Consider the following 56,763-nt stretch of genomic DNA (forward strand, 5'->3'; position numbering starts at 1 on the left):
GCTAGGTCGCCATCCAGGCGAGCTCGCCGGGTAGTCGGGCACGCCAGAAGTCGACGTCGTGTCCGCCGGGGGAGAAGCTGCCCGCCGGCTTCTTCTTGAGTTGGCCGGCGAACTGGCTGCTGGCGAAGAAGAAGCGGTCGCCGATGCCACAGTCGACCCGGATCGGTATCGAGTTCAGCACGGGGAGGCCGAATACCGTGTTGCGGTTCCAGTCGTCGACGCTGTCGAACGCCCCGGGTGCGGCGCCGAGGTAGGACAGGTACAGCGCCGGGCTGATCGCGCAGATCCCGGCGGTGCGGGCCGGTCCGAGACGGGCGCCCAGCAGCAGTGCGCCGTAACCGCCCATCGACCAGCCGAGGAATCCGACGCGGGAGGTGTCCATCCCCATCGAGGTGAGCATCGGCAACAGTTCTTCGAGCACCATGGTCCCGGCGTCCTCGCCGTTGCTGCGGCGGTGCCAGTAGGAGCTGGCGCCGCCGTCCACACCCACCACCGCGAACGGCGGTTTGCCCTCGGCAACCAACTGCGCCAGCGCATCCTCGACGCCGCAGTCCAGCATCATGTTCGCGTCGCTGTCTTTGCCGTGCAAGGCGATCACCGGGCGCAGCATCTTGGTCTGACCCGGCGGCATGGCGATCACCCAGTTGGTCTTGACCCCGCCACGCGCGGCTGAGACGAACGAGCCGGTGAGCTTGGTCGGCAGCGTCTTGCCCGCGGTGGGAGGGTCGAACGGCGCCGGAGCCTCGGGCGCGGCAAGGGGTTTGGCTGGATCCAACAGCGCACCGAGCGCGAACAGGCCCGCAGCGCCCGCGCCGGCACCCATGCGCAGCACCGTACGGCGGGACAGGTCGGCCACGAGCGTCAATGATGCCGTGCCGACGGCCTTCTCGGGGATGAGCCACGCCGTATTGCAAGGCAGTCGTAACGGCGGTGTGACCCCCATGGTGCCCCGAGGCGTGGATGTGCTGTGGTTAGCCATGGCTAGCACTTCGCAGCTGCGCCAAGACTTGTCGCAACGGCAGCTCAGCATGATCGCCCTCGGCGGGGTGATCGGCGCCGGGTTGTTCGTCGGCTCGGGTGTGGTGATCGCGACGACCGGGCCTGCCGCGTTCCTGACGTACGCGATCTGCGGGCTGTTGGTCGTCCTGGTGATGCGGATGCTGGGCGAGATGGCGGCGGCGGATCCGTCGACCGGCTCCTTCGCCGACTACGCCGCCACGGCCCTGGGTGGCTGGGCAGGGTTTTCGGTCGGCTGGCTGTACTGGTACTTCTGGGTGATCGTCGTCGGATTCGAGGCCGTCGCCGGCGGCAAGGTGCTCAATTACTGGTTGCCTGCGCCGCTGTGGCTCCTGTCGTTGTGCCTGATGGTGTTGATGACGGTCACCAATCTGTTCTCGGTGTCCTCGTTCGGCGAGTTCGAATTCTGGTTCGCCGGAATCAAAGTCGCGGCCATCGTGGTGTTCCTGGGTCTGGGTACCGCCTTCGCGGTGGGGCTGTGGCCAGGCCGGCGGTTGGACTTCTCCAACCTGACCGCCCACAGCGGATTTCTCCCCCACGGGGTGGGTGCCGTGCTCGGCGCCGTCGTCGTGGTGATCTTTTCCATGGTCGGCGCCGAAGTCGTCACGATCGCCGCCGCCGAGAGCCGGGACCCGGAACTGGCCATCGCGCGGGCGACCAGGTCGGTGGTCGCCCGCATCGTGGTCTTCTTCGTCGGCTCGGTGCTTCTGCTGGTGGTGGTCACGCCGTGGAATTCGTTGGAACCCGGGGCATCACCGTACGTCGGCGCGCTGACGCACATGGGCCTGCCCGGCGCGGATCAGGTGATGAACGCCGTGGTGCTCACCGCGGTCCTGTCGTGTCTGAACTCCGGCCTCTACACCTCGTCGCGGATGTTGTTCGTCCTCGCACGCCGACGAGAGGCCCCCGCCGCGCTGGTCAAGCTGAGTCGGCGCGGGGTGCCCGCCATCGCCATCCTGTGTTCGTCGGTGATCGGGTTCGGCTGCGTGCTGATGTCCTGGCTGTCACCCGACACGGTATTCCTGTTCCTGCTCAACTCTTCTGGCGCGGTCATCTTGTTCGTCTACCTGCTGATCGCGCTGTCGCAGATCGTGTTGCGGCGCCGCACATCACCGGACAAGCTGCGAATGAAGATGTGGTTGTTTCCGGTGCTGTCGATCCTGACCACCGTCGGGATCACCGCGGTGCTGGTGCAGATGGCCTTCGATGCCCAGGCGCGCAGTCAGCTGTGGCTCAGTCTGTTGTCCTGGGCGGTGGTGGTCGGGGTGTATTTCGTTGTGCCGAGCAGACGCAAAAGCCCCTGAAACGGGACGTTTCAGGGGGCTTTCGCGTCTGCTCGCGCGGGATACCGAGAGGTGAACGACCGCAGCGTTTTTCGAGACGCCTCCGCCGGCGGTGATCGCCGGCGGAGGCACGTCTCGGTTAGGCGGCCGGCCGACGAGTGGCGGTCGGTGCGACGGTGGCGTCGTTGCGCCGCCCCCTCAACCCCGCCAAACCGGCCAGGCCGAGGAGACCGGTGAGGCCCCACAGGCCGGTTTTGTCGCTGTTCTGGTTGTCGTCCTTGTCGGCCAGCGTGGTGGTCGACGACGGGGCAGGAGCCGGGTCGACGGAGGCACTCGCGATGCCTGCTCCGCCGAAACTGAGAGCCGCTGCCGTCCCGAAGATGGCGATTGCCTTGCGCATTTCAAATTTTCCCTTCGACCGTGATCGAGCGGAATGGATTTGGAACCAGTGTGTTCTAGTTCCTCGGATGACGGCAGAACGGATCTCCGCAGTGCCGCGTGCTCGACATACCCGGGCGTTTAGCGCTCAAACCTGCTTTCGCACACGGTTTCCTCATCCAGATACACGATGCGAAACGGACCCACCGGAATGCGAAGCCATTCCTGTCGTCAGCTGCGCCATTGCCGTTCAACCGATTTGACCAACGCGGTCAGCGTCGCGTTCACCGGCGCTTCGATCCCGACCCGAGCGCCCTGCCGTGGCACCGCGCCGTTGATGACGTCGATCTCGCTGACCCGGCGCGCCTCGTGGTCGAGCAGTGCCGAGGGTTTCGCGTCGGGCATGCCCGCACCGAAGTTGCGCACGTGCGCCACGGGATCGGCGACGTCGATGGCGATGCCGGATGCGCGCGCCACCGTCCACGCCTCCGTCGCCGCGGCCCGACTGACCGGGCCGATATCCGGATCATCCATCACCTGACCGACGGTCAGGCCCGTCAGCGCACACGGCGCGCTGTAGGCGACATTGCAGATCAGCTTCTCCCACTGCATGGCGGCGATGTCGGTGACCGCGGCGGCGTCGAAGCCCGCAACGGTCCACACCTGCGCCACTTCGGCAACCGCCTCGTAGGACAGCGACGAGTAGGCACCAAAACGCATGGCGCGCATGGCGTTATGGTGCACATGTCCAGGTGCGACCCGCGCCGCGCCGAAGCCGCTGGCGATCCCGACCGCCACCCGTTGCTCGCCGACGATGCCGGCGACCGTATCCGCTGAGCCCAGACCATTCTGGATGGTCAGCACCGGCGTGGCAGCACCGAGCATCGAAAGTGCCTGTCGGGCACCGGTGCTCACGTCGGCGGCCTTGACGGCTAGCACGATCAAATCCATCGGCTCGGCCGGGGCGACGGTGTCGGCGCGCACCCGCACGGTCTGGTCGTAGTCGGGTCCGCTGACCCGCAGACCGTGCTGGGTGATCGCGTCGATGCCGGGTTGGTAACTGTCCACCACCAGCACGTCGTTGCCCGCCGCGGCCAGTTTGGCCGCATAGATCGAACCCATTGCACCGCAACCGATTACCGCGATCTTCATGCGTCCGCTCCCAGCTCGGTGATCAGTTCGGCCAAGCCGGGCTTTTGTTCCAGCCCGAAACCCGGCGCGTCGGTCGGCGAGATGCGGCCGGCCTCCAGCACGCAATCCGGCGAGTAGCCGCCGAACGGCTGGAACACCCCCGGATAGGACTCACATCCGCCGAGGCCCAACCCAATCGCGATGTGCAGGTTGATCAGGTGGCCGCCGTGCGGAAAGGCGAACCGGCGGTCGAAGCCGTGCGCCTCGAGCACCGAGAGCATGCGGGCGTATTCACCCAACCCGTAGCTCAGCCCGGCGTCCATCTGGAAGATGTCGCGGCCGGCCCGCATGCCGCCGTACCGCACCAGGTTGACGACGTCGGGCACCGAGAACAGGTTCTCCCCGGTGGCTACGGCACCGTCATAACAGTCCGTCACCGCATGATTCAGGTCGAAATCCAGCGGATCTCCGGGTTCTTCGAACCAGCGCAGCCGGTAGGGCGACAACACGGCCGCCCAGTCGGTCGCCGCGGAGAGGGCGAATCGTCCGTTGGCGTCCACCGCGACCCGCCCGCCGTCCCCGACCAGGTCCACCGCGGCCTCGATGCGGGCCAGGTCCTCAGGCATCGACGCCCCGCCGATCTTCATCTTCACCGCGTCATACCCCAGGTCCAGGTAGGAGCGCAGCTCGGCGCGCAGTCGCTGCACGCCGGCGCCGGGGTAGTAGTAGCCGCCGGCGGCGTAGACGGCGACCGACGTGGCCGACTGCCGTCCGAAGTGCCGGGCGATCGTGGCGTGGGCGGGCTCGTCGTTGAGTTTGGCGTTGAGGTCCCAGCAGGCCAGTTCCAGGGCCGCCGCGGCGGCGGCACGGTCGCCGTGCCCGCCGGGCTTCTCGTCGCGCAGCGCACACGCCAGGACCGCGGCCGGGTCGAGCAGGCCCGCGTCGTTAAGCAGCGCATCCGGGGACGCGGCGAGCACCCGCGGGATCATCCGGTCGCGCAGGATCCCGCCCTGGGCGAATCGACCGATCGAGTCGAATGCCACCCCGACCGCGCGCCGGCCGTTCCGGACGGCGGCGATCGCCAGCAGCGAGACGGTGTGGCCGGCGAAGCTGACCAGCGCATTCGCCGGCGCACCGTTGCCCTCGCTGCGAAGGGCGACAGAGCGCTCCCGGATCGCGGTGAGTTTCATCACCCGAACCGGTGCCCATGCGGTAGTTGCATAGCCAAACTTCTACACCCTGTAGTTGAAGCGGCCGCAGCGGCTGGGACACTGGTCGGCATGGGTGATGGCGGTCCGGCGAGCGCGCGGGTAGCGGCGTCCGCGCGGCTGTTCGGCGAGGCCGGCTCGGTCATTCCCGGGGGAGTCAACTCGCCGGTGCGGGCGTTCACCGCGGTAGGCGGGACTCCGCGCTTCATCACGCAGGCCAATGGCTGCCGACTCACCGACGCCGACGGCAACGCCTACGTCGACCTGGTCTGTTCCTGGGGTCCGATGATCCTGGGCCACGCGCACCCCGCCGTCGTCGACGCCGTGGTCAAGGCCGCCGCCGACGGCCTGTCGTTCGGCGCCCCGACCCCGGCCGAGACCGAACTGGCCGCCGAGATCATCGGGCGGGTGGACCCCGTGCAGCGCATCCGGTTGGTGAACTCCGGTACCGAGGCCACCATGAGCGCGATCCGCCTGGCGCGCGGCTACACCGGACGTCCGAAGATCGTCAAGTTCTCCGGCTGCTACCACGGGCACGCCGACGCGTTGCTCGTCGACGCCGGCTCGGGAGTGGCAACGCTGGGTTTGCCGTCCTCACCCGGGGTCACCGGTGCGGCCGCGGCCGACACAATCGTGTTGCCGTACAACAACATTGAGGTAGTGCGGGAACTCTTCGCGCAACACGGCGAGCAGATCGCCGCCGTGATCACCGAGGCCAGTCCCGGAAACATGGGTGTGGTGCCACCCGCGCCCGGTTACAACGCCGCACTGCGCAGCATCACCGCCGAACACGGCGCGCTGCTGATCGTGGATGAGGTGATGACCGGCTTCAGAGTCAGCCGAAGTGGTTGGTACGGAATCGATCCCGTCGATGCCGACCTGTTCACCTTCGGCAAGGTGATGAGCGGCGGACTGCCGGCCGCGGCGTTCGGTGGCCGGGTCGAGGTGATGGAGCGACTGGCCCCCCTGGGTCCGGTGTATCAGGCCGGCACCCTGTCGGGTAACCCGGTGGCGGTGGCCGCGGGGCTGGCGACGCTGCGGACCGCCGACGACGCGGTGTACGCCGCGCTGGACGCCAACGCCGACCGGCTGGCCGCGCTGCTCACCGAGTCGCTCACCGCGGCCGGTGTCCCACACCAGATTCCGCGGGCCGGGAACATGCTCAGCGTGTTCTTCGCCGAGGCGCCGGTCACCGATTTCGCCGCCGCTCGCGCCAGCCAGACCTGGCGTTACGCGCCGTTCTTCCATGCCCTGCTCGACGCGGGCATCTATCCACCGTGCAGCGCTTTCGAGGCGTGGTTCGTCTCGGCCGCGCTTGACGACGGTGCTTTCGGACAAATCGCCGACGCGTTGCCCGCCGCCGCTGCCGCAGCGGCCGCGGCACAGGAGGACCAAACCTGATGGCCGAGACGACCAGGGTGCACGTGGTGCGCCACGGCGAAGTGCACAACCCCACCGGTGTCCTGTACGGCCGGCTGCCCGGCTTCCGGCTGTCGGACAACGGCGTCGCGCAGGCGGCCGCGGTCGCCGACTTCCTGGCCGACCGCGACATCGTCGCGGTGATCGCCTCGCCGCTGCAGCGCGCACAGGAGACCGCCGCACCCATCGCCGCGCGGCACAACCTGACCGTGGACACCGACCCCGACCTGATCGAATCGGCCAACTTTTTCGAGGGCAAGCCGATGGGTCCGGGCGATGGGGCCTGGCGTAGCCCGCGGTACTGGTGGCAGCTGCGCAACCCGTTCCGGCCGTCCTGGGGCGAGCCCTACATCGAGGTCGCGACCCGGATGGCCGGCGCGGCGGAAAAGGCACGCGCGCGCGGCGCCGGCCACGAGGCGGTGTGCGTGAGTCACCAACTGCCGGTGTGGACGCTGCGCCTGCACCTGACCGGCAAGAAGCTCTGGCACGACCCGCGGCGCCGGCAATGCGCGCTGGCCTCGGTGACCACGCTGGTCTACGACGACGACCGCCTGGTCGACGTGGAGTACTCCGAGCCGGCGGCCCCGTGAGGCCCTTGGCTGTTGTCGTACTGGTGCTGGCCGGGCTGCTGACCGGCTGCTCCGGGCGCGACGCCGTCGCCCAGGGCGGCACGTTCGAGTTCGTGTCCCCGGGCGGCAAGACCGACATCCGCTACGACCCGCCGGAAAGTCGCAGCCGGCCGGGACCGTTGTCCGGGCCCAGCCTCACCGACCCCGCGCGCACCCTGTCGCTGGACGATTTCCGGGGAAACATCGTCGTCGTCAACGTGTGGGGCCAATGGTGCGGCCCGTGCCGGGCCGAGATCACCCAACTGCAGCGGGTGTACGACGCCACCCGCGACTCGGGGGTGTCCTTCCTGGGGATCGACGTGCGTGACAACAGTCGTCAAGCGGCGCTGGACTTCGTCAACGATCGGCACGTGACGTTCCCGTCGATCTACGACCCGCCGATGCGCACTTTGATCGCGTTCGGCGGTAAATACCCGACCACGGTGATTCCGTCCACGCTGGTGCTGGACCGCCAGCACCGCGTGGCCGCGGTCTTCCTGCGTGAACTGCTGGCCGAGGATCTGCAGCCGGTCGTGCAGCAGGTGGCCGCCGAAGCGCCTGCCGATGCGAGGTCGGGACCACAGTGAGTGGTTTCGCCCACCTCGCCGCCGCCGGCCCGCTGGTGGTCGCGCTCGGCGTGTGCATGTTGGCCGGGCTGGTGTCGTTCGCGTCGCCGTGTGTGGTGCCGCTGGTGCCGGGTTACCTGTCGTATCTGGCGGCGGTGGTCGGCGTCGAGGAAGAACAAGAGCGCCCCGGCACGCTCAAGGCTCCGCCCGCGGCGCGTTGGCGAGTGGCCGGGTCTGCGCTGTTGTTCGTCGCCGGATTCACCACGGTGTTCGTGCTCGGCACTGTCGTCGTGCTCGGCATGACCACCGCGCTGATCGACAACCAGCTGGTGCTGCAGCGGGTCGGCGGCGTGCTCACCATCGTCATGGGATTGGTGTTCGTGGGACTCATTCCGGCGCTGCAACGTCAGGTCCGGTTCAGCCCCCGTCAGGTGACGACGACGGTCGGCGCGCCGCTGCTGGGCGCGGTGTTCGCCCTCGGCTGGACGCCCTGCCTGGGGCCGACGCTGACCGGGGTGATCACGGTGGCCTCGGCGACCGACGGCGCCAACGTGGCGCGCGGCATCGCGCTGGTGATCGCCTACTGCTTGGGGCTGGGGATCCCGTTCGTGCTGTTGGCGTTGGGCTCGGCCCAGGCGGTGACCGCGCTGGGCTGGTTGCGCCGGCACACCAGGGCAATCCAGGTCTTCGGTGGCGTGCTGCTGATCTCGGTGGGCGTGGCGCTGGTCACCGGGGTGTGGAACGACTTCGTGTCCTGGCTGCGCGACGCGTTCGTCTCCGACGTGAGGCTGCCGATCTGATGACCCCCAGAGAGGCGCGAGTGGCGCCCGAGGTGGCGCGAGCAGACGCAGAATCGCACAAAACCAGGGATTCCGGTGCGATTCTGCGTCTGCTCGCCCCGAGAAAGCTCGCGGGCAAGGCGCGCAACACCTGGCGGTCGCTGACTTCGATGGGCACCGCGCTGGTGCTGCTGTTCCTGCTCGCGCTGGGCGCGATTCCCGGAGCTCTACTGCCGCAGCGCAGCCTCAACGCAGCCAAGGTCGAGGAGTACCTGCACACCCACCCGATGATCGGCCCGTGGCTCGACGAGTTGCAGGCCTTCGACGTGTTCTCCAGCTTCTGGTTCACCGCCATCTACGTGCTGTTGTTCGTGTCCCTGGTGGGGTGTCTGACGCCGCGGATCCTCGAACACGCCCGCAGCCTGCGCGCCACCCCGGTGGCCGCGCCCCGCAACCTGGCGCGGCTGCCCAAGCACGCCGAGGCACGACTCGCGGCCGACCCCGCCGAGGTGAACGCGCTGGCCAACACCATCAAGGACCGGCTGCGCGGATGGCGCACCGCGATCAGACACCACGACCAATCCGTCGAGGTCTCCGCGGAGAAGGGCTACCTTCGCGAGTTCGGCAACCTGGTGTTCCACTTCTCGCTGCTGGGTTTGTTGGTCGCGGTGGCCGTCGGCAAGCTGTTCGGCTACGAGGGCAACGTGATCGTCATCGCCGACGGCGGCCCCGGCTTCTGTTCGGCGTCCCCGGCAGCGTTCGACTCGTTCCGGGCGGGCAACACCGTCGACGGCACCTCACTGCACCCGATCTGCCTGCGGGTCAACAACTTTCAGGCACACTATCTACCGTCGGGACAGGCGACGTCGTTCGCCGCAGACATCGCCTACCAGGCGGGTGGCGATCTGGACGCCAACATCTGGCGGCCCTACCGGCTGGAGGTCAACCACCCGCTGCGGGTAGGCGGCGACCGGGTCTATCTGCAGGGCCACGGGTACGCGCCCACCTTCACCGTGACGTTCCCGGACGGGCAGACCCGCACCTCGACCGTGCAGTGGCGACCCGACAACCCGCAGACCATGTTGTCCTCCGGCGTCGCGCGCATCGACCCGCCGGCCGGCAGCTATCCCACCGCCGAGGAGCGGCGCCAACACCAGATCGCGATCCAGGGTCTGCTGGCCCCGACCGAGCAACTCGACGGCGCCCTGCTGTCGTCGCGGTTTCCGGCGCTCAACGCCCCGGCGGTGGCTATCGACGTCTACCGCGGCGACACCGGCCTGGACACCGGCCGGCCCCAGTCGTTGTTCGACCTGGACCCCCGGCTGATCGAACAGGGCAGGCTGACCAAGGAGAAGCGGGTCAACCTGCGCGTCGGCGAGCAGGTCCGCATCGACCGGGGCCCGGCCGCGGGCACCGTCGTCCGTTTCGACGGCGCCGTGCCGTTCGTCAACGTGCAGGTCTCGCACGACCCCGGCCAGTACTGGGTACTGGTCTTCGCGATCACGATGATGGCCGGACTGCTGGTGTCGCTGCTGGTGCGGCGCCGCCGGGTGTGGGTCCGGCTCCTGCCGGACCCCGACCGTCCCGGTACGGTGAACGTCGAATTGGGCGGCCTGGCGCGCACCGACAACTCGGGGTGGGGTGACGAGTTCGAGCGGCTGACCCAGCGGCTACTGGACGGGCTGGGTGACGGGGACGCACCTGCCGGCATCCCCGCTGGCATTTCCCCGAAGGCCGGAAGGGACGTCACGTGAACACCTCGAATATCGACATCGATCTGGCCCGCTACTCGGACTGGGCGTTCACCTCGGCCGTGGTGGCCTTGGTCGTCGCGTTGTTGCTGCTGGCCTACGAGCTGGCCTACACCCGCGCCCGCAAGCTCGAGCCGGTCGCCGCGGGCGGCGTCAGCACCGACAGCGCCATCCCCGGGATCGTGTCGGACACCCCGCAGCGACCATTCGACGAACGCGTCGGGCGCGCCGGCCTGGCCGTGCTGTACCTGGGTATCGGGTTGCTTTTCGCCTGCATCGTGCTGCGCGGCCTGGCCACCATGCGGGTGCCGTGGGGCAACATGTACGAGTTCATCAACCTGACCTGCATGTCGGGCCTGTTCGCCGGCGCGATCGTGTTGCGCCGCCCGCAGTACCGGCCGCTATGGGTGTTCCTGCTGCTGCCGGTGCTGATTCTGCTGACGGTGTCCGGTCGTTGGCTCTACGCCAACGCCGCGCCGGTGATGCCGGCCTTGCAGTCCTACTGGCTGCCCATTCACGTCTCGGTGGTCAGCCTGGGGTCCGGGGTGTTCCTGGTCGCCGGGATCTGCAGCATCCTGTTCCTGCTGCGCACGTCGCGTTTCGGCGACCCGGGCACCGAGGGCAGGCTGGCGCAGCTGGTGCAGCGCTTCCCCGACGCCCAGACGCTGGACCGGATCGCCTACCGAACCACGATCTTCGCCTTTCCGGTGTTCGGGTTCGGCGTCATCTTCGGCGCGATCTGGGCCGAGGAGGCCTGGGGCCGCTACTGGGGTTGGGACCCCAAGGAGACGGTGTCGTTCATCGCGTGGGTGGTCTACGCGGCCTACTTGCATGCCAGGTCGACGGCCGGGTGGCGGGACCGGAAGGCCGCCTGGATCAACGTCGCAGGATTCGTCGCGATGGTCTTCAATCTCTTCTTCGTTAACCTGGTGACCGTCGGACTGCACTCCTACGCGGGTGTGGGCTGAGGCGACAAAGGGGGAGCAGCGAGTGTCAGAACATCCGACGCCGGGCGTGGGGACGCCACGCGTCCACCCGGGCACCGGATCCGACGTCAATGCCGACCAGCAGACCGTCCAGGCGCAGCAGCCAGAGGCGACGACCCGGGCTTTCGCCGGGTTCCGCACCGAGCGGCGGACTCCCGCCGCCGCGGACAGCGCCGTCGGCTCGGCCAGCATGGCGCCGCCGCCGCAACCGGTCGAATTGCCGCACGCCCGGCCGCAGTGGGAGCCCGCACCGTCGACGGGACCGGTGACCGCGGTGACCCGGGTGGACCCGACGGCCTACGGCGCCTACTACCCCGGGCCGCCCGACCAAGCGGGAACCGCGGAGCGGCCCCAGTTCCGTCCGGAGCCGCTGCCGCAGACGCCGTATCCGGAGCTGTCGAGCACCGTGCTGCTGCGACCGGTGAAGCCGCCGCCGTCGGAGGGTTGGCGACGGGCGCTGTACGTGTTGTCGGGCCAGCTGATCAACCTGGGCGAGAGCCCGCGGGCGATGCGGCACAACAACCTGGTCGCCCAGATCAACCGACCGCTGCGCGGCAGCTACCGGATCGCGGTGCTCTCCCTGAAGGGCGGCGTGGGGAAGACCACCATCACCGCGACCCTGGGATCGACGTTTGCGTCCGTGCGCGGCGACCGGGTGGTGGCCGTGGACGCCAACCCGGACCGCGGCACGCTGAGCCAGAAGCTGCCGCTCGAGACACCGGCCACCGTGCGGCATCTGCTGCGCGACGCGAAGAGCATCGATCGTTACAGCGACGTCCGCAGTTACACGTCGCAGAACGAGAGCGGGCTGGAAGTGCTGGCCTCGGAGAACGATCCGACGGTGTCGGAGGCGTTCAGCGGTGACGACTACACCCGGATCGTGGACATCCTGGACCGCTTCTACGGCCTGGTGCTCACCGACTGCGGCACCGGTCTGCTGCATTCGACGATGTCGGCGATCCTGGCCAAGTCCGACGTGCTGGTCGTGGTCGCTTCGGGGTCCATCGACGGCGCCCGCAGTGCCTCGGCGACGCTGGACTGGCTGGAAGCACACGGGCACGAAGACCTGGTCCGCAACTCGATTGCGGTGATCAACGCGGTCCGCTCCCGCTCCGGCAAAGTCGACATGCAGAAGGTGGTCGACCACTTCGCGCGGCGTTGCCGTGCGGTGCGGGTGGTGCCGTTCGACGCCCACCTCGAGGAAGGCGCCGAGATCAGCCTGGATCGGTTGAAGCGCGAAACCCGCGATGCTCTCGCCGAATTGGCGGCGGTGGTCGCCGAGGGTTTCCCGGGCGACGCGCGGCGCGCCAACCCGAACTTCGTCTAACGGGGTTTGTTGTCGCCAAGCCGGCGCAGGAACTCCGGATCGTCGTCGGGTCCGATGACGCGGGTCCGCGGCGGGCTCGTCTGCGACCGCGCCGCACGCCAGCCGAGATAGATCAGCGTCCCTGAGATCAGGACGACGAGCAGGTAAAGCACGCGACACCTCCTCCAAGCGAATATACCCGCGACGTAGTCTCAAGATGTGTCAGAAGCGCGTCGCGACAAGAGCACTGGCGTGATCGCCGTCGTCGTCTACGCGGTGGCCCGGCTGGTGCTGGTGGTGGTGATCGGCGGTGCGATCTACGGAATCGCGCGCCTGCTCGGGGTGGACGATTTCCCGGTCGCCGTCGCCGGACTGTTCGGACTGGTCGTGGCGATGCCGCTGGGCATGTGGGTGTTCAGCCCGCTGCGACGACGGGCGACGACCGCGCTCGAGGCGGCCGGGTCGCGGCGGCGGGCGGAACGCGATCAGTTGCATGCCCGGCTGCGGGGCGAGCAGGCGGCTGAAAGGGACCAGACCTAGGCGTCACTGTGCTGCGGCAACCGCACCACTTGCGCGGCGTAGGTCAGCCCGGCGCCATAGCCGATCAGTAGCGCCAGGTCGCCCGGCTTGCCCAGCCCGGTTTCCATCAAATCGGCGATGGCCAGCGGAATGGACGCCGCCGACGTGTTCCCGGCGTGCTCGATGTCGTTGGCGACGACGGTGTCCGGGCGCAGCTGCAGGTTCTTGACCAGCAGGTCGTTGATCCGGGTATTGGCTTGATGGGGCACGAACACGTCGATCTGGTCGGGTCCGATCCCGGCCGCCTCGAGCGCCCGCCGGCCGACGTCGCCCATCTTGAAAGCCGCCCAACGGAACACCGCCGGGCCTTCGAGCCGCACGAACGGACGCGGCCCGCTGGGATTCTGGGCGAAGGTGATCCAGTCGATGTCCTGCCGGATGGCATTGGACTGTTCGCCGTCGCTGCCGGCAACGGTCGGGCCGATGCCCTGCTCGGACGTCTCGCCCACCACCACGGCGGCGGCGCCGTCGGCGAAGATGAAGCAGTTGCCGCGGTCGTACATGTCGATCGTGGGCGACAGCTTTTCGGTGCCGACCACCAGCATCTTCGCGGTCACCCCGCCGCGGATCATGTCGGCCGCGGTGCCCAGCGCGTAGCCGAAGCCGGCGCATCCCGCGGACAGATCGAAGCCGAGCACATCCTTGGCGCCCAGTGCCGCCGCGACCATCGGGGCCGCCGGTGGGGTCTGCAGGAAATGCGTGTTGGTGGTGACGATGACACCGTCGATGTCGGCCGCGGTCAGCGACGCGTTGGACAGCGCCCGTCGGCAGGCTTCGGCTGCCATCGACGCGGCGGATTCGTCATCCGCGGCGAACCGGCGCGTCTTGATGCCGGTACGGGAGTAGATCCACTCGTCGGAGGAGTCGATGTTCTGGCAGATCTCGTCGTTGGTGACGACGCGTTCCGGGCGGTAGGCCCCGACGCTGAGCAATCCGACCTTCTTGGGGCCGCTGGCCGAGGCGATCTCAGACATGGCCGTCCTTCCCGCGTCAACTCGAGCTCCCTCAAGGGACTCTAGGCGTGCCGGTGCCGGTCGTTCATCCGGGTCTAAGGCTTCAGCGCAGTTTGGACAGGCAAAGCACGATCGGTGGTGAATACGCGGTGGTCTGGACCCATTCGCCGCTCGAGCAGTTGGACGTGCTGGTGGTGCGTTTGACCACCCGGTCGGTGGCGCTGCTCGAGCCGCAGCTCGCGGCCGAGACCGTCACCTCGCGGCTTCCGTCACGCTTGACTGCACCCGGCACCCGCCGGATGCAGTCACCGACCTTGGCGGCTTTGATCGTCCGCGCGGAGGCGTCGGGACTGTTGCGCGACGGGGTGGTGGTGCGCGGCGCCGCCGAGTGCCGGGTGTCCGTCCGGTGCAGCACCGAACCGAGGCTGGCCATGAAGACCAGCGCGACGACGACGGCGATCGCGGACAGCGCCGTGCCGACATATCCGATGGCCAGACCGGCGATGGCCAGTCCGCGCCCCTCCTGGCCGGTCCGCTTGATCTGGGACAGCGAGATGTGGCCCAAGATGATCCCCAGCGGAGCCAGGACCAGCGAACACACCAGGGCCGCGATCGCCAGCGGGTTCGTCGGCCGACTCGGCGGATTAGGCGGATAAGGCGGATTAGGCGGATAAGGCGGATACGGTGACTGACCGTCGTACGGCGTGTTCATGAAACCCCCTGCAGCACAGTGGTTTGCGCTGTATGTCCTGGACCGGACAGTAAGGTATCACCCCGCCAGCGTCAGTGCGCCGGCCACCGCTGTCGCCCAGATCACCATGACCAGGCCGGTGTCGCGCAGCACCGGGATCAGTTCCTGCCCGCCGCGACCGGAGCGCACCGGGCGGTCGGCGCGCAGCGCCAGCGGCGTGGCCACCAGACCCGCCGCGCACCACGGCGTCGCCAACATCAGCACCAGCGTCAACAGGCCGGTGAGCGCCAGCAGCGCGTGGTAGAGCGCCCGGGTGCGACCGTCGCCCAACCGGACCGCCAGCGTGATCTTGCCGGACACGGTGTCGGTGGGGATGTCGCGCAGGTTGTTGGCGACCAGCACCGACGACGAGAGCGCCCCGATCGCCACCGCCAGCACCACGCCCACCCAGTCGATCCGCAAAGCCTGCGTGTACTGGGTGCCGAGAACGGCGGTCAGCCCGAAGAACACGAACACCGCGGCCTCACCCAGCCCGGAGTAGCCGTACGGCTTGGATCCGCCGGTGTACAACCAGGCCGCGGCGACACACGCGATGCCGACGCCGATCAGCCACGGCCCGCTGACCAACGCCAGCGCCAACCCCGAACAGCAGCCGAGGAACAGGCTGACCAGCGCCGCCGTGGCCACCGCTCGCGGGGTGGCCAGGCGCGAACCCACCAGGCGCATCGGGCCGGCCCGCACGTCGTCGGTGCCGCGGATGCCGTCGGAGTAGTCGTTGGCGTAGTTGACGCCGACGATGAACGGGACCGCGACCCCCAGCGCCAGCAGCGCCTTCCACCACACCGCCGCGTGCAACCAGGCGGCCGCGCCGGTGCCCGCGATGACGGGTGCCACCGCGTTCGGCAGCGTCCGCGGACGAGCGCCGGACACCCACTGGGCAATAGTGGCCACCAACGCATCCTGCCCTATGCCCGACAATGGGCGGATGCTCGGAGTGATCGGTGGCACCGGCTTCTACACGTTTTTCGAGTCCGACGTCCGCACCGTGTCGGTGGACACCCCGTGGGGCCGGCCCAGCGCACCCCTCACGATCGGCGCCGTCGGCGGGCACGAGGTAGCGTTTCTGCCGCGGCACGGCGCCAAGCACGAATTCTCGGCGCATACCGTGCCCTACCGGGCCAACATGTGGGCGCTGCGCTCGGTGGGGGTGCGGCGGGTGTTCGCCCCGTGCGCGGTCGGCAGCCTGGATCCCGAGGTCGGGCCGGGCACGGTGGTGGTTCCCGACCAGCTGATCGATCGCACCAGCGGCCGGGCGGACACTTACTTCGATTCCGGCGGGGTGCACACCAGTTTCGCCGACCCGTACTGTCCGGCGCTGCGGACGGCCGTCACCGGACTGCCCGACGCCCCTGATCTCGTCGACGGCGCCACCATGGTGGTGATCCAGGGTCCAAGGTTTTCCACCCGCGCGGAGAGCCGCTGGTTCGCCGCGGCAGGGTTCCAGCTGATCAACATGACCGGCTACCCAGAGGCGATACTCGCCCGGGAACTCGAATTGTGTTATGCGGCAATCGCGTTGATCACCGATGTCGATGCCGGTGTGGAGGTGGGAGAAGGCGTGACCGGCGTGGACGTGTTCGCCGAGTTCGAGAAGAACATCCCGATGTTCAAGGGGCTGGTGCGTGCGGCCATCGGCCGGGTCGCCGCCGAGCGCACCTGCACGCACTGCCGTCGGCACGCCGGGGTCCCGTTGCCGTTCGAGTTGCCATGAGGGTGTTGCTGACGGGAGCGGCAGGGTTCATCGGCTCCCGGGTCGGAGCCGCGCTGCGGGCGGCCGGTCATGAGGTGGTCGGGGTGGACGTGCTGCTGCCCGCCGCGCACGGGCCGAACCCGGTGCTGCCGGAGGGTTGCCATCGGGTCGACGTCCGCGACGCCGGCTCCCTGGCCCCGCTGCTGGGCGGCATCGACCTGGTGTGTCATCAGGCCGCGATGGTGGGGGCTGGGGTGAACGCCGCGGACGCACCCGAATACGGCGGCCACAACGACTTCGGCACGACGGTGTTGCTGGCGCAGATGTTCGCCGCCGGGGTGTCGCGTCTGGTGCTGGCCTCGTCGATGGTCGTCTACGGCCAGGGCCGGTACCGGTGCCCGCAACACGGATCGGTCGACCCGTTGCCGCGCCGGCGCGCCGACCTGGACGCCGGCAGCTTCGAGCACCGCTGCCCGCAGTGTGGGCAACCGGTCACCTGGCAGCTGGTGGACGAGGACGCCGCGCTGCGACCGCGCAGCCTGTATGCGGCCAGTAAGACCGCGCAGGAGCACTACGCACTGGCCTGGTCGGAGGCGACCGGCGGTTCGGTGGTCGCGTTGCGCTACCACAACGTCTACGGTCCCGGCATGCCGCGCGACACCCCCTATTCGGGGGTGGCGGCCATCTTCCGTTCGTCGCTCGAGAAGGGTGAGGCCCCACAGGTTTTCGAGGACGGCGGCCAGATGCGTGACTTCGTCCACGTCGACGACGTCGCCGCCGCGAACCTGGCCGCGGCCGGCGTCGACCACGGCGGTTTCGTCGCCGCCAATGTCTGCTCCGGGCAACCCATTTCGATCCTGGAGGTGGCGACCGCGTTGTGCGCGGCCCGCGGTTCGTCGCTGGTGCCCGCCGTCACCGGCCAGTACCGCAGCGGGGACGTGCGCCACATCGTCGCCGACCCGGCCCGGGCCGCGGATGTCCTCGGGTTCCGGGCGGCCGTGCCGCCCGCCGAGGGGTTGCGCGAGTTCGCGTTCGCGCCGCTGCGTTAGGACGGGTTGTTGGGCGGCCGATAGATCTTCGGGCGCGGCCCGGTCTGACCCGGACGGAAGATCCGCGGTGACGGCCCCGGCCCGGACAGCACCGTCGTCGGCGCGTCGTGCCCGCCACCGGGGACGCTGAACTGGGTCGTCCGGGCTTCCGACGGCGGCGGCGGCGGACCGCCGGGACGGGTCGGGATGGGCACGGGCGGCCGTGTCGGCCCGGTCGATCCGGTGGCGGGGCGCTGCTGCCGGCGCGGCCGGCGCCGCGGTTTGCGGATGCGTCCGGCCACGATCACCGCGAGGAAGGTGCACAGCGCGAGCCCGCACAGCGTCACGTCGAAGGTGCTGGCGATCTGCTGCGCGAGGTCGTTGCCGTAGACGGGGTTGACCGAGACCTGCTCGAACCGGGGAGCCAGCACGACGCCGAGAATCACCCGGGAGATCATCAGGGTGAACACCAACCCGCTCAACCAGACCAGCAGCCGCGATCGCAGTGCCCCCTGGGCCAGCTTGGTGCGCAGCCACCACGCCAGCGCCCCGGTGGCCAGGTCGAACGTGGCCAGCGTCACGGTGTCATAGCGCGAATACGGATAGTCCAGCATCACCGCGACCACCAGGTCGGTGATTCTCATCAGCATCGACCCCAGGCACCAGACGACGATCAGCGTCAGGCTCTTGCGGATCGCGGTGCGCCAGATCTCCCGGTCGGCGCGCGTCTGGGCGGAGCTGAACAGGGCCAGCGGCGCGAACAACGCCGCGGCGCCGGCCCACGCCAGGAAGCCTTCGTAGCCGACGCCGGCCGTCGAGGTGTTCTGCGCGATGCCGTGGAATGCGTCGATCTCACGACCGACCGGCAAACTCCACACCAGGATCCCGGCGAGCAGCGTGGAAGTGCCCAGTGCCAGCGTCGCGAGCCGGGAGCCGTGGGTGTTGCGCAGGACCCACCGCGAGGCGACCAGGACGGCGGTCAGTGCCACCGCCCCGTACACCAACGCCGTCAGGATCACCGTGGTGTTGCGGGTACCGAAGGCTTCCGACCCGTTGATGCCCTGCAGGGCGTACCGCAACCGCCAGCACAGGTTGAAACCGGCGCTGAGCGAGGCTCCGAACATCGAGGCATATCCGAGCAGTCGCGCCGCGCGCAGCCACCGGTGGTAGCGCTGCTCGTCGGTGACCGGGCTGGTGAGCACCGGTTGTGCGCTCAACAGCGCGCCGGCGAACCCGAGCCAGCCGCCCGGGCCGACGCCGCCGGGCACGTGGACCTGACCGCCGAATTTGATGGATTGGATTACGTCGAACCCGATGAATCCCGCGAGCAGTAGGAGGTAGGGGATGTTCAGGCTCAGCCGCAGCCGCGCGGCGGTGACGGGGTCGAGTCGCAGGAACGACGTCAGGGCCGCCGCCAGCGACAGCAGCGTCACCAGCCCCAGTAACCCCCACAGCAGCGTGCTGCTGCCCGGGATGCCCAGCCCGAAGTACAGGTTCCACGGGAACAGCGGCGCGAGGACGAGCAGCACGGCGGCGATCAGGTCGCGGATGGTGTTGCGTCGCTTCGTCAGAACTCCGGGCGCCTCGGGCGCCGTTCGCGCGGCCGGCGCAGACCCCGGGCCGGCAGCCGCCCGTTGCGTGCCCACGATGGGGCCGGTCGGCGTTTCGTCGCTACTGACGCTCACGAGGCCCCCAGGGGTCGAGGTCGGGTGCTGCTGGCGCGGGTCGGTCGTGCGGCAAGGGAACCCCCTGCCGGGGCCACTGCGTTGTTCGGTTTGCGAACATATTCTCCATTCGGACGAGGCGGCAGTGGCTGTGAGCAGGTTATGAAGACCGTTGGGATCCGCACTGAGCGTCCCCGCCGGTTCGGAATCCGGTTACGCTGCGCTCATAGGGAAGGAACCTTGTCGCCCGAAATGACGAATATTGCCTGACGGTATCGCAGTTTAATTATGCCGGGACATTGCTGGTTGTGGGGTAGCCAGCTCGAAGGAGAGAGCCGCAGATGGACGTCGTGTTGGGGGTGGCGGTCACGGGCCGGGTCGCACGCCTGGCCCTAGTCGACGCGGCCGCCCGCGGTAACGAGGTGATCGATCAGTATTCGGTCGATCTCGCCGGAGACCCGATCAGAGCACTGACTGACACCGTGGTCGGCACCCATCGGTTGCTGGCCGGCGAGGGACACCGGCTGCTCGCGACCGAGTTGAATTGGCTCGACCGGTACCAGGTCGACCAGCTGGCGCAGGCGCTGGGCTACGCCGGCGTGACGAATATCCAGGTGATCTCCGAGCCGCAGGGGTTCAGGGGACGCCCGGGAGTGGGGAGTGCGGTCGCCGCGGCGCTGCTGTTCGGCAGTCAGATGAGGAGTCCGTCGGCATCTGCCGATCCGGACGCGCCGCCAACGATGATGGGTTCCTCGCCAATGGACGGCGGTTACGGTCCGGGAGCCGACGCGACCATGGCGGCTCCGGCCGTGTCGCCGGATGCGACCATGGCGGCTCCGGCGCTGGGGGACGGCGGCGGCTACGGGCCGACGGGTTCGGGTGTCGATCAGTCGGTGCCCGGGGACGGCGGCTTCGGGCCCGCCGGCTCGACCATGGCGCAACCGGCGCTTCCCGGCGACGGCGGCGGGTCGGCCGGCTCGGGCGTGGACCAGTCGGGGCTGCCCGGAGACGGCGGATTCGGCTCTTCCGGCGGCAGCGGCGGGTATGGCTCGCCGATCGAGAACCCGCATCTGCCTGCGGATCACGGCGGTTTCGGACCACCCGGCTCGGGCGCCGATCAATCGGCTTTTCCCGCCGACGCGACGATGGCGGCGCCGATCTCGGGCGACGGCGGTGGCAACTCCGGCCAGGGTGTGACGTCGGGTGATCCGACTCTGGTCTCGTATTCGCAGTCGTATCCCGATGGGGGTGTGTCGTCGGGCGACCCCGGTCTTGCCGGCGACCCGCACGGCCATGCGTACTTCCACTCGGGTGCCCCGGCGGGTGACCCCGGTGTTCCGGGGGACGCGACCGCCGTCATGCAGCCCGCCGACGGCGGGGCGCCGGCATCGGGGGACGAGCAGTTGGCGTACTCGCAGGCCAGCGAATACGACATCCTGCCGGTGGACACCGACGGCATGGACGACTACGGCGACGAGTACGGCGATGAATTCGACGACGGGTTCGACGAGGACGATCCCGACGCCGCCGGCAGCCAACCCCAGAGTCTGCGGCGGTTGCTGATCAGCAACGCCGTCGTGGGCTTCGCGGTCCTGGGTTTTTCGTCGTTGGCGGTGGCGGTCGCGGTCACCGTCCGTCCGACCGCGGCGTCCCTTCCGGTCGAAGGCCATCAGAACGCGCAGCCGGGCAAGTTCATGCCGCTGTTGCCGACCGAGCAGCAGGCGCCCGTGCCGCCCCCGCCGCCCGAGGCCCCGACGGTCGGGTTCCAGGGCGGCACCGTTCCCGCTGTCCAGGTGCCGCGACAGCAGACCTCGCCCGGGGCCCCGGCCGCCCCGATCCCGAATCAGGTGCCGGCCGCTCCGGTTCCCGTCCCGGTGCCGGTCATCATTCCGTACCCGGGCTGGCGGCCGGGCATGCCGACGTGGCCGGTGGCGACGCCGACGACCCCGCCGACCACGTCGTACACCACCCCGTCCACCACGCCGCCGACGACGCCGCCCACCACCACCACGGCGGTCACCACCCCGCCGACCACCACGGCGGTCACCACCACGCCGGCCACCACGCCGCCGACCACGCCTCCCACTACGACGGTGGTCACCACCCCGCCGACCACTCAGGCACCGCGGACCACGACGATTCCGCCCACGACGGTCGCCCCGACCACCGTGGCTCCGACCACAGTCGCTCCGCGACCGTCCACCGCCGCTCCGCAACCCACCCAGGCCCCGACGCAGCAGACGGTGGCACCGCCGACCCAGGCGCCGCAGACTCAGGCGCCGGCGCCGCGCACCCAGGCGCCGCAGACCCAGGCACCGGCACCGCGCACCCAGGCGCCGCAGACCCAGGCGCCGCGCACCCAGGCCCCGCAGACCCAGGCGCCGCGGGTGCCGAGCGGTCCTCGGTGAGCTGATCCGGGGGGATCAGGGGTCTGCCGTGTCCGACGTGACGGTGGTGCTGCCGTGTCTGAACGAGGAAGAATCCCTGCCGGCAGTACTGGCCGCGATTCCCGCCGGCTACCAGGCGCTGGTGGTTGACAACAACAGCACCGACGGCACCGCGCAGGTCGCCGCCCGGCACGGCGCGCGAGTGGTCGCCGAGCAGCGACCGGGTTACGGCGCGGCGGTGCATGCCGGCGTGGAAGCCGCGACGACGCCGATCGTCGCGGTGATCGACGCCGACGGCTCGATGGACGCCGGTGACCTGCCCCGACTGGTCGCCGAACTGCAGCGCGGCGCCGACATGGTGACCGGCCGGCGCCGCCCGGTGCCCGGCCTGCACTGGCCGTGGGTGGCGCGCGTCGGCACGGTGGTGATGAGCTGGCGGTTGCGCACCCGACACCGCCTACCGGTACACGACATCGCGCCGATGCGGGTGGCGCGGCGCGATGCGTTGCTGAATCTGGGCGTCGTCGACCGACGGTCGGGGTACCCGCTCGAACTGCTGGTCCGCGCCGCCGCCGCGGGCTGGCGGGTGGTCGAACTCGACATCAGCTACGGCCCGCGCACGGGCGGCAAGTCGAAGGTGAGCGGGTCGCTGCGGGGCAGCATCACCGCGATCGTCGACTTCTGGAAGGTGATTTCGTGACCTTGCCGGTCACCGTGCTGGTGGTGGCGAAAGCGCCGGAACCGGGCCGCGCCAAGACCCGGTTGGCGGCGACGGTCGGCGACGAGGTCGCCGCGCACATCGCTGCCGCCGCCCTGCTGGACACCCTGGACGCGGTGGCCGCGACGCCGGCGGCCGCCCGGGTCGTCGCGTTGACCGGTGATCTGGACAACGCCGCCGGCGCCACCGACATCCGGCAACGGCTGGGGTCCTTCACGGTCATCGAGCAACGCGGTGCGGACTTCGCCGAGCGGCTCGCCAACGCCCACGCCGACGCCGGCGGAGACGCCCCGGTGCTGCAGATCGGGATGGACACCCCGCAAGTGAGCGCCGGGTTGTTGGCCGACTGCGCCCGGCGGCTGCTCGAGCCGACCGGGGTGCTCGGGCTGGCCCGCGACGGCGGCTGGTGGGTGCTGGGACTACCCGACGGCACCTCCGCGCACTGCCTGCGCGGGGTGCCGATGTCACAATCGGACACCGGCGAGCTGACTCTGAAAGCGTTGCACGACAACGGCATCGACGTGGCACTGGTGCAGCAGCTGGACGACGTCGACGTCGTCGACGACATTGCCACGGTGCGCCGGGCCTGCGACCCGCAGAGTCGCTTTGCCCGCGTCACCCGGACGGCCGGGCTGTGAGCACCTCTACCAGTTGGTGAAGACGACGCTGTTCAGCAGCAGCGCCCCGGCGGCGTTCACCGCCAGCCACCACCGATGCGACCGCACCGGCAGCAGCGCCGGCGCGGCGGTCAGCCAGATGGTGAACGGCAGCCAGATGCGCTCTGTCTCGGCCTTGCTCAGCATGCTGAGGTCGGCGCAGACGATGGCGGCCAACGCCGCCAGCAACAGCAGATGCACACCGGAGCGGCGGCGGACCGCGGCCCGGTCGAATACCCGGCTGATCCCGGCGACGCTGCCCAGGCCGATCGCACAGACCGTGCACGCCAGATTGCCCCAAACCCAATACTGAAACGGCCGGTCCTGGGCGACGCCCTGCCAATAGCGTTGCTGCACAAGCTCATAGCCGTCGAACCAGAAGAAGCCCGCCAACGCGAACGTCGCCGCCACCGCCACCGCCGCGAGCAACGCCGGTCCCAGAGCCCGTATCCAGGCACGCCGATCCGGTGCCGAAATCAACACCGCCAGCGCCGGCAGACCCAGCAGCACCAGTCCGTAGCTGAGGAAGACACTCCAGCCCAGCAACACACCCGAGGCTGCCGCCACCAGTGCGGGAAACCGGGCCGCACCGTGCACCGCCACCGCCAGCAACGCGATCCCCCACGCCGCGACCCCGGCGAAATAACCGTCGGCCGACACCACCACCCAGATCGCCGTCGGCGCGACGGCCACGAACGGCGCCGCGCGGCGGGCCAGCTCTTCGTCGGCCAGCACCCGCACGGCCACCAGCACCGCTGCCGCCGCGCTGGAACCCGCCAGCAGACACAACAGGCCGGCCCAGGCGCCGCCGTGCAACCCGATCCGGTCGAGCCAGACGAACGTCAGCAGCGCACCCGGCGGATGGCCGGAGACATGGGTGGCCCACGAGTGCGGCTGGAAATCGAGGATCCGGCCGGCGAACGTGCGCAAGGTCGCGCTGATGTCGCCGACGCCGGGCACCTCGGCGAGGTATTCGTCGCGGGTGGTCAGACGGCCCGCGAAACCGCGTTGCCAGCCGTCGATCATCGCCAGCGAGAACGCCCACGCGCAAGCAATCGCCCAGCTGCCCACGGTCAACGCCCGCCACGAAAGACGTTGTGCCACAGCCGGACCCCACCACACGACAACGGCGGCAATCACGATCGCCGGGACCGTGCCCCAGCCGACGTGGGCATCCCAGTAGCCGAAAATCGGCGTGGCGCCGGCGCGGGTGCCGAACCGGTCCAGGCCGGTGTCGCGGCGCGGGTCGATTCCCCAACCGATCCGCGGCAGCACGAACGCGGCGGTCACGAGTATGACCGCGGCCGTCACAGCCAGCACTTCCCGCCGTGCGATTCTCACGAAAGATCAGCCTAGAGAACCGAACCGCTGCATCAGGGCCACTCGGTCGACCTTGCCGATGCCCCGGCGCGGGAGTTCCTCGACAAAATGCAGGTCGCGGGGCGCGGCGGTGAGGTCCAGGGTCTGTGCGACGTGGGCTCGCAGCGCGTCAAGTGTCGGCGCCGGCGACCCCGCGCCCAGCACGATCGCGGCGACGACCCGTTGGCCCAACCGATTGTCGGGGACACCGAAGACCGCGCAGTCGGCCACCGCCGGGTGGGTGCGCAGCGCGGTCTCGACCGGATCCGGCAGCACGGTCAACCCGCCGGTGCTGATCGCGTCGTCCACCCGGCCCAGGACGGTAAGCGCCCCCGAATCGTCCAGCGCGCCAAGGTCGTCGGTCACGTACCAGCCGGGTTCGGCGAACGGGTCGGGGTCCACCGGATTGCGGTAACCACGGGCCAGGGTGGCCCCGCCCAGCACGATGCGGCCGTCGGGGCGCACCCGCAGCCCCACCCCGTCGAGCGGCACACCGTCGTAGACGCAACCTCCCGCCATCTCGCTCATGCCGTAGGTGCGTACCACGGTGATCCCGGCGTCGGCTGCCGCGTCGAGCACCGGCCGCGGCGCCGGTCCGCCACCCAGCAGCACCGCGTCCAATTCGGCGACTGCCGCGGCGGCCGCGGGATCTGCCAGCACCTTGGCCAACTGCGCGGCCACCAGCGACGTGTAACGCCGCCCGGATCCCAATCGCCGTACCGCAGAGGGTAATTCGCCGATGTCGAAGCCGGCGGATACGTCCAATTCGACGGGTGCGGCACCGGCGATCACACTGCGGACCAACACCTGCAGGCCGGCGATGTGATACGGCGGCACGGCCAGCAGCCAGCGACCGGGTCCGCCGAGGCGCCGGTGGGTGGCCGCGGCGCTCGCGGTCAGCGCGCCGGCGGTCAGCAACGCTCCCTTGGGAGGTCCGGTGGTCCCCGACGTCGTTACCACCAGGGCGATCTCGTCGTCGATGTCCTCGCCGACCCGCAGGGCGCGCGCAACGGCATCGGAGCCGGGCTGGTCCGGCACGACGACGAGCGCGGGTTGCCGTCCGTCGAGCACGCGTTGCAGGACCGGCAGCAGCAGGGCGCTGGCCGAGCCCGGCGGGACGCGCAGCGCCCCCAGGACGGCTATGCGTGGTCTCCGTTGTCGCGGGCGTCGTCGAGCGGCCAGCCGCTGGCGGCCAACCGGGTTCGGACGCGTTCGACGTCCTCGGGTGCGGGCAGTTCGTCGGTGAGTTGCGTGATCGCCACGCCGATGTCGATGTTGTCGATGTTGAGTTCGCCACGCCGCGTCAATTCGGTTGCGACGGTCTTGATTTCGTCGTTGGTGAGCCGACGCGCCAGCAACGCCAGTACCGCGAACGAGTCCGTCGGCGGAATGCCATCCGGATATCCCGCACGCAGCCACGAGACGATCGAGCTGAGGAATCGGTTCATTGTGCGATCAACTTACCCGGCGGAACGGTGCCGAAAACTAGGTCGACCGGGGTTGCGGTGTCACGGCTTGGCCCCGAGGAACGGATAGTGGGTGTGGTGGGCGATGAAGTCGCGGGCGATGAAGAGGACCCCGAGGATGACGACGGCGACGACAAGCGCATAGATCAGCCAGGCCAGCGCCACCGACAGCGGATGCTGCTTGCCCGCATCGCCGCTGCCGGTCGACTGCAGTCGCACCCCGAGAGCGAAGAAGCCCGGCAGCGCTGCGCCGGTGAGCAGGCTGAACACCAGGATCTTCAACGTGGCCGCGTAGTTGAACCAACCGTTCATGAGGCGTTCCTCGCCGGTATCTGGCCGTCGGCGCCGAACTCCGGTGCCGAGGTATCCGGGTCAGCGCCGGTGACCGCCGCCGGCGTGGTATCGACCTCGAGTCCGGCGGTGAGGTTGCCTTCCCAATCCTTGTTGACGTTCTTGTGGTCGATTTTGACCTTGCGCGACTGCCGGTAGATGGCCGCGGAGATTCCGATCAGCAGGCTGAAACCGATGATCGCGCCCGGGTAACCGCCGATCAGGTGCACGATCCAGTAGGTGAGCGCTCCGACCAGGCCGGCCAGCGGCAGCGTGACCAGCCATGCGGTCGCCATCCGGCCGGCCACGCTCCAGCGCACCTCGCCGCCCGGCTTGCCCAACCCGCTGCCCATCACCGAGCCGGTGCAGACCTGGGTGGTGGACAGCGCGTAACCGAAGTGCGCGGACAGCAGAATGACTGCGGCCGAGGACGATTCGGCTGCCATGCCCTGCGGTGACTTGATCTCGACCAGGCCCTTGCCCAGGGTGCGGATGATCCGCCAGCCCCCCAGGTAGGTACCGGTCGCCATTGCCACGGCACACGCCACGACGACCCACAGCGGCGGTACCGTTGCCGCCTTGCTGACCGCTCCGTAGGAGATTAGCGCCAGGAAGATGACGCCCATCGTCTTCTGCGCGTCGTTGGTGCCGTGGGCCAGCGAGACCAGCGACGCCGAGCCGATCTGGCCGCGCCGGAAGCCGGCCTCGGTACGTTCGGTCGGGACACCGCGGGTGATGCGGTACACCAGCCAGGTGGCCAGCGCTCCGATGAAGATCGCCAGGAGCGCGGAGACGACGGCCGGGATGATCGCCTTCGATATGACGCCCTTCCAGATCACCCCGTGCCCGCCGACGGCGGCGAGCGTGGCGCCGACGATGCCGCCGATCAGTGCGTGCGAGGAGCTCGAGGGGATGCCGAGGAGCCAGGTCAGCAGGTTCCAGACGACACCCCCGACCAGGCCGGCGAACACCAGCTCGAGGGTCACGATGTGCGAGTCGATCAGACCCTTGGCGATGGTGGCGGCGACCGCGGTGGACAGGAACGCCCCGATCAGGTTCAGCACGGCCGACAGCGCTACCGCCACTTTGGGCTTGAGCGCCCCGCTGGCGATGGAGGTCGCCATGGCGTTGCCGGTGTCGTGAAACCCATTCGTGAAGTCGAAGGCAAGCGCGGTGATCACGACGATGATCAAGAGGAACAGCTGCAGGTTCACAGGGCCTGATTCTGGTGGTCGGGGCATTCCCATGTCGAACGATCGACGAGGGGAAATGCAGGAATATCGCGAGTCGTCGCCAGATGTTACCTGTCAGTTCACCGTGGGTTCGTCCGCGCTCACTGACGGGTGTCGGTGCGCAACGGATGACCGCTGGGCACCTGGATGAAGATCAGTGTGACGCCGTCCGGATCGGTCACATGCATCTCGTGCAGACCCCACGGTTCCTGCCGCGCTTCGCGGGCGATCGGCACGCCTCGGCTGATCAGTTCGGCCTGCGTCGCCTGCAGGTCGCGCACTTGCAGCCACAGTGCGCCGGGGAACGGTCCCCGGGAGTGGTCGGGTTCGTCGTAACCGGTCAGTTCGAGCAGCGACTGCCCGGCGAAAAACACTGTCCCTGCGCCGTATTCGCGGGCGATCGCCAGGCCGATCTCGTCCCGGTAGAAGCGCAACGAACGCTGGTAGTCCGCCGGACGCAGGAGCATCCGGCTCGCGAGGATCTCCATGTCCTCGTGTCTATCACGAGCCGCGCCCCTGCATCAGACTGTTGACCCAGCGAGGGCCCACGGTGTTCAGTGCCTTGGCCGCCAGCGCCATCCGTGGCGCGATCCGCACCGGCCGGGTGCGGGCTGCGGTGATCATCCACTCGCCGGCCTCGGTTGACGTCAGCGCGGGCAGCCCCTGGTAGGCCTTGGTCGGGGCGATCATCGGGGTGGCCACCAGCGGGTAGTACAGGGTCGTCGAGTGCACGCCCTTGCGGCCCCACTCGGTCTCGATGATCCGGCTCACCGCCGAGAGGGCGGCTTTGGAGGCGTTGTAGACCGCGAACAGCGGCGATGCCTCGGACAGCACGCCCCAGGTCGAGACGTTGATGATGTGACCGTCGCCGCGCTCGATCATCCCGGGCGCCAGCCCCCGGATGAGCCGCAGCGGCGCATAGTAATTGAGCACCATGGTCCGCTCCACGTCGTGCCAGCGTTCCAGCGATTCGGCCAGCGGCCGGCGGATGGAGCGGCCGGCGTTGTTGATCAGGATGTCGATCCCGCCGATACGTTCTTCGACATCGGCAACGAGGGCGTCGACGGCGTCCATATCCGAGATGTCGCACGGCATCGACAGGGCCGTCCCGCCCGAGGTGGTGATGCGCTCGGCCAGTTGGTCCAGCAGGTCCCGGCGGCGCGCGACGACGACGACCGTGGCGCCCTGGTCGGCGAACTGCTCGGCGGCCGCTTCCCCGATGCCCGAGGATGCGCCGGTCAGCAGGATGCGTTTGCCGGCCAGGTCTACGGGTTTGATGACGGGCCGGTTGAGCAGTACCTGGGGGGCCGCGGGCGGGCGCATGCTGGCCAGCACCAGCTGATCGGATAACCGTCGCAGGGGACTCTTGCTCACGTGCGGAGTCTAGGTCGGGCGCCCTTTTGCCCGAGTGTCACGCTAGCGTGACGCTCGGGGGGCCGGGGCCTAGAAATACCGGGGGAACGGGCTCCAGTCCGGGGGACGCTTCTCCAGGAACGCGTCGCGGCCCTCGACGGCCTCGTCGGTCATGTAGGCCAGCCGGGTCGCTTCTCCGGCGAACAGCTGCTGGCCCACCAGGCCGTCGTCGAGCAGGTTGAACGCGAACTTCAGCATCCGTTGTGCTTGAGGCGATTTGGCGTTGATCTCGGCGGCCCACTGCACACCGACGGACTCCAGATCGGCGTGGTCGACGACCTCGTTGACCGCCCCCATCCGGTGCATCTGCTCGGCGGTGTAGGGCCGGCCCAGGAAGAAGATCTCGCGGGCGAACTTCTGACCCACCTGACGGGCCAGATACGCACTGCCGTAACCGCCGTCGAAGCTGCCGACGTCGGCGTCGGTCTGCTTGAACCGGGCGTGCTCCCGGCTGGCCAGGGTGAGGTCGCAGACCACGTGCAGGCTGTGTCCGCCGCCGGCCGCCCATCCATTGACCAGACAGATGACCACCTTCGGCATGAACCGGATCAGCCGCTGTACCTCGAGAATGTGCAGCCGGCCGGCCCGCGCCGCGTCCACCGTGTCCGCGGTGTCGCCGCTGGCGTACTGGTAGCCGCTGCGGCCCCGGATGCGCTGATCGCCGCCCGAGCAGAACGCCCAGCCGCCGTCCTTGGGGGAGGGACCGTTGCCGGTCAGCAGCACCACACCCACGTCCGGAGACATCCGCGCGTGGTCGAGCACCCGGTACAGTTCGTCGACCGTGTGCGGCCGGAACGCGTTGCGCACCTCGGGCCGGTCGAACGCCACCCGCACGGTCGCGTCGGTGACGTGGCGGTGGTAGGTGATGTCGGTCAGTTCGCCGAAGCTGTCCACCACTTTCCAGATTTCGGCATCAAATGGGTTGTCGCTCAAGGTTCTTGAACTCCGTCCTGGTCGATCGTCAGGGTTCCGCAGCTGATCGTCTGTGCACTGGTCACCGCCGGGTCCTGCGGTGACGCGGCCGTCAGGGTATCGGAGCGGCCGGTGGCGGCACGGGTACCGTCGACGTTGATCTCGGTGCGGCGCACGCTCCATTGGCCGCCGTTGTCGAGCGCCTGCAACGCGACGAGGCGGCGGCCGTCGCCGAGGTCGCTGCATCCGACGCCGGTGCCGTTGCCGGCCAGGTTCTCTAGGTCGAAGACGAAGGGCCTGCCGTAGTGGGCGTCGACCACGGTCTGGAGCCGGCAGTCGGCGAACGCGTAGAGGTGCGCGTTGCGGCCGGTGCTGACGATGACCTGGTGGCTGCCGTCTTCCTGGGCGTCGATCGCCAACGCGCGCAACGGTATTGGGCTTGCCGACGAGACGTCGACCTGGGAGCGCGCGCCGCTGGCGGTACTGATACCGACGACACGGTTGGTGCCGCCGCCGGCGCCCGGCACTCTGCCGATCCACAACGCGTCGGGCAGGCCGTCACCGTCGAGATCACCCGTTTGGCGCTGGACGGCACCGGGCGGCGGGGCGGCGCCACCGGCTGGGCAGCCGGGTGACGCGGACGCGATCGAGGGGTTGATGATTCCGAGGAACAGCAGCGGCACAACGGGCAGTACGCGGCGCATCAGGCCGGGTCGAAACGGAAGACGGCGCAGCGCCCGGCCAGCGCCTCGAACTCCTCGGGCCGTCCCTCGGTGATCAGCCCGGACCTCTTCATGAAACTGACTCCGGTCGGCACCTCGGTGGGAAACGCCCGCAGCACCGGCTTGGCGTCCTGCGGCGAGAGCTCGACCATCCGGATACGCTCGCTGGTGCGGCCACGCTGCAGCGTGACTTCGCCTGCGGCTCTGACGTTTTGGACCCAGTCGGCGCCGGGGAAGCCGCCGACGACGTAGCGTTGGCCGGCGTAGGTCATCGGGGTTATCGGTGTGGAGCGCGGGATGCCGGACTTGCGGCCGGGGACCGTCAACACGACGGGGCTCTCGCCGCCGAACTTCAAGCCCAGCTTCGACATCTGGATGAAGACCTTGTTCGCCGGCTTGAGCCACCACGGCGGTTTGACCTTGTCAGCCATGCCCGCCACAGTAGTCACCTTCTTGGCGCGAGCAGACGCAAAAGCCCCCCTGAAACCGCGGTTTCAGGGGCTTTTGCGTCTGCTCGCGCAACCAGCGCTAGCCGACCGCGCGGCCCGCGCCCTCCCAGAAGCGCGCACGTACGGCCTTCTTGTCCGGCTTGCCCAGCCCGGTCAGCGGCAGCGAGTCGACGATCTCTACCCGTTTGGGCGACTGCACCGAACCCTTGCGTTCCTTGACCGCCGCCTGCACCTCGGCGGTCATCTTCTCGATCGCGGCGTCGTCGCTGGCGGCGTCGGCGCGCAGCACCACCACCGCGGTGACGGCCTCGCCCCACTTGTCGTCCGGGGTGCCGACCACGCACACCTGCGCGACGGCAGGGTGCTCGGCGATGACGTCCTCGACCTCGCGGGGAAACACGTTGAACCCGCCGGTGACGATCATGTCCTTGACCCGGTCAACGATGAAGTAGAAACCGTCCTCGTCCTCGCGGGCCATGTCGCCGGTGTGCAGCCAACCGTCCTTGAATGTCTCGGCCGTGGCTTCCGGGAGATTCCAATACCCGGCCGCCAAAAGCGGTCCGCTGACACAGATCTCACCCGGTTCGCCCTGCGGCACCGGCTGGCTGTCCTCGCCCAGCAACGCCACCCGCGCGAACAGCGTGGGACGCCCGCACGACGTCAGCCGCTTCTCGTCGTGATCCGCCTTGGGCAGGTAGGTGATCACCATCGGCGCCTCGGACTGGCCGTAGTACTGCGCGAAGATCGGCCCGAAGCGCCGGATCGCCTCGGCGAGCCGCACCGGGTTGATCGCCGAGGCGCCGTAGTAGACCGTCTCCAGCGAGGACAGGTCCCGGGTGTGCGAATCCGGGTGGTCCATCAGCGCGTACAGCATCGACGGCACCAGCATGGTGGCCGTAATGCGTTGCTCCTCAATGACTCTCAGCACCTCAGCCGGGTCGAACTTGGCCAGCACCACCATCTCGCCGCCCTTGACCACCGTCGGGGTGAAGAACGCGGCACCGGCATGCGACAAAGGCGTGCACATCAGGAATCGCGGGTGCTCCGGCCACTCCCATTCGGAGAGCTGGATCTGGGTCATGGTGGCGATGTTTCCGGTGGTGCCCATCACGCCTTTGGGTTTGCCGGTGGTGCCGCCGGTATATGCCATGCCGCCGACGTGGTCCGGCGGCAGGTCCGCGACGACCAGCGGCTTCGGCTCGTACTTGGCCGCCTCGGCGGACAGATCCACCGCCCGATCCTGGAGAGCCTCCGGCACCGGCCCGATGGTCAGGATCTGCTTGAGTGAGTCCACCTTCTCCAGCAGACCCAGCGCGCGCTCGACGAACATCGGGTTGGGGTCGATGATCAGTGAGCTCGCCCCGGCATCGGAGAGCACGTAGGCGTGGTCGTCCAGCGACCCCAGCGGATGCAGCGCCACCCGCCGGTAGCCCTGAGTCTGGCTGGCGCCCAGGATCATCAGCACTTCGGGACGGTTCAGCGACAACAGGCCGACGGTGACTCCGGTGCCGGCGTTCAGCGCCTCGAACGCCTGGACGTACTGGCTGACCCGCTCGGCCAGCTGACCGCCGGTGAGTGTGGTGTCGCCGAGGAACAGCACCGGCCGGTTCTTGTGCCGCTTGAGTGCGCCGGCCAGCAGGTGGCCGTTGTGGGTCGGGTTGCGCAACAGATCGTCACTCATAAGAAGAGACTAGAACGTGTTGCAGTTCCGGTCAGCCGGCACCCTCGATCACTAGTATTTGCGCACATGACAGGTGCCGATCTCGTCATCACCGGAACCGTACTGACTGTCGACGACAACAGGCCGACGGCCGAGGCGATCGCCATCGCCGACGGCCGGATCGTCGCGGTGGGGGACCGCGCTGAGGTCGAGCAGCACCTCGGCCCGGACACCCAGACCGTCGACATCGGTGACGGCTGCGTGCTGCCGGGCTTCATCGAGGCGCACGGTCACCCGCTGATGGAGGCCATCGCGCTGTCGGACCGGATCGTCGACATCCGGCCGGTCACCATCCGCGACCCTGACGCCGTCGTCGAAACGGTGCGCCGGGAGGCCGCCAAGCGCGGGCCCGAAGGCGCCTACCTCAACGGCTGGGACGCGCTGCTGCAACCCGGGCTGCCCGACCCGACCCTGAGCTGGCTGGACGACATCGCACCGGACGGCCCGCTGGTGATCATCCACAACTCCGGACACAAGGCGTACTTCAACTCCAAAGCCGCCGTCCAGGCCGGCCTCAACCGCGACACCCCGGACCCCAAGGGCGCCAAGTACAACCGCGACGCCGACGGCGAGCTGGACGGCACCGCCGAGGAGATCGGCGCGGTGTTCCCGCTGCTGGGCGGGGCAATCCAAGCCGGCACCTACCCGGACATGCTGCGCGCCGAATGCGCCCGCCTCAACCGCGCCGGGCTGACCACCTGCTCGGAAATGGCGTTCGATCCCAAGTTCGGTCCGCTGGTCGCCCAACTGCACGACGAGCTGACCGTCCGGCTGCGCACCTACGAAGTCTCCAACGCCGGAATGCACACCGACGCGACCCCCGGCCAGGGCGACGACATCATCCGTCAGGTCGGCATCAAGATCTGGGTGGACGGCTCGCCGTGGATCGGCAACATCGCGCTGTCATTTCCCTACCTGGACACCCCGGCCACCCGCAGCGCCGGCATCACACCGGGCTCCTGCGGCTGCGCCAACTACACCAAAGAGCAGCTCACCGAGATCGTCGGCGCCTACTTCCCGCGTGGCTGGCAGATGGCCTGTCACGTGCAGGGCGACGCCGGCGTCGACACCATCCTCGACGTCTACGAGGAAGCCCTGAAAGCTGATCCCCGCGACGATCACCGCCTCCGGCTCGAACACGTCGGCGCCATCCGGCCCGAACAGCTGCAGCGCGCTCAAGCGCTCGGCGTCACCTGCAGCATCTTCGTCGACCAGATCCATTACTGGGGCGACGTCATCGTCGACGGCCTGTTCGGGCCCGAGCGCGGTTCCCGGTGGATGCCGGCCGGATCCGCGGTGGCCACCGGAATGCGCATCTCGCTGCACAACGACCCACCCGTCACCCCGGAAGAACCGCTGCGCAACATCAGCGTCGCCGCCACCCGGACGGCGCCGAGCGGACGGGTGCTCGGTCCGGAAGAGCGGCTCACCGTCGAGCAGGCGATCCGTGCCCAGACCATCGACGCCGCCTGGCAACTGTTCGCCGACGACGTCATCGGTTCACTGGAAGTCGGCAAGTACGCCGACCTGGTGGTGCTGTCCGCCGATCCGCGCAACGTGCCGCCGGAGCAGATCGCCGATCTCGAGGTACGCGCGACCTATCTGGCGGGGCGGCGGGTGCACTAACTGCCGTTGCGCGCGCGGGCGGCGGCAAGCAGTTCGTCGACGGCGTCGCTCAGGCACTGCTCGTACACCTCGGGGTCGGGCAGGGCGGCGCGGTCGGCGGTGAAGCAGAACGTCACCCGGTCGCCGTAGCTGCCGATGCCGTTGTTCAGGCCCATCCCGTCGAGCACCGGGCCCAGCCCGGTGGTGTCGACCATCTGCGCGCCGCAGAAATACATCGGTGTCAGCGGTCCGGGCACGTTGCTCACCAGGGTGTGGGCTGCAACGGTCCGCCCGCGCCGGCTCAGGGCGCGCACCGCCGCCCGCTGCACCGTGCCCATCAGGCCGCCGAGCGCCTCCTCCGACATCTCGATGAGCGAGCGCACGGGATGGGCGCCGGACTCCTTCACATGCGCGGTCGACGCCACGATGCGGGCCAGCCGGACCAGCGGATCGGCCTCGTCGGTCGCCATCGTGATCGGCGACACCGAATATTCGTTGCCGCTCGTCTTGGAGCTGGTCTTAGTGCTGGTCGCCGAGCTCGTCCCGCCGCTGGCGCGGGTGCTGGTGGGACGGACGGAGATCGGCATCATCGCCACCATCGCCTGGTCGGGAAGCTCGCCCTTGTCGAGCAGGTAGCGGCGGATGGCTCCGCCGACGATCGCCAGGCCGATGTCGTTGATCTTGGCCTCCGGCATCGCGGTACGGATCTCCTTGAGGACGTCCAGCGTCGTGTAGGCGGTACCGAAGACACGATGCGGCGACACCACCTGGTTGAAGCGGGTCGCCTTGGGCAGCGAAGCGGGCGACGTGACGTCGGGGTCCCGGTTGTCGAACACGATCGTGGGCAGCTGGCCCGCGACCTTGCGGACCTGACGCAGCACGTCGAAGGGCCGGATGACGCCGTGCAGCGCGGCGCGGCTGAGCAGCTCGGCATCGGACGGGACGGAGTCGGGTTCCCAGTGGTAGCCCTCGGGCGCAGGTGGCGGCGCGCCGTCGGGCTCGTGGGTATGGATCGCGGTGAGGATCTCGGCCCCGGCGACACCGTCGATGGCGGCATGGTGCACGCGGAGGAACACCGCGAAGGCGCCCTCGGGCAGGTGGTCGACGCCGTCGAGCCCGTCGATCAGATACAACTCCCACGGCGGCCGGCTCAGGTCCAGGGGCCGGGCATGGATGCGGGCGATCTGGGTGCACAACTGCCGCCAGCTCCCGGGCCGGGGCAGGGCGATGTGCCGGACGTGGTACTCCAGGTCGAAGTCGCCGTCCCGGATCCACCACGGCCGATCGGCCGCGAAGGGTACGTGCACGAGCCGTTCCCGGAAACTCTCGGCGACGTGCAGCCGCGCTTGGACGTAGGACAGGACTTCCTCGTAGGTGACGGGTTCGCCGCCGCGCGTGGCGGGATCGTAGATGCCGACGATGCCGATGGTGTTGTGCGCGTTCGAGGTGTCGAGTGACACCATCGTCCAGTCAGCGCTGGACAGCTGGCGCATAGCCGCCCCTTTCTGCTTGGTGTCGCAGTCCGCACGACGTGAGGACCGCGGCGATGTGGTCGTCATAGTCTCTGCCGCGCCATGCGGTGAGGTGGCCGCGCGGGCGCCAGGCGATCGACGGCTGGTCCCAGTGTTCCCACAGTTGGACAGCGCCGCGGGGCGGGGCGATCCCGTCGACCTGGCCGGCCACGATGTGCCGCCGTTCGCGGGGAACCAGGCACGGCCCGGCAAGCGGCGACACAACCCGGTGCACGAGCGTCGACCGATCGTCATGCACCTCGCGGTGTAGCCGGCGCCGCACCGGGGTCAGCGGCGCCGCCACCCGCATCGACGCGGCCAGGTCGCTGGTCGGCACCACCGCGACCAGGCAGTCGAGATCGCCTTCGAGCGTCGAGAGCAGGCTGATCACATACGAGCCGAGCGACACGCCGAGCAAACCCAGTGCCGGAGCCCGCTGGTCCTCGCGCAGCCACCGCAGCAGCCGCCGGATGTCCCACACCGCCTGGGTGAGCCCCAGCACGTTGTTCGTCGCGAACACGTTCGAGGCGAACTGCCGGTAGGGGGACCCGAAAAGGGATGAGCCGCCGGCGCGCGGGCCATGCAGGGGGAGCACGGGGAGGGCGACGTTGATGCCCAGCAGTTCGTGCAGGCGACGCACACGCAGCATCCTGACGTCGGACGACCGCCCCATCCCCTGCCCGTGGACGACGACGAGCCACGGTCGGGGCGCACCCGGGTGACGCAGCAGCCGGACCGGCACGGAGTCGTTGGCGCCGAACGACATCCAGCGCTGCGCGCCGGGCTCACCCGGCTCAGGCTGCCAACCACTGTCGAACCGGGCCAGCTCGATCCCGCTCGATAGCGATCCCACCTGACAGTCGGGCGCGTCGGGACGCCGGTGCCGACGCGCGGGCTCGTCGAACCATCCGGCGTCGCGGTAGTAGACGACGGCGGCGTCGAGTTCGGCCGAGGCCGCCGCGTAATGCTCCGGCGACCCGAGCGAGGACAGCACCGGCATCGGGCCGGCGACCAGCGCGTCGAGCGCGGCGGCAACACCGAGGCCGACGGACGGCTGCGCCACCGGAACGCCCTCGCTCACGGTGCCGCCTGGCCGGCATGCCCGCTGGGCCGCACGGACGCCGGCCACGCCGGCCGCCGCCACAACGGTGGCCGCGGCGACCAGACCAAGCCGGGCGGACCGTCTCACCGCCACGCTCCCTCCACCACTCAAGAACAACCTTCTCTTTTAACGAGAATCACATTATCACAATGACCGCTTAACCTGCATTGATGCCTCCGCTCCCCGCCCTCGATGCCTTGCTGGACCGCCTGCATGTCGTCGCGTTGCCGATGCGGGTCCGATTCCGCGGCATCACCACCCGCGAGGTCGCGCTGATCGAGGGTCCCGCCGGGTGGGGCGAGTTCGGCGCCTTCCTGGAATACGGGCCGGCCGAGGCGGCACACTGGCTGGCCTCAGCCATCGAGGCCGCGTATCGCCGGCCGCCGCCGGTACGCCGCGATCTGGTGCCGATCAACGCCACCGTCCCGGCCGTCAGCGCCGCCGAGGTTCCCGGCGTGCTGGCCCGCTTTCCCGGCGCGTGCACCGCCAAGGTCAAGGTCGCCGAGCCGGGGCAGGGTTTGGCCGACGACGTAGCCCGGGTGAACGCGGTGCGCGCGCTGGTGCCGACCGTGCGGGTGGACGCCAACGGTGGGTGGGACGTCAGGCAGGCCGTCGAGGCCGCCGCGGCCCTGACGGCCGATGGCCCGCTGGAGTATCTGGAGCAACCCTGCGCCACCGTCGCCGAGCTTGCCGACCTGCGTCGGCGGATCGACGTGCCGGTGGCCGCCGACGAAAGCATCCGCAAGGCGCAAGATCCGCTGGCCGTGGTGCGCGCCGCCGCCGCCGACGTGGCCGTCCTCAAAGTTGCTCCGCTGGGCGGCATTTCGGCGATGCTGAAGATCGCCGAGCAGATCCCGATCCCGATCGTGGTGTCCAGCGCGCTCGATTCGGCCGTCGGCATCAGCCGCGGACTGGCTGCGGCCGCGGCGCTGCCGGAACTGCGGCACGCGTGCGGGCTCGGCACCGGAAGGTTGTTCGTCGAGGACGTCGCCGACCCCGCCGCGCCCGTCGACGGCTTCCTCCCGGTCGGCGCGGTGAGGCCCGACCCGGCGCGGTTGCAGGCGCTGAAAGCGTCGGCGGATCGGCGGCAATGGTGGATCGACCGGGTCAAGGCCTGCCACCGGTTGCTTGTACCGTCGACCGGGTGATCAACCTGGCTTACGACGACAAGGGGACCGGTGAGCCGGTTGTCTTCATCGCCGGTCGCGGTGGTGCCGGCCGCACCTGGCACCTGCACCAAGTCCCGGCGTTCCTGGCCGCCGGATACCGCTGCGTCACGTTCGACAACCGGGGGATCGGTGCCACCGAGAACGCCGGCGGATTCACCACGGCGACCATGGTCGCCGACACCGCCGCACTCATCGAATCGCTGGACCTGGGCCCGGTCCGCATCGTCGGGGTGTCCATGGGTTCGTTCATCGCGCAGGAACTCATGGTGGTGCGCTCCGAACTGGTCAGCTCCGCGGTGCTGATGGCGACCCGCGGCCGACTGGACCGCTCCCGGCAGTTCTTTCACCGGGCCGAAGCCGACCTGGACGCGGCCGGCGTGCAGCTGCCCGCCACTTACGACGCGAAAACCCGTCTGCTGGAGAACTTTTCGCGCAAGACCCTCAACGACGATGCCGCGATCGCCGACTGGATCGCGATGTTCAGCATGTGGCCCACCAAGCTCACGCCGGGCTTCCGTACCCAACTGGACGTCTCGCCGCAGAGCAACCGGCTGCCCGCCTACCGCAACATCGCCGCACCGGTGCTGGTGCTCGGATTCTCCGACGACGTCGTCACGCCCCCGTATCTTGGACGCGAGGTCGCCGACGCACTGCCCAACGGCCGCTATCTGCAGATCCCCGACAGTGGGCATCTCGGGTTCTTGGAACGGCCGGAGGCGGTCAACGCGGCGATACTGAAGTTCTTTGCCGGGGTCAGGGCGTAGGTCAGACCGGATTGAACTTAGAGATCAACCACCTGCCCTGAACCCTGGTCAGGCTCACGCGCACGGAGCTTGCTGCGTTCGTTGGCTCCGGGTAGTCCTTGGCCGCAGTCGTCTGATTGACGAAAACCAGGATCGTCGCGGAATCTCTGATGAGGGTCTCCACCCCGGCCCGCGCAACCTTTGCTGTAACCGCCAGGCTCCTTTCCTTCGCCGCCGGCGCGACAACTTGTTTTGTGAACGTGTCGTAGTAGTTCAGGAAGTCGCCGGTGAGGCACGCTTTGGCCGCAGCGAAGTCCTGGTCCATGGTGCCGAGCGAATAGCTCAGGATTTTCACGGTGCAGTCACTTGCGGCTTGGACCACCGTCTGTCGGGCTGCGGCTTGATCTGCCACGGGGAGCGGGTGCCGGCTCTTGGTGATGAATAACCAGCCGCCCACCGACGCGGCGGCGAGCGTCGCGGCGGTCAATCCGGCGATGAGGAGCCACCAGGCGATGCGCCTCACGACACGAACTCCACTTTGGACACCTTGTAGTCGTCGCCGACCTTCTCGACCCGCATGATCATTCGCCACGAACGTGGCTCGTCCTTGGCGCCATTGCTGTTGGTTATTTTCGATGTCGCCGCGACCAGTACCTGGGCCGTCGTGCCCTTGATCGAGTCCAGGGCGGCGCCGCTGACGGATCCCTGGGTGTCGACGTTGGACTGCTCGACAACCTTGCGGAACTCGGAGCTTCGATTCGCGAAGTCGTCGTGGAATTCGCCTGTCGAGCCGTCGAGGAGGCGTTGGATGTCGCTGTCGGCGGATCCTGCTCTCAGGCTGGTCAACCAGACCGTGAACTGCTTGGCGTAGTCGACATACGGTTGCCACTGCGGTGCCGCGGTGGACGGCTGCGCCTGCGGACGCAGCACCTGCGTCGCGGCGAAGGCGAGCGCGCCGGCCAGCAACATCGCCAGCACCAGCGGAACCACGATCGCCGGCCAGCGCGGACGCGTGGCCACCGGCATCGGCGGATACGGCATCGGCGGGTACGGTGTCGGCGCCATGGGTCCCGGCCAGATCGGCGCGTGTTGGGTCGTCGGCTCGACGGGCGCAAACTCGACCGGTCGGGGCGCTGCCATCTCGGTCACCGGCGCCGAAGTGCCTGCCATCGCCGCAGCAAGCGCCCGCGCGAAATCAGCACAACGCGCATACCGCTGGGCCGGATCCTTGGCCATCGCCTTCGTCAACACCGCATCGAGGCGCGCCAGGTCGGGCCGGTGTTCGGCAAGCAGCGGCGGCGGCGCGGTGAGATGTTTGCCGACAATGGCTGCCGCATTGGAAGACTCGTACGGCAGCACACCGGTCAGCAAGTGAAAAGCTGTGGCGCCCAACGCATATTGATCGGCCCGACCGTCCAGGGCTTGGCCCATGAGTTGCTCAGGGGCCGCGTAGGTGATCGAGCCGAGCGTCACGTTGGTCGCCGTCAAACCGCTGATGTCGTCAGCGCGTCGCGCAATTCCGAAGTCGGCCAACAATATCCGCCGTCGATCCGCGTCCGACGCGATCAGGATGTTGGCCGGCTTGACGTCGCGGTGCAGCAGATTTCGCTCATGCGCGTAGTCCAGCGCATCGGCGACAGCGGTGACGATGTCCAGTACGTCGCGCTCGGGCAGGCCGCTCGGTCCGGCATCCCGCAGTGCGCGGGCCGCATCGGTCCCGTCGACGTAGTCCATGGTGATCCAGAGCTGACCGTCGTACTCACCGCGATCGTGCAGACCCACGATGTTGGGATGCCACAGCGTGGCCGCGAGGTCGGCTTCCCGGTTGAAACGTTGCCGGAAGTCCGAATCGTCGGTCAACGAGGTGGGCAGGATCTTCAGTGCGTCCAGCCGCGGCAGCCTCGGATGCCGGGCCAGGTAGACCTCGCCCATCCCACCGGCCCCCAGGAGCCGCATGATGGTGAATCCAGCAAAGTCGTCGCCATCACCTAGTGGCATAGCGGAAAATCCTACTGGCGCGCCGGTGCCGCCGGTCAGGGCGCTCGGTTGTGACACCCTGTAGTGGTGAACCCCTCGACGACCCAGGCGCGCATCGTCGTCGACGAATTGATCCGCGGCGGCGTACGCGACGTGGTGTTATGCCCGGGCTCCCGCAACGCGCCGTTGGCGTTCGCGTTGCACGACGCCGACCGGTCCGGACGGATCCGGCTGCACGTGCGCATCGACGAACGCACCGCCGGGTTCCTCGCGATCGGTTTGGCGGTCGGGGCGGACGCGCCGGTGTGTATCGCGATGACGTCGGGAACCGCGGTAGCCAACCTGGGCCCGGCGGTGGTGGAGGCGAACTATGCGCGGGTGCCGCTGATCGTGCTCTCGGCCAACCGGCCTTACGAACTGCTGGGCACCGGAGCCAACCAGACCATGGAGCAGCTGGGCTACTTCGGCACCCAGGTACGGGCCGCCGTCAGCCTCGGGCTGGCCGAAAACGCGCCCGATCGGATGGATGCTCTCAACGCGACCTGGCGATCGGCCACCTGCCGAGTCCTGGCCGCCGCCACCGGATCTCGCAGCGCCAACGCCGGTCCGGTGCAGTTCGACATCCCGCTGCGCGAACCCTTGGTACCCGACGCCGATCCAATTGGCGTGCCGCTCCCGCCGGGTCGGCCCGACGGCCAGCCGTGGACCTACACCCCGCCGGTCACCTTCGATCAGCCACTGGACATCGACCTGACCCCGGACACCGTCGTCATCGCCGGGCACGGGGCGGCCCTGTACCCGAACCTGGCCGATCTGCCGACGGTGGCCGAGCCGACGGCGCCGGTTGCCGGCAGCAACCCGTTGCACCCGTTGGCGTTGCCGCTGTTGCGTCCGCGTCAGGTGATCATGCTGGGCCGCCCCACCTTGCACCGCCCGGTGTCGGCGCTGTTGGCCGACCCGAACATTCCGGTGTACGCGTTGACGACGGGACCGCGCTGGCCGGACGTCTCGGGCAACTCCCAGGCCACCGGCACCCGGGCGGCCGTCAGCGGCGCGCCCGACCCGGCCTGGCTGCGCCGCTGCGCCGACCTGAACCGCCAGGCCCTGAATGCGGTGCGCGGCCAGCTCGCCGAGCACCCGTTGACCACCGGCCTGCACGTCGCGGCCGCCGTCGCCGACGCGCTGCGCCCCGGTGACCAGCTGGTATTGGGTGCGTCCAACCCGGTGCGCGACGTCGCGCTGGTCGGGCTGAACACCTCCGGTGTCCAGGTCCGGTCCAACCGGGGCGTGGCCGGCATCGACGGCACGGTGTCGACGGCGATCGGGGCGGCTCTCGCGTACGAGAGGGTCGACCAGGGCCGCACAGTCGCGCTCATCGGTGACCTGACCTTCGTGCACGACAGTTCCGGACTGCTGATCGGACCCACCGAGCCGACCCCGCGCGACCTGACGATCGTCGTCTCCAACGACAACGGCGGCGGCATCTTCGAGCTGCTCGAACAGGGGGACCCACGGTTCTCCGACGTGTCCTCGCGGATCTTCGGCACCCCGCACGACGTCGACGTCGGCGCGTTGTGCCGGGCGTATCACGTGGAGAGCCGGCAGATCGAGGTCGACGAGTTGGGCCCGGCCCTGGACGAACCGGCCGGCGGGATGCGGGTGCTGGAGGTCAAGGCCGACCGCTCGTCGCTGCGGCAGCTGCACGCCGCCATCCGGGCAGCCCTGTGAAGTCGCCGAAGGCGTTGGCGCGCATCCTGATTCACGGAACCACCGAAGAACTACCGGACACCCGACCCCGCATCGTCGTGCGCTGGGTGCGGATCGCGGTGTTGATCGTGGTGTTCCTGGTGACGCTGCAGTCGGTGCTGCTGGTGGCCGGCGCGTGGCGCAACGACCTGGCGATCCGGCGCAATATGGGAGTCGCCCAGGCCGAGGTGCTCAGCGCCGGCCCCCGCCGCTCCACCATCGAGTTCGTCACACCCGAGCGCGTCACCTACCGGCCGGAACTGGGCGTGTTGTATCCGTCCGAATTGGCCAAGGGCATGCGGATCTACGTCGAATACAACAAAAGGGATCCCAACCTCGTTCGGGTGCAACACCGCAACGCCGGGCTGGCCATCATCCCCGCCGGGTCCATCGCCGTGGTGGCCTGGTTGGCCGGCGCGATCGCGCTGATCGGTCTCGCCCTGCTCGACAAACGCCTGAAGCACTGATTTCGCGTCGCGTATCCCCGTCGGCAACCTCCAGGACAGTCGATGCTGCCACGGTTGACGGCGTGCGCGTCGCAATCGTCGCCGAATCGTTCCTGCCGCAGGTCAACGGGGTCAGCAACTCGGTCGTCCGGATACTCGAGCAGCTGCGCCGCGCCGGTCACGAAGCACTGGTGATCGCTCCCGACAACCCGCCCGGCCAGCCCCGAGCCGACCGCCTGCACGACGGGATCCGGGTGCACCGCACACCGTCGCGGATGTTCCCCAAGGTCACCACGCTGCCGCTCGGGGTGCCGACCCCGCGACTGCTGCGGGTGCTGCGGGGATTCGACCCGGACGTGGTGCATCTGGCCTCCCCGGCCCTGCTCGGCTACGGCGGGTTGAAGGCGGCCCGCCGCCTCGGTGTCCCCACAGTCGCCGTCTACCAGACCGACGTACCGGGATTTGCCGAGAGCTACGGCATCCCGATGGCCACCCGCGCCGCCTGGGCGTGGTTCCGGCACCTGCACAGTCTGGCCGACCGCACCCTGGCGCCGTCCACTCCCACCATGGAAACCCTTGCCGCTCAGCGCTTCCCACGTGTCCACCGATGGGGGCGGGGGGTGGACCTGATCAGGTTCGCGCCGTCGGCTCGGGACGAGCGGCTGCGACGGTTGTGGTCTCCGGACGGAAAGCCGATCGTCGGCTTCGTGGGGCGACTCGCCCCCGAGAAGCACGTCGAGAGGCTCGCGGTTCTCGCGGCCGGCGGCGCGGTACGACTCGTCGTCGTCGGCGACGGCGTCGACCGCGCCAAGCTGCAATCAGCAATGCCCACAGCGGTTTTCACCGGCGCGCTCTACGGCGACGCGTTGGCCACCGCGTACGCCAGCTTGGACGTCTTCGTGCACCCCGGCGAGCACGAGACGTTCTGTCAGGTCGTGCAGGAAGCGCTGGCGTCGGGGCTGCCGGTCATCGCCCCCGACGCCGGCGGCCCGCGCGATCTGGTCACCCCGCGCCGCACCGGCCTGTTGCTGCCCGTCGAGGACTTCGAGGCGTTGCTACCCGGCGCGGTCGCCCACCTGCTGGCCGAACGTCAGCGCTACGCACTGGCGGCGCGACGCAGTGTGCTGGGCCGCAGCTGGGCGGCGATCTGTGAGGAACTCTTCGCGCACTACGAGGCGGTGCTGGGGACGCGACGGGCTCAGGCCGCGTAGCGGGTAGCGTCGAACGGGTGAATCGCGCGGACCTCGACAAGGATCCCAAGGACGTCGCATCGATGTTCGACGGCGTCGCCCGTCGCTACGACATCACCAACACCGTCCTGTCGTTCGGTCAGGACCGGTTCTGGCGGCGGGCCACCCGATCGGCGCTGCGCCTCAAGTCCGGCCAGAAGGTACTGGACCTGGCCGCGGGCACCGCGGTCTCCACCGAGGAACTGGCGAAGTCCGGGGCGTGGTGTGTGGCGGCCGATTTCTCGGTCGGGATGCTGGAAGCCGGGAGCGCCCGCCGGGTACCGAAGGTCGCCGGGGACGCCACCCGGTTGCCGTTCGCGGACGAGGTGTTCGACGCGGTCACCATCAGCTTCGGGCTGCGCAACGTCGTGGATTTCCGCGCCGCGTTACGCGAGATGGCCCGCGTCACCCGCCCCGGTGGACGGCTGGCGGTATGCGAATTCTCCACTCCCACTAGCACTTTGTTCGCCACCGCCTACAAGGAGTATCTGATGCAGGCGCTGCCGCGGGTGGCGCGAGCGGTGTCGAGCAACCCCGAGGCTTACGTCTACCTCGCCGAGTCGATCAGAGCCTGGCCCGACCAGACGGCACTGGCGCAAGAGATTTCGCGGTCCGGCTGGTCGGCGGTGCGGTGGCGCAACCTGACGGGTGGCATCGTGGCCCTGCACGCCGGCTACAAGGCGCTGCGCTGACTTCACCGACGCGGTGCAAGAGCAAAAACCCACCTTCACATCGCGGCGAAACGCCGAAAGCAATACCGCCACAATGCCAGAACACCCATTAACTTATTGGCGTGAGTCCGCGCAGCACCCAATTGGTGTCACGGCGGTCGGTGCTCGCCGCAACCGCCGCTACCGCCGCGGCCGCGCTGTCGTACACGATGCCGGTCAGCCGGGCGGCTCCCGGAAAATCGGTCGCCATCTTCGGAGCCGGGGTAGCGGGATTGACGGCGGCACACGAGCTGGTGGACCGCGGTTACACCGTGACCGTGTACGAACGCAAAGCCCTTGGCGGCAAGGCCAGGTCGATCCCGGTGCCGAACTCGGGCGCCACCCCGCTGCCAGGTGAACACGGCTTCCGGTTCTTTCCCGGCTTCTATCGCAACGTCACGGACACGATGCGCCGAATCCCGTTCCCGGGCAACGCCAACGGCGTCTGGAACAACCTGACGCGGGCCACGTCGTACCTGCACTCCGGGCTGGGGCGAGCCGATCTCACTGTCCCGCTGCCGTTTCCGTTGCCCACCGTTCCCAACCCGATCACCCCGAAGGCATTCGTCGAATCGGTCACCACCGTATTTCAGACGTTGTTCCGGCTCCCGTTGTGGGAGGCCGCTTATGCCGCACAGAAACTCGCCGTCTACGTCACCAGCTGCACCGAACGCAAGCTCGGCCAGTGGGACAACATGACGTGGGAGGACTACATCGGCGCGAACAAGAGGTCGCCGGAATACAACCGCTACCTCGCCGACGGGATCATCCGCAACCTGGCCGCCTCGAAATCCAAAGACGCCAGCGCCCATTCGATCGGGTTGGTGGGCGAGGCATCGGTCTGGTCGATCCTGCTGTTCGGCAACGACCGCGACTGCAAGGGATTCGACCGGGTGCTCAACGGTCCGACCAGTTCCCAATGGATCGACCCCTGGGTCGAGCACCTGACCTCCAAGGGCGTGACTTTCCGGGTGGGGCAAGCCCTTTCGCGTCTCACGCCCAACGGCTCACACATCGCGTCCGCCACCGTGGTCGACGGGAACGGATTCCCGCAGCCGGTGGTCGCCGACTGGTACGTGTCGGCGATCCCGTGCGAAAAGCTCGCCGCCGTACTCACTCCCGACGTGATCGCCGCCGACCCGGCGTTGTCCAACGTCGCGCTGTTGCGCACCGAATGGATGAACGGGCTGATGTTCTACCTGAGGGAGCGTGTCGACGTCACCAAGGGGCACGTCAACTACGTCGACTCGGGCTGGGGCCTCACCTCGATCAGCCAGGAGCAGTTCTGGAAGCGCAGCCTGACCACATACGGCGACGGCGGCGCCAAAGACTGCCTCTCGGCGATCATCTCGGATTGGAGTACGCCGGGAAACTTCAACGGCAAGAGCGCACGGCAGTGCACGCCGGCTGAGATCGCGCAGGAAGCGTGGGCGCAGATCAAGGCGCACCTCAACGACACCGGCCATGTGGTCGACGATGCGATGGTGCATTCCTGGTTCCTGGATCCGTCGATCATCGACTCGGGCACGCCCAACGTCCGCAACGACGAACCGCTGTTCATCCAGGATCCGGGTTCGTGGGCGCGCCGGCCCGGCGCGGTCACCGCCATCGACAACCTGTTCCTGGCCGGGGAGTGGATCCAGACCGACCAGAACGTGACCACGATGGAAGGCGCCAACGAAGGAGGGCGGTACGCCGCCAACGGCGTACTGCAGGCATCGGGCTACTCGGGCCAATTGGCGAAGGTGGTCAATCTCTTTCAAGCGCCGTGGTGGGTGCCGCTGAAGACCGCGGACCGGCTGCGCTACCGCAAAGGGTTGCCCAATGCTCTCGACATCCTCGACACGCGAAGGCCGAACCACTAGATCCGCCAGCCGATAGAGTACGGCTATGGCGACTTCGTCTATGTCGGAACCCAATTCGGGGTCCGACTCGCCCGCCGAGCGACGACGCCGCCCCAAGGACCGCAAAGAGCAAATCGCCCAAGCTTCGGCCGAGGCGTTCAGCGAACTCGGCTACCACGGCGTGAGCATGGAGCTCATCGCCGCGCGCGTCGGGGTGACGGCGGCGTCGCTCTATCGGCACTATGCCCGCAAGTACGACCTCTTCCGTGAGGCTGTGCTGAATCTGGGCGAGCAGTTGGTGGTGTGTACGGCCTTCGTCGACGACTGGGACGGCGAGGATGTGGACGCCGAGCAGACGTGGGATCGCGTTGTGGCAGAGCTCATCACCACGACGCTGAAGAATCGGGCCAGTGGCGGTCTGTACCGCTGGGAAGGACGTTATCTGGCAGCCGAGGACCAAGCGGTGCTCAACGCGCAGATCAAGCTGGTCAACCGGCGGCTACACAAGCCGCTGTCCCGATTGCGGCCGCACGTGGGTTCGCGTCAGCGCTGGACGCTGTCCTCGGCGGTGTTGAGCGTCATCGGCAGCATCACCGATCACCGCGCGCAACTGCCCGAGACGCAGATCCGCAGCACGCTGACGCGGATCGTGCGTGCCGTGCGCGACACCGACCTGCCCGACGAGGAACCCGGCACCGCTCCGGCGGCGAAGCCCGCGCCGGGCATCGACGTCGGTGACTACGAACAGATCCTGCAGGCCGCGATCACGCTGTTCAACGAACGGGGGTACCGCGAGACCGGCATGGACGACATCGCGGCCGCGGCGAACCTGCCCACCACCAGCCTGTACCGCTTCTTCAGCGGCAAGGGGTCGATACTGGCGACCATCTACCGGCGCGCGGCCGACCGGGTGTCCGGCGATGTGTCCGAGATACTGGCCGCGGCGGCCGGCCCGGCGGACGCGGTCGCCGGACTGGTCGATGCCTATGTGCGCCGTTCCTTTGCCCGTCCCGAGCTGGCTTACGTCTACTACGCGGAACGCAACAACGTGCCGGCCGACGAGCGGACCGCGCTGCGCAGCATCCAGCACGCGACCGTCGAGGCGTGGGCGCGTCAGGTATCGCTGGCCAGACCCGAGATCAGTACCGGCGAAGCACGATTCGCCGTGCATGCGGCGTTCAGTCTGGTCGTCGACCTGGGCCGGCTGATGCGGTACGAGAACACCGCCGGTGCCCGCAGGGTGGTGTGCCATCTGCTGCGCACGACCCTGCTGGACGCGATGGGGAGTTAGCTGCCCGCCCGCTGCAGGAAACCGACGTTTTCCGGGCAGTAGTGGTCGATCGCGGCGCCGAGGAACTGGAACGCCTGACCCTGCGTGGTCCTCAACGGCAGATTGCGCTGCAAGAAGGTCGCCGACTTGTAGGCGTCGCCGTCCACGCCCCGCTCAATGCGTTGACAGCTGATCTTGGCGAGCCAGGCGTTGTAATCCTGCGGACCGTAGATGCCGTATGTGTGCAGCTGAGCGTTGAAAGGCGCGTCGTAATCGTCGGCCTGCGCGGGCGCCGCAAACCCGACAGCGGCGACCGCAAAGGCGGCGAAAGTAGCCAGCTTAGTCACCTTCATTAGACGGACTATACACCTGGCCGGTGGCTGCTATCAGCCCAGATGGGCGGACAGCAACCACGCACCGACCGACTTGCGACCGTCGCCCTCGTCGCGCGCCTGGAAGCCGGGCATCTCGGCGATGCCGGAAGGGACCTGGGCGTGGATGCGGGCCGGCCGGATCTCGTCGATCACCCAGTACTTGGAGACCACCTCGCGCAATTCGGCCTCGGTGACGGCGTTGACCGGACCTTCTCCGGATATCGCGGCCCGGTCGAAGACCAGGACGAAGTACGACGCGCCGGGCGCGGCGGCACGGACGATCGCGCGCTGGTAGCCCTCGCGCAGCTCGACGGGCATGGAGTGGAACAACGTGCTGTCCACGATGGTCTGGAAACGGCCGGCCGAGCCCGAAGGATAGGCATCGAAATCAGTGATATCGGCGACGGCGAAGGTGGAATTGGTCACACCCCGCTTCTCGGCTTCCTGCCGGGCCAGTTGGATCGCTGTGGGCGAGGAGTCCAAACCGACTGTGGTGTGCCCGCGCTCGGCCAGCGCCAGCGAAATGGCGCCCTCGCCGCAACCGGCGTCAAGGACGTCGCCTCTGAACTTGCCCTGCTCGATCAGGGCGGCCAACTCGGGCTGCGGTACACCGAGGCTCCACGGGGGGCGCACGCCGTCGCCAAACGGACCGCCGTCGCCGCGGTATGCCGACTCGAACTCGAATTCCACATCTGAAGTCATGCCTTCAGGTATATCAACACACCTGATATATGTCAACCAGCCTGATATGTCCCGTTCTTGGCGCGAGCAGACGCAAAAGCCCCCAAATCGGAACGATTTTGGGGGCTTTTGCGTCTGCTCGGCACACTCAGGTGAACGGCGGCCGCCGGTCGATCAGCCGGGAAGACCGCCCGCCGCTGCGCCACAGCCGGGCGACCCAGTCGGTGTCTTCGTCGGTGACCAGGTTCGCCATCACCCGCACTGCGATGCGCATCAACGTCGTGGAGCGCATCGCGATCGGGCCCGTGGCCGGCAGGAACCGCTGAAACGTCAGTAGCAACGCCAGCCTGCGGGCCACCGAGAATCCGCGGGCGTAGTGGTCGGTCAGCAACGCCGGCCACAACCGCGAGAGATCGTCGGTGTCCAGCACCTCGGCGGCCAACCGCCCGGTCTCCAACCCGTAGTCGATGCCCTCGCCGTTGAGCGGATTGACGCACGCTGCCGAGTCGCCGATCAGCATCCAGTTCGGCCCGGCCACCCCCGACACCGCACCGCCCATCGGCAGCAGTGCCGAGGCCACCGCCCGCGGCGGACCCTCGAAGCCCCACTCGTCACGGCGCAGATCGGTGTAATAGGAGATCAGCGGCCGCAACGCCAGATCCGCGGGCCGCTTGGTCGTCGACAGCGCTCCCACGCCGATGTTCACCTCGCCGTTGCCCAACGGAAAAATCCAGCCGTAGCCGGGCAGCACCGCACCGTCGGGGGAGCGCAATTCCAGATGCGACGTCAGCCACGGATCGTCGGCGCGTTCGGTGGCGAGGTAACCGCGGGCGGCGACACCGTACACCGTTTCCTGGTGCCACCGCCGGCCCAGTTTGCGGCCCAGCGTGGATCGTGCCCCGTCGGCGACAATCAGTTGCCGGCAGGACACCTCGGTGTGGTCGGCCAAAGTCAGCGACGTCACCCGTCGAGACGAATCGTGATGCACCGCAACGGCTTTAGATCCCAGCAACATGCGCGCCCCGGACTCCTCGGCGACCTTGCGGATCCGGTCGTCCAGTTCCAGACGGGCCACCGCGCTGCTGTAGGACGGAAACGACGGCCCCGGCCACTCGATCTCCACCTCACCGCCGAACCCGCTCATCCGCAGACCGCGGTGCGCGATACGGCCGGCCAGCCACTCGCCCAGGCCCAGCCGTTGCATCTCCTCGACGGCACGCGGCGTCAGCCCGTCACCACAGGCTTTATCGCGCGGAAAGCTGGCCGAATCGATGACGAGCACGTCGCGGCCCGCTCGCGCGGCCCAGGCCGCCGCCGCCGATCCGGCCGGTCCGGCGCCCACCACCACGACGTCGGCCTGGGAGACTCTGGTGTTCACGTCCACCAGTATGTTGGTCGAATGAGAACTCCGGCGACCGTGGTGGCGGGCGTTGACCTAGGCGACGCCGAATTCGCCGCGACCGTGCGCGACGGTGTCGCCCGGGTCGAGGAGCTCATGGATGCCGAGTTGCGCGGTTCCGACGAGGTGCTCACCGAGTCGTTGTTGCACCTGTTCAAGGCCGGTGGCAAACGTTTCCGCCCGTTGTTCACGGTGTTGGCCGCGCACACCGGGCCGCGCCCGGCCAGTCCCGAGGTCACCTTGGCCGGTGCGATCGTCGAGCTCATTCATCTGGCGACGCTGTATCACGACGACGTCATGGACGAGGCCGAGGTACGCCGCGGGGCGCCGAGTGCCAATGCCCGGTGGGGCAACAACGTGGCGATCCTGGCCGGCGACTATCTGCTCGCGACGTCGTCGCGGTTGGTGTCGTGGCTGGGCCCGGAAGCGGTCCGCATCGTCGCCGAGACGTTCGCCGAGCTCGTCACCGGCCAGATGCGCGAGACCCGCGGCGCCCCCGAGGGCGCGGACCGCATCGAGCAGTACCTGAAAGTGGTCCACGAGAAGACCGGCAGCCTGATCGGTGCCGCGGGTCGGTTCGGCGGAATGTTCTCCGGCGCCGACGACGAGCAGGTGGAGCGGTTGAGCCGGCTCGGCGCGATCGTCGGCACGGCGTTTCAGATCGCCGACGACATCATCGACATCGACAGCGAATCCGACGAGTCGGGAAAGCTGCCGGGCACCGATCTGCGAGAAGGCGTGCGCACGCTGCCGATGCTGTACGCCTTGCAGGAGACCGATCCCGAAGGCGCACGACTGCGCGAGTTGCTGGCCGGTCCCATACACGACGACGCGGATGTATCCGAGGCGCTGACGCTGTTGCGGGCGTCCTCGGGCATGGCCAAGGCGAAGGAAACTCTCGCCCAGTACGCAGCTCAGGCGCATCACGAGCTGAGTCTGCTGCCCGAGGGGCCGGGTCGCGGGGCGCTGCAAGCCCTGGTGGACTACACCGTCAGTCGCCACGGCTAGCCGTTACGGCATTCAGCGTGAAGCCTGGGTTTTGAGCGTGAAGCCTGGGTTTTGAGCGTGAAGCCTGGGTGTTGAGCGTGAAGCCTGGGTGTTGAGCGTGAAGCCTGGGTGGGATCCCGTCGATTTTCCCGCCGTGGGTTCACCCCGAAAGCCGTCATTTCACAATCAACGCCAAGGATGCACACTCAACGCCGCAACTGAGTCTGCTGCCCGAGGGGCCGAGGCGCTGCAAGCCCTGGTGGACTACACCGTCAGTCGCCACGGCTAAATCCGATGAGCCGGAACCTTGACTGTCCCGTCGGGCGTTGATCGGCTGTAATCAGACAAAGCCGAAGTGTTCGTAGGAGGACACAGCAATGACTTGGCATCCGCATGCCAACAGGCTGAAGACGTTCCTGTTGTTGGTGGGCATGTCCGCGATCATCGTGTTCGTCGGGGCGCAGTTCGGCCGGACGGCGCTGATTCTGGCGACGCTGTTCGCCGTGGGCATCAACGTCTACACATACTTCAACAGCGACAAGCTGGCGTTGCGGGCTATGCATGCGCAGCAGGTCTCCGAATGGCAGGAACCCACGATGTACCGCATCGTGCGCGAGCTGGCCACCGCGGCTCGCCAGCCGATGCCGCGACTGTTCATCAGCGACACCAGCGCACCCAACGCGTTCGCCACCGGGCGCAACCCGCGCAACGCCGCGGTCTGCTGCACCACCGGCATCCTGCGCATCCTCAACGAGCGTGAACTGCGCGCCGTGCTGGGTCACGAGCTTTCGCACGTCTACAACCGCGACATCCTCATCTCCTGTGTGGCCGGCGCGCTGGCCTCGGTGATCACCGCCCTGGCCAACATGGCCATGTGGTTCGGTGCATTCGGCGGGAACCGGGAAGGCGGCACGAATCCCTTTGCATTGCTGCTGGTTTCGCTGCTGGGGCCGATCGCGGCGACGGTCGTGCGGCTGGCGGTATCGCGTTCGCGCGAGTACCAGGCCGACGAATCAGGTGCGGTGCTGACCGGTGACCCGCTGGCGCTGGCCTCGGCGTTGCGCAAGATCTCCGGTGGGGTGCAGATGGCGCCGTTGCCGCCGGAGCCGCAGCTGGCGAACCAGGCGCACCTGATGATCGCCAACCCGTTCCGCGCGGGTGAGCGCATCGGGTCGCTGTTTTCGACGCATCCGCCGATCGAGGACCGGATCCGTCGACTGGAGGCGATGGCGCGCGGCTGATCTCGCCAAGCGGGACCGTCGGCGCTCAGACGGCGACTTCGGCTACCTCGCTGCCGGCCATCGACACCAGCCGGCCCCGGATCAAATGTCACCGAAGACGTAACATGTTGACGCACAAGCGAATCCGCCAGAGACCGAACGATGGTGTGCTGAGCTGAGCCGCCTGGCAACCAATTCCTGACGGTATTGCTGGACACCAAAGGCGGCAACCGGGCGCGCTATAGCGAACACAAACTTCATTTGCGACGCCCGGTTTGAGAACGCTAGAAGCCTGAGCCGTGGACCTCGTGTCCGGGCACCTCGGCGGCCAAACCCTTGTAGGCCTGTTCGACGGTGGAGCCGTGGTTGATGACGGCGTCGACCTCGCGGGCGATCGGCATGTTCAGCCCGAACTCGTTGGCGAATTCCATGATCACGCTGGCGGCTTTGACACCCTCGGCGACCTGGTTCATCGAGGCGATGATCTCGTCGATGGGTTTGCCCGCGCCCAGCTGTTCGCCGACGTGACGGTTGCGGCTGCGCTGGCTGGTACAGGTGACGATCAGGTCGCCGAGACCCGCCAGACCGGGGAAGGTCTCGGTGTTGCCGCCCATCGCCACGCCCAGCTTGGTCATCTCGCGCAACGAGCGTGCGATCACCAGAGCGCGGGTGTTCTCGCCGATGCCCAGCGAGTAACCCATGCCGACCGCGATCGCGAACACGTTCTTGAGCGCGCCGGCCATCTCGACGCCGATCACGTCGTCGGTGGTGTAGACGCGGAAGAGGCGGGTGCGGAACAGCCCGGACAGTCGCGTTGCCAGGTGCTGGTCGGGCATGGCCAGCACCGCGGCCGCGGCGTAGCCCTCGGCGACCTCGCGGGCGATGTTCGGCCCAGCCAGGATGCCCGCGGGGTGCCCGGGCAGGATGTCCTCGATGATCTGGGACATCCGCATGTTGGTGCCCTGCTCGAGACCTTTGACCAGGGACACCACCGGCACCCACGGCCGCAGCTCTTTACCCAGTTCGGTGAGCACGTCTCGGAACCCGTGCGAGGGAACGCCCATCACGATGACGTCGGCGCTGTGCGCGGCCTCGGCGAAATCGGTGGTGGCGCGCAGGTTTTCGCATAACTCGACCGCGTCCCCGAGATAGCGGGTGTTGCGGTGGTTGTCGTTGATGTCCTTGGCGGTGTCCTCGGAACGCACCCACTGCAGCGTCGGTCCGCGGCGCGCGCAGATGGATGCGACGGTGGTACCCCAGGAACCGCCACCGAGGACAACGACTTTGGGTTCGCGTTTCTGGGCTGCCATGGACTTCACCCTATTGCGGTCACCCGGCATTTGACAGCGGTTCACCGACCGCGCGTCGTTCTAACCGGCCAGGGCGGCCCGGTCGCCCGCGCGGCCGAAGGCCATCGCTTCCTCGATCCGGTCGAACCGGTAATCGATGGCGTCGGCGAAGTAGTTCTGCCGCACGTTCCACGGCCGCTTGGTGCCCGACTTGGGCAGCGCGTGCAGCGCCCGTCGTACATAGTTGGCCTGGATGTCCCAGGCCGGTTTCTCGGCCATCGGTTGGTCGCCCAGATGCGGGCTGGCGTGCGTGTAGCCGTGGGCGGACATGTACTCCAGCAGTTTCGCCGTCGCGCGCGAGGTCATGTCGGCGCGCAGGGTCCAGGATGCGTTCGTGTAGCCGACGCACCAGAACAGATTGGGCACGTCTTCGAGCATGTGCGCCTTGTAGACGAAACGGTCGGTGGGGTCGATCGGTACGCCGTCCATGCGCAGCGTGACGCCACCGAGTGCCTGCAACTGCAGGCCGGTGGCGGTGACGATGATGTCGGCGTCGAGGTGCTTGCCGGATCTCAGCGCGATGCCGGTGGCGTCGACATGGTCGATGATGTCGGTGACCACTTCGGCTCGGCCCTCGCTGATGGCGTTGAACAGATCGCCTTCCGGTATCAGGCACATCCGCTGATCCCACGGGTTGTAGCGGGGCTTGAAGTGGATGTCGACGTCGTAACCCTCGGGCAGGTTCTGAATGGCCTTGCGGCGCAGCGACCATTTGATGAATGCCGGTGTCTTGCGCGAAAGGAACCAGATCAGCCCTTCGGTGAGAGCGTTATAGAAGCGGACGACCATATGGGATGCCCTGCGCGGCATCACTTTACGGCTGACTCGCGCCAACCTGCTGTATCTGGATGCCGAGACGATGTAGGTCGGTGAGCGCTGCAGCATGGTTACCTTGGCGGCGCGTTCGGCCATCGACGGGATGAGGGTTACGGCGGTAGCTCCACTGCCGATCACCACCACCTGCTTACCGGCGTAGTCGAGGTCTTCCGGCCAGTGCTGGGGATGTACGACGGTGCCGGCGAAGTCTTCGATACCGGGAATGTCGGGTGTGTAGCCCCGGTCGTAGTCGTAGTAGCCGCTGCCGAAGAACAGGAACCGGCTTCGGCACTGCCTGGTGACTCCGTCCTGTTCGAAGGTGACGGTCCAGGTGTCGGTCCCCGAATCCCAGTCCGCACTGCGCATGTAGCTGTTGAACTGGATGTGGGAGTCGATGCCGTGCTTGCGGGCGGTGTCGACCAGGTACTGGCGGATATGGTCGCCGTCGGCGACACCTTCCTCGCGCGTCCACGGTTCGAACGGAAAGCTGAGCGTGAAAATGCTGCTGTCCGAACGGACTCCGGGATATCTGAACAAATCCCAGGTGCCGCCGATGCGTTCGCGCCGCTCCAGGATCGTGTAGGTCACTGCGGGGTTGCGCTGGGTGATCCGGTAGGCGGCTCCGATGCCGGAGATGCCGGCGCCGACGATCAGGACGTCGACTCGGGCCGTCTCGGCGGGGGCGTGGTCGGCTTCTTGAACGGTCACTTCACCAGAGTAGGCACCCACCGGTTGGTCGGGCCAGGGACCGTGGGTTCTACCGGTAGTTCACGAATTGCAGCGCGACGTCCAGGTCGGCCTGCTTGAGCATCGAGATGACGGCCTGCAGGTCGTCGCGTTTCTTGCTGGTGACGCGCACCTCGTCGCCCTGGATCTGGGTCTTGACCGTCTTGGGGCCCTCGTCGCGGATGAGCTTGGTGATCTTCTTGGCGTTCTCGCTGCTGATGCCCTGCTTGAGGGTGCCGTTGACCTTATACGTCTTGCCCGAAGCTTGCGGCTCGCCCGCTTCGAAGGCCTTCATCGAGATGTCGCGGCGGATCAGCTTCTCCTTGAACACGTCGACGGCCGCCTTGACCCGCTCCTCGGTCGACGAGGTCAGTTCGATGCCCTCTTCGCCTTTCCAGGCGATCTTGGTGTCGGTGCCGCGGAAATCGAAGCGCGTGGACAGTTCCTTGGCGGCCTGGTTGAGCGCGTTGTCGACCTCTTGTCGGTCGACCTTGCTGACGATGTCGAACGATGAGTCGGCCATTCGGTGGGTCCTCCTTCGGGGCTAGCCGTTTGTGAACTGTCTACCCGGTCGTTGTACCCTGCTAGGCGGCAGGTTGCCCGAGCGGCCAATGGGAGCGGACTGTAAATCCGTCGCGAAAGCTTCACAGGTTCGAATCCTGTACCTGCCACCACAGCGTCAGAGGTTGTTCTCTCCGATGCAATGGCCTTGAGGATGCTCATCGTCCGCAGCGCACTGAGCGGCCGCAACCCTGCTGGCCACGGGCCGTGGAAGACTCGCCAGATGCCCGAGCAACAAAGCCGGCTGTTTACCATTCTGGCCGAAATGGGCTTCCGTCCCGCGTCGAAGCCGTCAAATCTCCGGCTCGACACGCTGCCTCCAGCGGCCCGGGCGGCAATCGTGGAACTTTACCGCGAACTCGGAGGCGTCCATCCCGAACCGCGCCTGGCGCCGGGCCCGTGGGATTCCTGCTACGAATCTCACCTGATTGTCGAATTCGACGAGAGCCAGCACTTCAATCGCTACCGCGCGAAGACCCTTGGTCCCGACTGGGCAGCGGATTTGCCATGGCGACACGACTACCTCAGCTATTGCGATCAGTTCGAAGGGGACTGTCTGAAGTCGCGGGGATGGGGCGGCTATTGGAGCAACGACTCGACAGAGCGGATGTTCGGTACGGCCGGCTCTCCGCGCGAGCTCGCCGGCGCAGGCTCCCCTCGGTGGAAGCAGAGGGCGCTGTATGACGCGATGCGTGACATTGCTGCCGCCGAAGGAATCGTCCGTCTCGCGCGGCTTGCCGTCTACGACACAGTCGGAGGCACCGCACTCGGGCACATCCTCTCGCGCCCTTCGCCGGTGGACGGTGCCGCGCTCAGAGCGCTCTTGGAATTGCGAAC

The 56,763-nt window shown here is 68.4% G+C and carries 56 protein-coding genes and 1 tRNA gene (1 of these 57 only partly in view); 27 read left to right on the plus strand and 30 right to left on the minus strand.

Features of this window, described 5'->3' with window-relative positions; all coding sequences use genetic code 11:
• Position 1: 1 nt before the first annotated feature.
• Positions 2-823 (minus strand): alpha/beta hydrolase, encoded by an 822-nt coding sequence (locus AC5Y47_RS12225; protein WP_499944431.1) that lies wholly within the window; start codon positions 821-823, stop codon positions 2-4.
• A 154-nt stretch (positions 824-977) separates the two neighbouring features.
• Here AC5Y47_RS12225 and AC5Y47_RS12230 point away from each other — a divergent pair, with 154 nt between their 5' ends.
• Entirely contained in the window at positions 978-2,321 is a 1,344-nt protein-coding gene (locus AC5Y47_RS12230) for an amino acid permease (RefSeq protein ID WP_499944257.1), read from the plus strand.
• 118 nt (positions 2,322-2,439) lie between these two features.
• Here the strand turns inward: AC5Y47_RS12230 and AC5Y47_RS12235 are convergent, their stop codons facing one another.
• From AC5Y47_RS12235 to AC5Y47_RS12245, 3 genes are all read right to left on the minus strand, one after another.
• On the minus strand, positions 2,440-2,700 hold the full coding sequence (locus AC5Y47_RS12235; RefSeq protein ID WP_499944258.1) for a WGxxGxxG family protein: 261 nt from the start codon (positions 2,698-2,700) through the stop codon (positions 2,440-2,442).
• A 209-nt stretch (positions 2,701-2,909) separates the two neighbouring features.
• A complete protein-coding gene (locus AC5Y47_RS12240; protein WP_499944259.1) occupies positions 2,910-3,830 on the minus strand; it encodes a ketopantoate reductase family protein in 921 nt (306 codons plus the stop codon).
• On the minus strand, positions 3,827-4,999 hold the full coding sequence (locus AC5Y47_RS12245) for an enolase C-terminal domain-like protein (protein WP_499944260.1): 1,173 nt from the start codon (positions 4,997-4,999) through the stop codon (positions 3,827-3,829). Before AC5Y47_RS12245 ends, AC5Y47_RS12240 begins: the two co-directional genes overlap by 4 nt.
• A gap of 90 nt (positions 5,000-5,089) precedes the next feature.
• Between AC5Y47_RS12245 and hemL the strand changes: the two genes are divergently transcribed.
• The 7 genes from hemL (at position 5,090) to AC5Y47_RS12280 (ending at position 12,453) form a co-directional block, all read left to right on the plus strand.
• Positions 5,090-6,418, plus strand: a complete 1,329-nt coding sequence (gene hemL / locus AC5Y47_RS12250; protein ID WP_499944261.1) for a glutamate-1-semialdehyde 2,1-aminomutase — start codon at positions 5,090-5,092, stop codon at positions 6,416-6,418.
• Positions 6,418-7,026: a histidine phosphatase family protein gene (locus tag AC5Y47_RS12255; RefSeq protein ID WP_499944262.1), complete on the plus strand. Its 609-nt coding sequence runs from the start codon at positions 6,418-6,420 to the stop codon at positions 7,024-7,026. The genes hemL and AC5Y47_RS12255 overlap by 1 nt, the downstream gene beginning before the upstream one ends.
• Complete coding sequence (locus AC5Y47_RS12260) at positions 7,023-7,631, plus strand: TlpA disulfide reductase family protein (protein WP_499944263.1); 609 nt, start codon at positions 7,023-7,025, stop codon at positions 7,629-7,631. The genes AC5Y47_RS12255 and AC5Y47_RS12260 overlap by 4 nt, the downstream gene beginning before the upstream one ends.
• Positions 7,628-8,410 carry a cytochrome c biogenesis CcdA family protein gene (locus AC5Y47_RS12265; RefSeq protein WP_499944264.1) on the plus strand — a complete coding sequence of 261 codons (783 nt, stop codon included), beginning with the start codon at positions 7,628-7,630 and terminating at the stop codon, positions 8,408-8,410. Before AC5Y47_RS12260 ends, AC5Y47_RS12265 begins: the two co-directional genes overlap by 4 nt.
• A gap of 149 nt (positions 8,411-8,559) precedes the next feature.
• Positions 8,560-10,143, plus strand: coding sequence for a cytochrome c biogenesis protein ResB (locus AC5Y47_RS12270; RefSeq protein WP_499944432.1), 1,584 nt, complete (start codon positions 8,560-8,562; stop codon positions 10,141-10,143).
• A complete protein-coding gene (gene ccsB, locus AC5Y47_RS12275; protein ID WP_499944265.1) occupies positions 10,140-11,108 on the plus strand; it encodes a c-type cytochrome biogenesis protein CcsB in 969 nt (322 codons plus the stop codon). The genes AC5Y47_RS12270 and ccsB overlap by 4 nt, the downstream gene beginning before the upstream one ends.
• A gap of 22 nt (positions 11,109-11,130) precedes the next feature.
• A complete protein-coding gene (locus tag AC5Y47_RS12280; protein WP_499944266.1) occupies positions 11,131-12,453 on the plus strand; it encodes a MinD/ParA family ATP-binding protein in 1,323 nt (440 codons plus the stop codon).
• On the opposite strand, the gene AC5Y47_RS12285 is transcribed toward AC5Y47_RS12280, so the two are convergent.
• A complete protein-coding gene (locus AC5Y47_RS12285; protein WP_499944267.1) occupies positions 12,450-12,605 on the minus strand; it encodes a hypothetical protein in 156 nt (51 codons plus the stop codon). The two genes, AC5Y47_RS12280 and AC5Y47_RS12285, sit on opposite strands and share 4 nt — an antisense overlap.
• Before the next feature lie 46 nt (positions 12,606-12,651).
• On the opposite strand from AC5Y47_RS12285, the gene AC5Y47_RS12290 reads away from it, so the two are divergent.
• A complete protein-coding gene (locus AC5Y47_RS12290; RefSeq protein WP_499944268.1) occupies positions 12,652-12,972 on the plus strand; it encodes a DUF4229 domain-containing protein in 321 nt (106 codons plus the stop codon).
• Here AC5Y47_RS12290 and fabH read toward each other — a convergent pair.
• The 3 genes from fabH to AC5Y47_RS12305 form a co-directional block, all read right to left on the minus strand.
• Positions 12,969-13,985 carry a beta-ketoacyl-ACP synthase III gene (fabH, locus tag AC5Y47_RS12295; protein ID WP_499944269.1) on the minus strand — a complete coding sequence of 339 codons (1,017 nt, stop codon included), beginning with the start codon at positions 13,983-13,985 and terminating at the stop codon, positions 12,969-12,971. The two genes, AC5Y47_RS12290 and fabH, sit on opposite strands and share 4 nt — an antisense overlap.
• Positions 13,986-14,067: 82 nt before the next feature.
• Positions 14,068-14,676: a DUF4190 domain-containing protein gene (locus AC5Y47_RS12300; RefSeq protein WP_499944270.1), complete on the minus strand. Its 609-nt coding sequence runs from the start codon at positions 14,674-14,676 to the stop codon at positions 14,068-14,070.
• A gap of 57 nt (positions 14,677-14,733) precedes the next feature.
• Entirely contained in the window at positions 14,734-15,606 is an 873-nt protein-coding gene (locus AC5Y47_RS12305; RefSeq protein ID WP_499944271.1) for a 1,4-dihydroxy-2-naphthoate polyprenyltransferase, read from the minus strand.
• Between the two features lie 34 nt (positions 15,607-15,640).
• Here AC5Y47_RS12305 and AC5Y47_RS12310 point away from each other — a divergent pair, with 34 nt between their 5' ends.
• Together AC5Y47_RS12310 and AC5Y47_RS12315 are read left to right on the plus strand one after the other, a co-directional pair.
• Entirely contained in the window at positions 15,641-16,426 is a 786-nt protein-coding gene (locus tag AC5Y47_RS12310) for an S-methyl-5'-thioadenosine phosphorylase (RefSeq protein ID WP_499944272.1), read from the plus strand.
• Positions 16,423-17,454, plus strand: a complete 1,032-nt coding sequence (locus AC5Y47_RS12315) for an NAD-dependent epimerase/dehydratase family protein (RefSeq protein WP_499944273.1) — start codon at positions 16,423-16,425, stop codon at positions 17,452-17,454. The genes AC5Y47_RS12310 and AC5Y47_RS12315 overlap by 4 nt, the downstream gene beginning before the upstream one ends.
• Here the strand turns inward: AC5Y47_RS12315 and AC5Y47_RS12320 are convergent.
• Positions 17,451-19,004, minus strand: coding sequence for a DUF7937 domain-containing protein (locus tag AC5Y47_RS12320; RefSeq protein ID WP_499944433.1), 1,554 nt, complete (start codon positions 19,002-19,004; stop codon positions 17,451-17,453). The two genes, AC5Y47_RS12315 and AC5Y47_RS12320, sit on opposite strands and share 4 nt — an antisense overlap.
• A 434-nt stretch (positions 19,005-19,438) precedes the next feature.
• Here AC5Y47_RS12320 and AC5Y47_RS12325 point away from each other — a divergent pair, with 434 nt between their 5' ends.
• Genes AC5Y47_RS12325 through AC5Y47_RS12335 form a run of 3 tightly spaced genes read left to right on the plus strand, consistent with a single transcriptional unit; the run spans position 19,439 to position 22,840 of the window.
• On the plus strand, positions 19,439-21,505 hold the full coding sequence (locus AC5Y47_RS12325; RefSeq protein WP_499944274.1) for a DUF7159 family protein: 2,067 nt from the start codon (positions 19,439-19,441) through the stop codon (positions 21,503-21,505).
• A gap of 28 nt (positions 21,506-21,533) precedes the next feature.
• Positions 21,534-22,184 carry a glycosyltransferase family 2 protein gene (locus AC5Y47_RS12330; RefSeq protein ID WP_499944275.1) on the plus strand — a complete coding sequence of 217 codons (651 nt, stop codon included), beginning with the start codon at positions 21,534-21,536 and terminating at the stop codon, positions 22,182-22,184.
• The gene (locus AC5Y47_RS12335) at positions 22,181-22,840 is read left to right on the plus strand and encodes a TIGR04282 family arsenosugar biosynthesis glycosyltransferase (protein WP_499944276.1); all 660 of its coding nucleotides are present in this window, start codon (positions 22,181-22,183) and stop codon (positions 22,838-22,840) included. The genes AC5Y47_RS12330 and AC5Y47_RS12335 overlap by 4 nt, the downstream gene beginning before the upstream one ends.
• A gap of 6 nt (positions 22,841-22,846) precedes the next feature.
• Here AC5Y47_RS12335 and AC5Y47_RS12340 read toward each other — a convergent pair whose 3' ends face one another.
• The 11 genes from AC5Y47_RS12340 to fadD8 all read right to left on the minus strand — a co-directional run bounded on the left by AC5Y47_RS12340 (position 22,847) and on the right by fadD8 (position 32,422).
• Positions 22,847-24,199: a hypothetical protein gene (locus AC5Y47_RS12340; protein ID WP_499944278.1), complete on the minus strand. Its 1,353-nt coding sequence runs from the start codon at positions 24,197-24,199 to the stop codon at positions 22,847-22,849.
• Positions 24,200-24,205: 6 nt separating this feature from the next.
• Complete coding sequence (menE, locus tag AC5Y47_RS12345) at positions 24,206-25,288, minus strand: o-succinylbenzoate--CoA ligase (RefSeq protein WP_499944279.1); 1,083 nt, start codon at positions 25,286-25,288, stop codon at positions 24,206-24,208.
• Positions 25,289-25,356: 68 nt separating this feature from the next.
• Entirely contained in the window at positions 25,357-25,665 is a 309-nt protein-coding gene (locus tag AC5Y47_RS12350; RefSeq protein ID WP_499944280.1) for a DUF3349 domain-containing protein, read from the minus strand.
• Between the two features lie 60 nt (positions 25,666-25,725).
• Complete coding sequence (locus tag AC5Y47_RS12355; RefSeq protein WP_499944281.1) at positions 25,726-25,995, minus strand: hypothetical protein; 270 nt, start codon at positions 25,993-25,995, stop codon at positions 25,726-25,728.
• Entirely contained in the window at positions 25,992-27,227 is a 1,236-nt protein-coding gene (locus tag AC5Y47_RS12360; RefSeq protein ID WP_499944282.1) for an inorganic phosphate transporter, read from the minus strand. Before AC5Y47_RS12360 ends, AC5Y47_RS12355 begins: the two co-directional genes overlap by 4 nt.
• 119 nt (positions 27,228-27,346) lie before the next feature.
• Complete coding sequence (locus AC5Y47_RS12365; RefSeq protein WP_499944283.1) at positions 27,347-27,733, minus strand: VOC family protein; 387 nt, start codon at positions 27,731-27,733, stop codon at positions 27,347-27,349.
• A gap of 13 nt (positions 27,734-27,746) precedes the next feature.
• Entirely contained in the window at positions 27,747-28,619 is an 873-nt protein-coding gene (locus AC5Y47_RS12370) for an SDR family oxidoreductase (RefSeq protein ID WP_499944284.1), read from the minus strand.
• Between the two features lie 69 nt (positions 28,620-28,688).
• Complete coding sequence (locus tag AC5Y47_RS12375) at positions 28,689-29,591, minus strand: 1,4-dihydroxy-2-naphthoyl-CoA synthase (RefSeq protein WP_499944285.1); 903 nt, start codon at positions 29,589-29,591, stop codon at positions 28,689-28,691.
• Positions 29,588-30,274, minus strand: a complete 687-nt coding sequence (locus AC5Y47_RS12380; RefSeq protein ID WP_499944286.1) for a hypothetical protein — start codon at positions 30,272-30,274, stop codon at positions 29,588-29,590. The genes AC5Y47_RS12375 and AC5Y47_RS12380 overlap by 4 nt, the downstream gene beginning before the upstream one ends.
• Complete coding sequence (locus AC5Y47_RS12385) at positions 30,274-30,723, minus strand: nitroreductase family deazaflavin-dependent oxidoreductase (protein WP_499944287.1); 450 nt, start codon at positions 30,721-30,723, stop codon at positions 30,274-30,276. Before AC5Y47_RS12385 ends, AC5Y47_RS12380 begins: the two co-directional genes overlap by 1 nt.
• A gap of 97 nt (positions 30,724-30,820) precedes the next feature.
• On the minus strand, positions 30,821-32,422 hold the full coding sequence (gene fadD8, locus AC5Y47_RS12390) for a fatty-acid--CoA ligase FadD8 (protein WP_499944288.1): 1,602 nt from the start codon (positions 32,420-32,422) through the stop codon (positions 30,821-30,823).
• Positions 32,423-32,488: 66 nt separating this feature from the next.
• Between fadD8 and AC5Y47_RS12395 the strand changes: the two genes are divergently transcribed.
• Entirely contained in the window at positions 32,489-34,087 is a 1,599-nt protein-coding gene (locus AC5Y47_RS12395; protein WP_499944290.1) for an amidohydrolase, read from the plus strand.
• On the opposite strand, the gene AC5Y47_RS12400 is transcribed toward AC5Y47_RS12395, so the two are convergent.
• Together AC5Y47_RS12400 and AC5Y47_RS12405 are read right to left on the minus strand one after the other, a co-directional pair.
• Positions 34,084-35,559, minus strand: a complete 1,476-nt coding sequence (locus AC5Y47_RS12400) for a wax ester/triacylglycerol synthase family O-acyltransferase (protein ID WP_499944291.1) — start codon at positions 35,557-35,559, stop codon at positions 34,084-34,086. The two genes, AC5Y47_RS12395 and AC5Y47_RS12400, sit on opposite strands and share 4 nt — an antisense overlap.
• Complete coding sequence (locus tag AC5Y47_RS12405; RefSeq protein WP_499944292.1) at positions 35,537-36,766, minus strand: alpha/beta hydrolase family protein; 1,230 nt, start codon at positions 36,764-36,766, stop codon at positions 35,537-35,539. Before AC5Y47_RS12405 ends, AC5Y47_RS12400 begins: the two co-directional genes overlap by 23 nt.
• Before the next feature lie 80 nt (positions 36,767-36,846).
• On the opposite strand from AC5Y47_RS12405, the gene AC5Y47_RS12410 reads away from it, so the two are divergent.
• Both AC5Y47_RS12410 and AC5Y47_RS12415 read left to right on the plus strand, forming a co-directional pair.
• Positions 36,847-37,827, plus strand: a complete 981-nt coding sequence (locus tag AC5Y47_RS12410; RefSeq protein ID WP_499944293.1) for an o-succinylbenzoate synthase — start codon at positions 36,847-36,849, stop codon at positions 37,825-37,827.
• Positions 37,824-38,612, plus strand: coding sequence for an alpha/beta fold hydrolase (locus tag AC5Y47_RS12415; protein WP_499944295.1), 789 nt, complete (start codon positions 37,824-37,826; stop codon positions 38,610-38,612). Before AC5Y47_RS12410 ends, AC5Y47_RS12415 begins: the two co-directional genes overlap by 4 nt.
• Before the next feature lies 1 nt (position 38,613).
• Here AC5Y47_RS12415 and AC5Y47_RS12420 read toward each other — a convergent pair whose 3' ends face one another.
• Positions 38,614-39,114 (minus strand): hypothetical protein, encoded by a 501-nt coding sequence (locus AC5Y47_RS12420; RefSeq protein ID WP_499944296.1) that lies wholly within the window; start codon positions 39,112-39,114, stop codon positions 38,614-38,616.
• Positions 39,111-40,589 carry a serine/threonine-protein kinase gene (locus AC5Y47_RS12425; protein WP_499944297.1) on the minus strand — a complete coding sequence of 493 codons (1,479 nt, stop codon included), beginning with the start codon at positions 40,587-40,589 and terminating at the stop codon, positions 39,111-39,113. Before AC5Y47_RS12425 ends, AC5Y47_RS12420 begins: the two co-directional genes overlap by 4 nt.
• 66 nt (positions 40,590-40,655) lie before the next feature.
• On the opposite strand from AC5Y47_RS12425, the gene menD reads away from it, so the two are divergent.
• From menD to AC5Y47_RS12455, 6 genes are all read left to right on the plus strand, one after another.
• The gene (gene menD / locus AC5Y47_RS12430) at positions 40,656-42,296 is read left to right on the plus strand and encodes a 2-succinyl-5-enolpyruvyl-6-hydroxy-3-cyclohexene-1-carboxylic-acid synthase (protein WP_499944299.1); all 1,641 of its coding nucleotides are present in this window, start codon (positions 40,656-40,658) and stop codon (positions 42,294-42,296) included.
• Positions 42,293-42,781 carry a DUF3592 domain-containing protein gene (locus tag AC5Y47_RS12435; RefSeq protein ID WP_499944300.1) on the plus strand — a complete coding sequence of 163 codons (489 nt, stop codon included), beginning with the start codon at positions 42,293-42,295 and terminating at the stop codon, positions 42,779-42,781. Before menD ends, AC5Y47_RS12435 begins: the two co-directional genes overlap by 4 nt.
• A 62-nt stretch (positions 42,782-42,843) precedes the next feature.
• Complete coding sequence (locus AC5Y47_RS12440; RefSeq protein WP_499944301.1) at positions 42,844-43,971, plus strand: glycosyltransferase family 4 protein; 1,128 nt, start codon at positions 42,844-42,846, stop codon at positions 43,969-43,971.
• Positions 43,972-43,988: 17 nt separating this feature from the next.
• A complete protein-coding gene (locus tag AC5Y47_RS12445; protein ID WP_499944302.1) occupies positions 43,989-44,681 on the plus strand; it encodes a demethylmenaquinone methyltransferase in 693 nt (230 codons plus the stop codon).
• 101 nt (positions 44,682-44,782) lie between these two features.
• Positions 44,783-46,564 carry a hydroxysqualene dehydroxylase gene (locus AC5Y47_RS12450; RefSeq protein ID WP_499944303.1) on the plus strand — a complete coding sequence of 594 codons (1,782 nt, stop codon included), beginning with the start codon at positions 44,783-44,785 and terminating at the stop codon, positions 46,562-46,564.
• A 25-nt stretch (positions 46,565-46,589) separates the two neighbouring features.
• Positions 46,590-47,834, plus strand: a complete 1,245-nt coding sequence (locus tag AC5Y47_RS12455; RefSeq protein WP_499944304.1) for a TetR/AcrR family transcriptional regulator — start codon at positions 46,590-46,592, stop codon at positions 47,832-47,834.
• On the opposite strand, the gene AC5Y47_RS12460 is transcribed toward AC5Y47_RS12455, so the two are convergent.
• The 3 genes from AC5Y47_RS12460 to menJ all read right to left on the minus strand — a co-directional run bounded on the left by AC5Y47_RS12460 (position 47,831) and on the right by menJ (position 50,246).
• Positions 47,831-48,166 carry a DUF732 domain-containing protein gene (locus AC5Y47_RS12460; RefSeq protein ID WP_499944305.1) on the minus strand — a complete coding sequence of 112 codons (336 nt, stop codon included), beginning with the start codon at positions 48,164-48,166 and terminating at the stop codon, positions 47,831-47,833. The two genes, AC5Y47_RS12455 and AC5Y47_RS12460, sit on opposite strands and share 4 nt — an antisense overlap.
• Positions 48,167-48,199: 33 nt before the next feature.
• Complete coding sequence (locus AC5Y47_RS12465; protein ID WP_499944306.1) at positions 48,200-48,889, minus strand: class I SAM-dependent methyltransferase; 690 nt, start codon at positions 48,887-48,889, stop codon at positions 48,200-48,202.
• A 127-nt stretch (positions 48,890-49,016) separates the two neighbouring features.
• Positions 49,017-50,246: a menaquinone reductase MenJ gene (gene menJ / locus AC5Y47_RS12470; RefSeq protein WP_499944307.1), complete on the minus strand. Its 1,230-nt coding sequence runs from the start codon at positions 50,244-50,246 to the stop codon at positions 49,017-49,019.
• Between the two features lie 21 nt (positions 50,247-50,267).
• Between menJ and grcC1 the strand changes: the two genes are divergently transcribed.
• A complete protein-coding gene (gene grcC1 / locus AC5Y47_RS12475) occupies positions 50,268-51,275 on the plus strand; it encodes a nonaprenyl/(2E,6E)-farnesyl/geranylgeranyl diphosphat synthase (protein WP_499944308.1) in 1,008 nt (335 codons plus the stop codon).
• A 356-nt stretch (positions 51,276-51,631) separates the two neighbouring features.
• Positions 51,632-52,495: a zinc metalloprotease HtpX gene (htpX, locus tag AC5Y47_RS12480; protein ID WP_499944309.1), complete on the plus strand. Its 864-nt coding sequence runs from the start codon at positions 51,632-51,634 to the stop codon at positions 52,493-52,495.
• 263 nt (positions 52,496-52,758) lie between these two features.
• On the opposite strand, the gene AC5Y47_RS12485 is transcribed toward htpX, so the two are convergent.
• From AC5Y47_RS12485 to AC5Y47_RS12495, 3 genes are read right to left on the minus strand one after another with little or no spacing between them, the layout of a single operon-like run.
• Positions 52,759-53,784: an NAD(P)H-dependent glycerol-3-phosphate dehydrogenase gene (locus AC5Y47_RS12485; RefSeq protein WP_499944311.1), complete on the minus strand. Its 1,026-nt coding sequence runs from the start codon at positions 53,782-53,784 to the stop codon at positions 52,759-52,761.
• A 60-nt stretch (positions 53,785-53,844) separates the two neighbouring features.
• Positions 53,845-55,347 (minus strand): flavin-containing monooxygenase, encoded by a 1,503-nt coding sequence (locus tag AC5Y47_RS12490; protein ID WP_499944312.1) that lies wholly within the window; start codon positions 55,345-55,347, stop codon positions 53,845-53,847.
• Positions 55,348-55,396: 49 nt separating this feature from the next.
• The gene (locus tag AC5Y47_RS12495; RefSeq protein ID WP_499944313.1) at positions 55,397-55,888 is read right to left on the minus strand and encodes a YajQ family cyclic di-GMP-binding protein; all 492 of its coding nucleotides are present in this window, start codon (positions 55,886-55,888) and stop codon (positions 55,397-55,399) included.
• A gap of 67 nt (positions 55,889-55,955) precedes the next feature.
• Here AC5Y47_RS12495 and AC5Y47_RS12500 point away from each other — a divergent pair.
• Positions 55,956-56,039, plus strand: a tRNA-Tyr gene (locus tag AC5Y47_RS12500).
• A 110-nt stretch (positions 56,040-56,149) separates the two neighbouring features.
• Positions 56,150-56,763, plus strand: partial view of a DUF7255 family protein gene (locus tag AC5Y47_RS12505; protein WP_499944314.1) — the 5' portion only. Its footprint extends 13 nt past the window's final position; the window shows 614 of its 627 coding nt (coding positions 1-614); the start codon lies at positions 56,150-56,152; the stop codon falls past the right edge of the window.

Source organism: Mycobacterium sp. NGS22 (assembly GCF_059813095.1).

Coding starts and splice junctions, on each gene's coding strand:
- AC5Y47_RS12225 (WP_499944431.1), bottom strand. CDS start 823: ATGGGTGCCGGCGCGGGCGCTGCGGGCCTGTTCGCGCTCGGTGCGCTG.
- AC5Y47_RS12230 (WP_499944257.1), top strand. CDS start 978: ATGGCTAGCACTTCGCAGCTGCGCCAAGACTTGTCGCAACGGCAGCTC.
- AC5Y47_RS12235 (WP_499944258.1), bottom strand. CDS start 2,700: ATGCGCAAGGCAATCGCCATCTTCGGGACGGCAGCGGCTCTCAGTTTC.
- AC5Y47_RS12240 (WP_499944259.1), bottom strand. CDS start 3,830: ATGAAGATCGCGGTAATCGGTTGCGGTGCAATGGGTTCGATCTATGCG.
- AC5Y47_RS12245 (WP_499944260.1), bottom strand. CDS start 4,999: ATGAAACTCACCGCGATCCGGGAGCGCTCTGTCGCCCTTCGCAGCGAG.
- hemL (WP_499944261.1), top strand. CDS start 5,090: ATGGGTGATGGCGGTCCGGCGAGCGCGCGGGTAGCGGCGTCCGCGCGG.
- AC5Y47_RS12255 (WP_499944262.1), top strand. CDS start 6,418: ATGGCCGAGACGACCAGGGTGCACGTGGTGCGCCACGGCGAAGTGCAC.
- AC5Y47_RS12270 (WP_499944432.1), top strand. CDS start 8,560: ATGGGCACCGCGCTGGTGCTGCTGTTCCTGCTCGCGCTGGGCGCGATT.
- fabH (WP_499944269.1), bottom strand. CDS start 13,985: ATGTCTGAGATCGCCTCGGCCAGCGGCCCCAAGAAGGTCGGATTGCTC.
- AC5Y47_RS12300 (WP_499944270.1), bottom strand. CDS start 14,676: ATGAACACGCCGTACGACGGTCAGTCACCGTATCCGCCTTATCCGCCT.
- AC5Y47_RS12310 (WP_499944272.1), top strand. CDS start 15,641: ATGCTCGGAGTGATCGGTGGCACCGGCTTCTACACGTTTTTCGAGTCC.
- AC5Y47_RS12315 (WP_499944273.1), top strand. CDS start 16,423: ATGAGGGTGTTGCTGACGGGAGCGGCAGGGTTCATCGGCTCCCGGGTC.
- AC5Y47_RS12325 (WP_499944274.1), top strand. CDS start 19,439: ATGGACGTCGTGTTGGGGGTGGCGGTCACGGGCCGGGTCGCACGCCTG.
- AC5Y47_RS12350 (WP_499944280.1), bottom strand. CDS start 25,665: ATGAACCGATTCCTCAGCTCGATCGTCTCGTGGCTGCGTGCGGGATAT.
- AC5Y47_RS12355 (WP_499944281.1), bottom strand. CDS start 25,995: ATGAACGGTTGGTTCAACTACGCGGCCACGTTGAAGATCCTGGTGTTC.
- AC5Y47_RS12365 (WP_499944283.1), bottom strand. CDS start 27,733: ATGGAGATCCTCGCGAGCCGGATGCTCCTGCGTCCGGCGGACTACCAG.
- AC5Y47_RS12380 (WP_499944286.1), bottom strand. CDS start 30,274: ATGCGCCGCGTACTGCCCGTTGTGCCGCTGCTGTTCCTCGGAATCATC.
- AC5Y47_RS12385 (WP_499944287.1), bottom strand. CDS start 30,723: ATGGCTGACAAGGTCAAACCGCCGTGGTGGCTCAAGCCGGCGAACAAG.
- fadD8 (WP_499944288.1), bottom strand. CDS start 32,422: ATGAGTGACGATCTGTTGCGCAACCCGACCCACAACGGCCACCTGCTG.
- AC5Y47_RS12395 (WP_499944290.1), top strand. CDS start 32,489: ATGACAGGTGCCGATCTCGTCATCACCGGAACCGTACTGACTGTCGAC.
- AC5Y47_RS12400 (WP_499944291.1), bottom strand. CDS start 35,559: ATGCGCCAGCTGTCCAGCGCTGACTGGACGATGGTGTCACTCGACACC.
- AC5Y47_RS12425 (WP_499944297.1), bottom strand. CDS start 40,589: ATGCCACTAGGTGATGGCGACGACTTTGCTGGATTCACCATCATGCGG.
- AC5Y47_RS12455 (WP_499944304.1), top strand. CDS start 46,590: ATGGCGACTTCGTCTATGTCGGAACCCAATTCGGGGTCCGACTCGCCC.
- AC5Y47_RS12460 (WP_499944305.1), bottom strand. CDS start 48,166: ATGAAGGTGACTAAGCTGGCTACTTTCGCCGCCTTTGCGGTCGCCGCT.
- AC5Y47_RS12465 (WP_499944306.1), bottom strand. CDS start 48,889: ATGACTTCAGATGTGGAATTCGAGTTCGAGTCGGCATACCGCGGCGAC.
- grcC1 (WP_499944308.1), top strand. CDS start 50,268: ATGAGAACTCCGGCGACCGTGGTGGCGGGCGTTGACCTAGGCGACGCC.
- htpX (WP_499944309.1), top strand. CDS start 51,632: ATGACTTGGCATCCGCATGCCAACAGGCTGAAGACGTTCCTGTTGTTG.
- AC5Y47_RS12485 (WP_499944311.1), bottom strand. CDS start 53,784: ATGGCAGCCCAGAAACGCGAACCCAAAGTCGTTGTCCTCGGTGGCGGT.
- AC5Y47_RS12495 (WP_499944313.1), bottom strand. CDS start 55,888: ATGGCCGACTCATCGTTCGACATCGTCAGCAAGGTCGACCGACAAGAG.